Origin of the sequence: Stenotrophomonas sp. JAG2 (assembly GCF_041080745.1) — a bacterium.
GTDB classification, from domain to species: Bacteria; Pseudomonadota; Gammaproteobacteria; order Xanthomonadales; family Xanthomonadaceae; genus Stenotrophomonas; species Stenotrophomonas maltophilia_AA.
This window is the reverse complement of record NZ_JBEUMH010000009.1, coordinates 108,676-165,698: the sequence shown is the minus strand read 5'-3', so window position 1 is coordinate 165,698 and position 57,023 is coordinate 108,676. Positions and strand designations below refer to the sequence as shown.

Here is a 57,023-nt window from a genome sequence, read left to right as displayed (position 1 = left end):
GACGCATTGATCGCCAAGGGCGCACTCGGCCAGAAGACCGGCGCCGGCATCTTCCGCAAGGTCGGCAAGGACATCGTCGTCCTCGACCTGGAAAAGCAGGACTACCGCCCGGCCGATCGCACCGCCGCCCCGGAAGTGGTCGAGATCCTGAAGATCAAGAACCCGGCCGAGAAGTTCGCCAAGCTGCGCGAGAGCCAGCATCCGCAGGCGCAGTTCCTGTGGGCGACCTTCCGCGACCTGTTCCATTACAGCGCCTACCACCTGGCCGACATCGCCGAGACCGCGCGCGACGTCGACCTGGCCATCCGCTGGGGCTACGGCTGGTCGCTGGGCCCGTTCGAAACCTGGCAGGCCGCCGGCTGGAAGCAGGTTGCGCAGTGGATCGCCGATGACATCGTCGCCGGCAAGAGCATGAGCAACGCCCCGCTGCCGGATTGGGTGTTCGATGGCCGCGACGGCGTGCACGCCGCCGAAGGCAGCTACAGCCCGTCGCGCAACGCCAAGCTGCCGCGCTCGGCGCTGCCGGTGTACCAGCGCCAGCGCTTCCCGGATCCGCTGCTGGGCGAGAGCTTCAGCCCGGGCGAAACCGTGTTCGAGAACGATGGCGTGCGCATGTGGCACGACGGCGACGGCATCGCGGTGGTCAGCTTCAAGACCAAGATGAACACCGTGTCCGACCACGTGCTCAATGGCCTGCAGGAAGCGATCAAGCGCGCCGAGCAGGACTACAAGGGCCTGGTGATCTGGCAGCAGAAGGAGCCCTTCTCCGCCGGTGCCGATCTGGCCGGTGCGCTCGGCCTGCTGCAGGCCGGCAAGGTCGACCAGTTCGAAGAGATGGTGCACAACTTCCAGCGCACCAGCCAGGCGATCAAGTATTCGCTGGTGCCGGTGGTGACCGCCGTGCGCGGCCTGGCCCTGGGCGGTGGCTGCGAGTTCCAGATGCACAGCGCGAAGAGCGTGGCTGCGCTGGAAAGCTACATCGGCCTGGTCGAGGCCGGCGTCGGCCTGCTGCCGGCCGGTGGTGGCCTGAAGGAACTGGCCGTGCGTGCCTCGCAGGCGGCCGGTCCGGGCGGCGACGTGTTCGCCGAGCTGAAGAAGACCTTCGAAACCGTCGCGATGGCCAAGGTCTCCAACTCGGCGGTCAACGCCAAGGAACTGGGCCTGATGCGCGCCACCGACAAGGTCGTGTTCAACAGCTTCGAAGCACTGCACATCGCCAAGGCCGAAGTGCTGGCGCTGGCCGAAGGCGGCTACCGTCCGCCGATGCCGGCCCGCCGCATCCAGGTCGCCGGTGACGTCGGCATCGCCACGTTCAAGATGATGCTGGTCAACATGCTGGAAGGCCGCTTCATCAGCCCGTACGACTACGAGATCGCCGTGCGCATCGCCACCGTACTGTGCGGCGGCGAAGTGGATCGCGGCACGCTGGTGGACGAAGAGTGGCTGCTGACGCTGGAGCGCAAGCACTTCGTCGAACTGGCCCAGCAGGAAAAGACCCAGGCCCGCATCGCGCACATGCTCAAGACCGGCAAGCCGCTGCGTAATTGATGGCGCGCCGGGCGCGACGGACCCGTCCGCGCCCGGTAGGTGCCGACCGTTGGTCGGCACACCTGTCCCCACATTCAAGAGATCACTGCAATGACCAAGCAAATCCAGGACGCCTACATCGTCGCCGCCACCCGCACCCCGGTGGGCAAGGCGCCCAAGGGCGTGTTCCGCAATACCCGTCCCGACGACATGCTGGCCCACGTGCTCCGCTCCGTGGTCGCGCAGGCGCCGGGCGTGGACGTCAACCGCATCGATGACGCGATCATCGGCTGCGCGATGCCCGAAGCCGAGCAGGGCATGAACGTGGCGCGCATCGGCGTGCTGCTGGCCGGCCTGCCGGACACCATCGCCGCGCAGACCGTCAACCGCTTCTGCTCTTCGGGCCTGCAGGCCGTGGCCATGGCCGCAGATCAGATCCGCCTGGGCAACTCGGACCTGATGCTGGCCGGTGGCACCGAATCGATGTCGATGGTGCCGATGATGGGCAACAAGATCGCGATGGCCCCGAGCGTGTTCGACAACGACCACGTCGCCATCGCCTACGGCATGGGCATCACCGCCGAGAAGGTCGCCGAAGAGTGGAAGGTCTCGCGCGAGGACCAGGATGCGTTCGCCCTCGCCTCGCACCAGAAGGCCATCGCCGCGATCCAGAACGGCGAGTTCAAGGACGAGATCAGCCCCTACGACGTGCGCACCCGCCAGCCCGACCTGGCTGACGGCCGCCGCATCATCACCCGCGACAAGATCGTGGACACCGACGAAGGCCCGCGCCTGGATTCGTCCGCTGAAGGCCTGGCCAAGTTGCGCCCGGTGTTCCGCAACGGCCAGTTCGGCGGCACCGTCACCGCGGGCAACTCCTCGCAGATGAGCGATGGCGCCGGTGCGGTGCTGCTGGCGTCCGAGCAGGCGATCAAGGATTACGGCCTGACCCCGCTGGCCCGCTTCGTCAGCTTCTCGGTCGCCGGCGTGCGCCCGGAAGTGATGGGCATCGGCCCGATCGCCGCGATCCCGAAGGCGCTCAAGCAGGCCGGCCTGACCCAGGACCAGCTCGACTGGATCGAGCTCAACGAAGCCTTCGCAGCGCAGTCGCTGGCCGTCATCCGCGATTGCGGCCTGGACCCGTCCAAGGTCAACCCGCTGGGCGGCGCGATCGCCCTGGGCCACCCGCTGGGCGCGACCGGCGCGATCCGCACCGCCACCCTGCTGCACGGCCTGCGCCGTCGCCAGCAGAAGTACGGCATGGTGACCATGTGCATCGGCACCGGCATGGGCGCGGCGGGCATCTTCGAATCGCTGTGAGGCAATGATCGGTGCCGGCCGATGGGTCGGCACCGATGCAACGGTTATCACCGATGCAACGGGCAACACCGATGCGACGGGCAACAAAATCAAAGGGTAGGCACCGACCGTTGGTCGGTGCACCGCCGGAAACGAAAAGGGCAGCCTCGCGGCTGCCCTTTTCTGTTCTCTCGGGAGCCGGCCAGCGGCCGGCACTACCCATCGCTACAACGTGCGAGGGCGTTCCCTCAGCCTTCGGCGAGCATCTTCTGCAGCACTTCGCGTGCAGGACCAGCCAGCTTCTCGTTGTCGAGGGCAAAGCGGATCGTTGCCTCGACCAAGCCCAGATGGGTACCGCAGTCGAAGCGGCGGCCCTCGAAGCGGAACGCATCCACGCGCTCGGTCTTGAGCAGTTCGGCGATCGCGTCGGTCAGCTGGATTTCGCCACCCGCGCCGGTACCGGTCGCTTCGAGCAGCTCGAAAATCTTCGGGCTCAGCACGTAACGGCCGACCACCGCCAGATCGCTCGGGGCGTCTTCCGGCTTGGGCTTCTCGACGATGGCGCTGATCTTGCCCTGGCGGCCATCGAAGGCCTCGGTGGCCACGATGCCGTAGCTGCCGGTCTTCTCATGCGGCACGTCTTCCACCGCGATGATGCTGGCGCCGGTGGCTTCATTGGCATCGGCCATCTGCTTGAGCGCACCGTTGCCACGGTTCCAGATCAGATCGTCCGGCAGCAGCACCGCGAACGGTTCATCGCCGATGATCGCCTTCGCGCACAGCACCGCATGGCCCAGGCCCAGCGCTTCGGCCTGGGTCACGAACACGGCGCGCACGCCGTTCGGCAGCACATGGCGGACCAGCTCAAGCTGTTCCTTCTTGCCGGCGCGCTCGAGTTTCTGCTCCAGCTCGTAGGCCTTGTCGAAATAATCGGCGACCGCATGCTTGTAGCGGTTGGTGATGAAGATCAGCGTGTCACAGCCCGCCTCGATCGCCTCATCAACGGCGTACTGGATCAGCGGCCGATCGATAATCGGCAGCATTTCCTTGGGAACGGTTTTGGTGGCGGGAAGGAATCGCGTTCCCAACCCTGCGACAGGAAATACCGCCTTACGAATACGCTTGCTCATCAGAACCTGTTGGCCTCACGCGCCGGAAAGGCCAGCACTTTAGCAGAGCTGACGTGATCGTCCTGTTGCAGCGGAGAAAACTCCGGCATGGTTGCAAACAGAATGCTGTTGATTGCATCGGTGTCATAACTGATGATCGCCTCGCGCAGTTTCGGCACGTTGGCCAATACCTGCTCGCGCGCAAACGTGCGCACGCCGGCTTCGAGAATCTTCGGATGCGCGGTCGGGCGATAATCTTCGTCGGAATAGAACAGCGTCTCGTGCAGTTTTTCGCCCGGGCGCAGGCCCGTATAGACGATGGCGATGTCCTTGTACGGCTGCTTGCCGGCCAGGCGGATCATCTGCTCGGCCAGCACGCGGATCGGCACCGGCTCGCCCATGTCCAGGGTATAGATCGCCCCATGCGAAGCCGAGGCGGCCGCCTGCAGGATCAACTGGCAGGCTTCGGGAATCGTCATGAAGTAACGGGTGACTTCCGGGTCGGTCACGGTGACCGGGCCGCCCTTGAGGATCTGCTCGCGGAACACCGGCACCACGCTGCCGGCCGAGGCCAGCACGTTGCCGAAGCGCACGGTCACGAAACGGGTGTGGCTGGTCTTCTGGTCCAGGCTCTGGCAGATCATCTCCGCATAGCGCTTGCTGGCGCCCAGCGCATTGACCGGGTCGACCGCCTTGTCGGTGGAAATGAAGACGAAGTGCTCGATGCGGGCTTCGACGCAGGCCCGGGCCACGGTCTCGGTGGACAGAATGTTGTTGCGCACCGCTTCGCGCAGCTGTCGCTCCAGCACGGGCACCTGCTTGTAGGCGGCGGCGTGGAAGACCGAATCCACCCGCGACAGCGACAGCGCGTGGCGGATCACCGCGGGATCGCCGCAGTCACCCAGCACCGCCTCCACGACCAGGTCCGGGAAGCTGCGCTGCAGCTCGGCCTCGATGGTCAGCAGCAGCAGCTCGCTCATCTCGACCAGCACGATGCGCCCTGCCCCATGGCGGGCACACTGGCGGCACAGTTCAGAACCGATCGAACCACCGGCGCCGGTCACCAGCACGGTGCGGCCCCCCAGCCAGCCGCGGATCAGCGCCCAGTCCGGCAGGATCGGCTTGCGGCCGAGCAGGTCCTCGATCGCCACTTCCTTGAGCTCGCCCGGCAACGAGTGGCCGAGCAGGATGTCATTGAGCTTGGGCACCATGCGGAACGGCACGCCGGTGCTTTCGCAGATGGCCACCACCCGCTGCATGCCCACGGCATCCAGCGACGGGATGGCGATCACCAGCAGCTTGGCGGCCGTCTCACGGACCACGGCGGGGGCGTCTTCCAGCGTGCCCAGGATCGGCAGGCCCTGCAGCTTGGCGCCCTGCAGATGCGGGGCATCGTCGAGCAGGCCGACCGGTTCGAAATCACCGGAACGACGCAGATCGCGGACCAGTGCCTCGGCCGCTTGGCCGGCACCGAGGATCAGCACGCGGCGGGCGGTGACGTCCGACTGCAGCGCCTGGTAGTCCTTCCACGCGCGATACAGCAGGCGCGGGGCGCCCAGCAGCGCCGACAGCGCGAACGGATAGATCACCAGCACCGACATCGGGACGCCATCGAAGCGCTTGTAGGCCAGCGCCACCACGATCGCGAGCAGGCCGATGAAGCTGGCTTTGAAGATGTTGAGCAGATCGGCGACGCTGGCGAAGCGCCACAGGCCGCGATACAGGCCCACCCGCCAGAACACGACGGCCTGGATGATCAGCACCAGCGAGGTATCGATGTTCCAGAGCGGCAACGCCGGCGCATCGGCCAGCATCGAATAGCGCCCCGCATGCAGCAGCTGCCAGCACGCCCAGACCATGAACAGGTCGTGGGCGACGATGGCCGCACGGGGCATCAAGCCGGTAAGTCGGTCCTGCCAAGGCGTCATAAACAGCGTAATCCTTCTAGTTGCGCATTCCCTTGCGCAGGAGCAGCCAAAGACCGGACGCGAGGATCAACCACGCGATGGCCACGGCAGCCTCCCACCTCGGCTGCAAATTCGTGCATGCATTAAACACTGCCGCACTGAATATTCCAAAAACAAGATACACCCCGGTGACGGAAGTGTGGCTTGCACCACCTTTCACCGCGCGCTGATAGAGATGCTGCGTGTGGGGTTCCATCCAGCGCTGTCCGGACAGGATGCGCGAAAGCAATGTGAAGCCCGCGTCCACAAGAAAGGCCGAAAGCGGCACCAGCAACAGCAGCCAGTGGATATCCGTGCGCACACTGACCAGGCAGACCAGGGCCGCGATCGCATAGCCGAGCGCCCCGCTGCCGACGTCGCCCATGAAGATGCGTGCCCGCGGGTAATTGAACGGCAGGAAGCCGAGGCAGGCCAGTCCCAGCACCACGCCGGCCAGCCCATAGGGCGGGGGCAGCACCATCGCGAAGGCGAGCCCGGCCAGGATCGCCTGGGTGGTGGCGATGCCGTTGATCCCATCCATGAAGTTCCAGATATTGATCAACGAGGTGGCGAACAACAGCGCCAGCAGCGCCTGCCAGGGATTACCGGTGGCGTGCCAGACCAGCCCCGCCAGCAGTGCCGCGGCGATCACATGGACCAGCAGGCGACGCACTGCCGGCAGCGGCCGATGGTCGTCCCACCAGCCGATCCCGGCGACAAGCACCAGGCCCAGCGCGAACACCGCGAGCGTGATCCGGGCGGTCGGCCAGATCACCGCCGCGACCACGCAGGCCAGCAGCAGGGTCAGGACGATCGCAATACCGCCGCCCCGGGGCGTCGCCACGCCGTGGCTGCGCCGCTCGCCCGGCTCATCCACTAGATTGCGACGCAGCGCATACGCGCGCGCGCCCCAGGTCAAGCCCGCCGATACCGCCAGCACCGCCAGCAGCCCCGTCATCCAGGCGACCATCATGGTTCAGAGCACCGCGTAATTGAGCAGTGGCTTGACGGTGCCCCATTCCTTGCAGCTCGGGCACTGCCAATGATGGGTGCGCGCACCGAAGCCACACCGGGTGCAGCGGTACGCCGGGTTGCGGACCAGCAGCTGGTCGGTGATGTGCTTGAGGTCGTGCAGGGTCGCGGTGGAATCGGCGCCCTCGGCGAGGGTCAGGTCGATCAGCGCCGATTCGCCACGGACCGACGGACGGTCCTTGAGCTGGCGCCCGAGGTAGGCGCGCGCCGGCGCGACGCCCTCCTGCTCTTCCATCAGCTGGGTCAGCGCCAGCACCGGCGCGATGCCGCGATAGTGCTCGGTCATCTCCGACAGGAACGCGCGTGCGCCGCCGAGATCACCGACCTTCCGGTAGTTCTGCATGAGCGCCTGCAACACTTCGGGCAGGTACTCCGGATCGTTGCGTGCCGCACGTTCGAACGCACGGACCGCTGCTTCGGCGTTGCCGGCATCGTCTTCCAGGCGGCCTTCGATGATGCCGGCGCGGACCGACATCGCATCGGCCTGGTACGCACGCGCGATCGCGGCGCGCGCTTCGTCGATCTTGCCCGCCCCGCGGTAGCGCTCGGCCAGCTCGCACTCGAACTGACCGATCAGCTTGCCCATCGGCTCGCCGGTGACTTCCTCGAAGCGGCTGGCGTTGTCGATCGCCTTTTCCCAATCGCGCTCGGCCTGGTAGATGCCGATCAGGTGCTTGAGCGCCTGCGGGGCACGCTGGTCGATCTGGGCCAGCTCGGTGAACACGGTTTCGGCGCGGTCGAGCAGGCCGGACTTCATGTAGTCCTCGCCCAGTGCCAGCAGCGCCTGGACGCGCTGCTGATCGCTCAGGTCCGCGCGGTTGACCAGGCCCTGGTGCAGGCGGATCGCACGATCGACCTCACCGCGGCGGCGGAACAGATGGCCCAGCGCGACCTGGGTCTCGAAGGTTTCCTTGTCCAGCTCGGCGATGTGCAGGAACAGCTCGATCGCCTTGTCCGGCTGCTCATTGAGCAGGTAGTTCAGGCCGCGGAAATACGTGCTGGACAGATGGCTGACCTGGTTGTCGCCATGGCGCTGGCCACCGCGACGCCCGATCACCCAGCCCGACAGCGCGGCCAGGGGCAGGAACAGGAAGAACCAGAACCACTCGGAGACAAATTCCATCGGCGCTCAGCGTCCGTCGAATGTAGAAGAAGAAGGGGGTGCCACGACCACGGCGGGCGCGGCCTTCTGCGCACGGCGCAGTTTGGCGTACAGCGGGATCACCACGCTGGCGAGCACGAGGCCGCCGCCGATGAGGGCACCGGACAACAGGGCGATGATGATCGCCACGCCGGTGGTGGAATTGATCTGGGTAAAGCCCAGGCTGATGATGATCGGTTGCGAGTTGAGGGCACCGATGATGAGGCCCACGACCAGAACCGCCAGCAGGATCAGCAGACGTACGATGTTCATGCAGCAGCTCCAGTTCCGTAGGGCTCAAGAGTAGCGGACTAACACTCCGCTCTACCAGCCGACTCCATGGAAATCATGCATCCGCCCCGTGGCGGATGGACACTCAGGCAGGATCGCTTTCCAGCGGTACCACGGCGCTGACGCGCTCACGCAGTTCCTTGCCCGGCTTGAAGTGCGGGACATGCTTGCCCGGCAACGCGACCGATTCCCCGGTCTTGGGATTGCGCCCCAGCCGTGCCGGCCGGTAGTGCAACGAAAAACTGCCGAACCCGCGGATCTCGATGCGATCCCCGCCGGCCAGCGCCCCGCCCATCATTTCCAGCAACGACTTCACGGCCAGATCGACATCGTCCGACTTCAAATGCGCCTGTCGGCGCGCCAGGATTTCGATCAGCTCGGATTTGGTCATTACGGGCTCTTGGGGAGGAACTCAGACCCTGAAACGGCCCGGACTGATGTCCGGGCCGCCCAGGAAACTACGACAGCGACAGACCGATTACTCGGACTTGTTGCCGTTCAGCTGTGCACGCAGCAGCGCGCCGAGCTGGGTGGTGCCGCTGGAAGCCGAAGAGGACTGGTATTCCTCCAGCACTTCGCGCATTTCCGCGTCGTCCTTGGCCTTGATCGACAGCTGCAGGGTACGACCCTTGCGATCCATGCCCACGAACTTGGCTTCAACCTTGTCGCCGACCTTCAGGAACTGGGTCGCGTCGTCGACGCGCTCGTTCGCAACGTCGCGAGCAGCCACGTAGCCTTCGATGCCGTCAGCCAGTTCGATGGTAGCGCCCTTGGCGTCCACTTCCTTGACCACGCCTTCGACCTTCGAACCCTTCGGGTTGGCAGCCATGTACTGACCGAACGGATCCTGCTCCAGCTGCTTGACGCCCAGGCTGATGCGCTCGCGCTCCGGATCGACGGCCAGGACGACGGCGTCCAGGTTGTCGCCCTTCTTGAAGTTGCGGACCACGTCTTCGCCGGTGGTGTTCCAGCTGATGTCGGACAGGTGCACCAGGCCATCGATACCGCCGTCCAGGCCGATGAAGATGCCGAAGTCGGTGATCGACTTGATCTGGCCCGACACCTTGTCGCCCTTCTTGTGGATCGCAGCGAAGGTTTCCCACGGATTGGCGGCAACCTGCTTCATGCCCAGCGAGATGCGGCGACGCTCCTCGTCGACGTCCAGGACCATGACTTCAACTTCGTCACCGACCTGCACAACCTTGGACGGGTTGACGTTCTTGTTGGTCCAATCCATTTCGGACACGTGAACCAGACCTTCGACGCCCGGCTCGATCTCGACGAATGCGCCGTAATCGGTGACGTTGGAGACCTTGCCGAAGACGCGGCTGTTGGCCGGGTAACGACGGGCGATGTTGTCCCACGGATCCTCGCCCAGCTGCTTCAGACCCAGCGAAACGCGGTTGCGCTCGCGGTCGAACTTCAGCACGCGGACGTCCAGCTCGTCGCCGACGTTCACGACTTCGGACGGATGGCGCACGCGCTTCCAGGCCATGTCGGTGATGTGCAGCAGGCCGTCGATACCGCCCAGGTCCACGAATGCGCCGTAATCGGTCAGGTTCTTGACGACACCCTTCAGGATCGCGCCTTCCTGCAGCTTGTCCATCAGCTGCTCGCGCTCTTCCGAATGCTCGCTCTCGACGACTGCACGACGGGACACAACGACGTTGTTACGCTTGCGGTCCAGCTTGATGAGCTTGAATTCCAGCTCCTTGCCTTCCAGGTAGGCCGGGTCGCGCACGGGGCGCACATCCACCAGCGAACCGGGCAGGAACGCGCGGACATCCTTGATGTCCACGGTGAAACCACCCTTGACCTTGCCGCTGATGCGGCCGGTGATGGTTTCGTTCTTTTCCAACGCTTCTTCCAGCTCGTCCCACACCATCGCGCGCTTGGCTTTCTCACGCGACAGAACGGTTTCACCGAAGCCGTTCTCGATGGAATCGAGGGCAACCTTGACGACGTCGCCTTCAGCGACATCGATCTCGCCAGCGTCGTTACGGAACTGTTCGATCGGCACGATGCCTTCGGACTTCAGGCCGGCGTTGATCACCACGACATCGCCGCGGACTTCAACAACGACACCGCTGACGATCGAGCCCGGCTTCAGCTTGGCCAGATTGGCCTGACTGGCTTCGAACAGCTCTGCAAATGATTCGGTCATTAGATTTACTCTGTTGGACACATGGGCATTGGCCCCCGAAGGGAACCGCTTACTGCCCGCCTGTTGGTCGACCCCGGAAACGCAGGTCGTGTGTTAAGTAGGAAAACCGCCACGCATCATTGCGGGACGGAGCTTTTGTTGCCTTGCGATGGTGCGACACCGTCGATGCCCTGACAGCCCTCCTTTACAACGGATCAGGCACCCGAAACCGGAAGCAGATCCAATACCTTGGCAACGACGGCGTCGATGCCAATACCACTGGTGTCGATGATGACGGCATCGTCTGCCGGCTTCAGGGGCGCCACTGTGCGCTGTGCATCACGGGCGTCGCGGGCCATGATCTCGCGCAGGAGGTCGTCAAAGTTAACCGAAACACCCTTGTCTTTCAACTGCTTATGCCGCCGCTCGGCCCGCTCTTCGGCGCTGGCGGTCAAAAACACCTTGAATGGGGCGTCCGGGAAGATGACCGTTCCCATGTCCCGACCGTCCGCGACCAGGCCCGGCTCCATCCTGAATGCGCGTTGGCGCTCTTTCAGCGCCGCGCGGACCTCCGGGATGGCCGCGATCGCCGAGGCCAGGGCGCCGGTGGTCTCCAGCCGCAGCTCGTCGGTGGCATCGGTCTCGTTGACGAGCACCCGCAGCCCGCCATCGGCCGATTCCACGAACCGCACGTGGGTGTCGAAGGTGCAGCGGACCAGCGCCGAGGCGTCGGAGGTATCGATATCGGCCCAGCTGGCGGCCACGCCCACCGCCCGGTACAGGGCGCCCGAATCCAGGTAATGCCAGCCCAGCCGGCGTGCGACAATGCGGCTGACAGTGCCTTTGCCGGCCCCGGAAGGACCGTCGATGGTGAGCACGGATGGAAGCTGATTCATGGGTTTCCCGATAGATGTGACCGCCCATTCTAGCCCCTGCCCGGGGTGGCCTGAGACTTTTTTGGCCCAACCACTTGAAAGGATGGGGAAAAGCCCGGTAGAATGGCGGGCTTGAACGGGCGTCACCTGCCGATTGTCATCTGCATATCGCGGCCGCGCTCCAACCGAATCCAACGTTTACGCCGAGGTATGCAATGAAAGTCCTGTCTTCCCTGAAGTCGGCCAAGACCCGTCACCGCGACTGCAAGGTCGTCCGTCGCCGCGGCAAGATCTTCGTGATCTGCAAGTCGAACCCGCGCTTCAAGGCTCGCCAGCGCTGAGCCGGCTGGCCTCACGGCCGCCACCGGTCCCTCACCGGACCGGGCGATGAACAAAAAGCCGCCTCCGGGCGGCTTTTTGCTGCCATTTTTGTTGTAATCGCCGGGTAGCTCACGACCGTTGGTCGTGAGACCTGCAGTCTTGAGACCTGCAGTCGTGAGACCTTCCGCATTCTTGACCACTGGGGAGTAGTTCGAGATGAAACGTTACCTGACCACCTTGCCGTTGCTGGCCGTCCTGGCCGTTTCCAGTGCCCACGCCGACACCCTGCTGATCGACCGCAGCCGTGAGAAGCCCGCCATCGCCCTGCCCGTCCGCGGCCAGAGCATGCAGCAGGTCCAGGCCCAGTTCGGCGACCCGGGCGAACGCCTGGAACCGCGCGGCGGACAGAAGCAGCAGTGGCCGACGATCAACCGCTGGGTCTACCCGCAGTTCACCGTCTACTTCGAAAAGCAGAAGGTGATCGACGTGGTCGCCAACCGCGCCGACGCCAACGAGATCGGGCCGAAACCGCCGATCCGCTGACCCCCCACCCCTTGCCCGCCCGCCGGCGGGCCTTCGCACTGAGATCATGAACGACACGCTCCGCTTTCCGGCCGAATGGGAATCCCAGTCCGCCATCCTGATCGCCTGGCCCCACGCCGACACCGACTGGGCTGACCGCCTGGGTGACGTCGAGGACACCTACATCGCCCTCGTCGCTGCCATCACCCGCTTCCAGCCGGTGGTGATCATCGTCGCCGACGACGACCTGGAGGCGTACGCCGACGCGCGCCTGCGCTCGAACCGGATCGACACGGACCGCGTGCGGTTCGTGACGGCCCAGTACGACGACACCTGGCTGCGCGATTCCGGCCCGATCACGCTCAAGCGCGCCGACGGCGGCTTCCGCCTGCTGGACTTCCGCTTCACCGGCTGGGGCGGCAAGTTCGACGCCAGCCTGGATGACCAGCTGGTCGGCGTGCTGCACGCCGCCGGGCTGTTCAGCGCTGCGGAGCTGCAGAGCATTCCGTTCGCGCTGGAAGGCGGCGGCATCGAGACCGATGGCGCCGGCACCCTGCTGACCACCTGGCAGTGCCTGCACGAGCGTCATCCGGATCGCAGCCGCGAATCGCTCAGCACCGACCTGGCCACCTGGCTGGCCCAGGACCGCGTGCTGTGGCTGGACCATGGCTATCTGGAAGGCGACGACACCGACGCCCACATCGATACCCTGGCCCGCTTCGCCTCGACCGACAGCATCGTCTACCAGGCCTGCGATGACGCCAGCGATTCGCACTATGCCGAACTGCAGGCGATGGGTGCCGAACTGGCTGCGCTGCGCACCCGCGACGGCCAGCCGTACCGCCTGTTCCCGCTGCCGTGGGCGCAGCCGGTGATCGACGAGGGCCGCCGCCTTGCGGCCTCGTACGCAAACTACCTGATCCTCAATGGTGCGGTGCTGATGCCGGCCTACGGCGATGCCGCCGACGAGGCCGCGCGTGCGGTGCTGGCCCAGGCCTATCCGGACCGCGAGATCGTGCCGGTGCCGTGCCGCTCGCTGATCTGGCAGAACGGCAGCCTGCACTGCATCACGATGCAGCTGCCGGCGGGGTTGCTGGCTTAAGCGCCACGACCAACGGTCGTGGGCTACCGCTGTTTGCCAGGCCACCGACGCACTGTCGAAGGGCTGGCGGGTGTGGAGGTGCGGGACCGTCAGGGCGCCATGGATGGCGCCCACGAGCCCCCAGGGAAGGGTTTACGGCGCGTCCCGCACCTCCGCACCCGCCAGCCCAGCCGCCGCAGCCTGCAGACCACGCGTCTGCCCATTTAGCAGCCAGCACGCTGCGTGCACCCATCCGCGATAAACTGCGTTTTTCCCCTTGCAGGACCGTCTCCGGATGAGCTCACGCCACACCCTTTCCGTCGCCCTGATCCAGGAGCGCAACCACGGCGATGCCGAGGCCAATCTGGCCGTCATCGAAGCGCGCGTGGCTGAAGCGGCCGCACAGGGTGCCAAGCTGATCCTGCTGCAGGAACTGCACAACGGCGCGTACTTCTGCCAGCACGAGTCGGTCGATGAATTCGACTTGGCCGAGCCGATCCCGGGCCCGAGCACCGAGCGCCTGGGCGCGCTGGCGAAGAAGCACGGCGTGGTGATCGTCGGCTCGCTGTTCGAGCGCCGCGCTGCCGGGCTGTATCACAACACCGCGGTGGTCTTCGAAAAAGACGGCACCCTGCTCGGCAAGTACCGCAAGATGCACATCCCGGATGATCCGGGCTTCTACGAAAAGTTCTACTTCACCCCCGGCGATCTGGGCTTCACCCCGATCGATACCTCGGTGGGTCGCCTCGGCGTGCTCGTGTGCTGGGACCAGTGGTACCCGGAAGCCGCCCGCCTGATGGCGCTGGCCGGTGCCGAACTGCTGCTCTATCCCACCGCGATCGGCTGGGACCCGGATGACCAGCAGGACGAACAGGGCCGCCAGCGCGATGCGTGGGTGCTGAGCCACCGCGGCCATGCCGTGGCCAACGGCGTGCCGGTGCTGAGCTGCAACCGCGTCGGCCATGAGCCCTCGCCACTGGGCGCCTCGGGCATCGAGTTCTGGGGCAACAGCCACGTGCTTGGCCCGCAGGGTGAGTTCATCGCCGAAGCCGGTGGCGAGCCGACCGTGCTGGTCTGCGATGTCGACCTGCAGCGCAGCGAACACGTCCGCCGGATCTGGCCGTTCCTGCGCGATCGCCGGATCGACGCGTACGGCGATCTGCTCAAGCGCTACATCGACTGACCGACCAGGACGCCCCCACCGTGACCGTGCACCTGCGCGACGCCACCGATGCCGATATCGCGGCCATCACCGCGATCTATGCGGTGGAAGTGACCGACTTCGTCAACACCTACGAGTACGAGATCCCGGAGGCGGCGGAAATGCGCCGCCGCATGCAGGACATCGTCGGCCGCGGCTTTCCGTACATCGTGGCCGAGGTCGATGGCCAGGTGGCCGGCTATGCCTACGCCAATACCTATCGTGGCCGGATCGCCTACCAGTGGACCGTGGAGAATTCGGTCTATGTGGATGCGGCGTTCCAGGGCCGCGGGGTCGGCACCGCGCTGATGCAGGGCCTGATCGATGCCTGCGTCGCCCGCGGTTACCGGCAGATGGTGGCGGTGATCGGCGAGCCGACCAATACCGCCTCCATCAAACTGCACGAGCGTTTCGGTTTCCAGACCGTCGGCGTTTTCCGCGGCCTCGGCCGCAAGCATGGCCGCTGGCTGGACACTGTCCAGATGCAGCGCGCGCTCGGCGATGGTGCCGACAGCGCCCCTTCGAATGAATGATGCAATGACCGATACCCTGATTGACGCCGGCGACACCCTGTTCGCCGGCCAGCCCGTGCGCATTGTCGAACGCGATGGCGTGCGCTACACCCTGCTGGGCACCGCGCACGTCTCGCAGGCCAGCGTGGAAGCGGTGGAACGTGCGATCGAGAGTGGCCGCTTCGATGCGGTCGCGGTCGAACTGGACGCGCAGCGCCTGCAGGCACTGACCGATCCGGATGCGCTGGCCAAGCTGGACCTGGTCGAGGTGATCCGCAAGGGCCGCGTCGCCCTGTTCGCGGCCAATCTGGCCCTGGCCGCCTACCAGCGCCGCCTGGCCGAACAGCTCGAGATCGAGCCGGGCGCGGAGCTCAAGCGCGCGGTCACCCTGGCCAATGAACGCAATCTGCCGGTGCATCTGATCGACCGCGAGGTCGGGCTGACCTTCCGGCGTGCCTCGCAGCGCCTGGGCTTCTTCGGCAAGATCAAGCTGGTGATGGGCCTGGGCGCCGGCCTGTTCGCCTCCGAGGAAGTCGGCGAAGCCGAGATCGAGAAGCTCAAGCAGGGCGACATGCTCGAAGCCAGCTTCGGCGAGTTCGCCAGCGAGAGCCCTGCCCTGTACGAAACCATCATCGGCGAGCGCGACCGCTACATGGCCACCCGCCTGCGCGAAGTCCATGATCCTGCCCAGCGCGAAGTGCTGGCCGTGGTCGGTGCCGGTCATCTGGCCGGTCTGGCCAGGTACCTGGAAACCGACACCGACGCGCCGGGCCCGCTGCGCGAGTCGCTGGAAGACGTGCCGAAGAAGCGCAACATTCCGTGGATCACGCTGGCGATCCTGGCCATCGTGCTGACCGGTATCGGCGTGGGCTTCTACCGTGGCGGCCTGGGTGTCGGCAGCGAGCTGCTGGCGGTCTGGGCGATGTATACCGGCGGTCTGGCCGGCCTGGGCTGCCTGCTGGCGGGCAGCCACCCGCTGAGCATCCTGACCGCGATCGTGGTCGCGCCGTTCAAGCCGTTCCGGCTGAGCATCCCGACCGGTGCGTTCTCCGCGCTGGTGGAAGCGCGCCTGCGCAAGCCGGCGTACGAAGACTTCCTGAAGCTGCGCGACGATGCGCAGAGCGTCAGGGGCTGGTACCGCAACCGGGTGACCCGCGTGGTGCTGACCTTCATGCTGACCAACCTGGGCAGCATGCTGGGGCTGTGGCTGACCGGTTTCCAGGTGTGGCACAAAGTCGGCGCGTAGCGCCGCCTTCGTGCCGGGTACGCGCCAGCGCGCCGCGCTGCCGCCCCAAGGTTTGCTCCGCAAGCCTTGGGCCCCTCTTTCCGGCCTCCGCACCCCCGCCGCTTCGCGGCCGCCCCCGGACGCCGGGGGCTCTCCACCCGACGCACCGCCTGGGCCGGCCAATGGCCGGCACCTTCACTCGGGATTACGCCGCCTCGATCACGTCTGCACTGCCCTTCGGCGGCAGTCCACGCGCGCGCCGGATGATCCGCGATACCGCCGTACTCATGTCATCGAGCATCGCGTAGATGGTCGGCAGGAACAGCAGGCTGACCACGGTGGAGAACGCCAGGCCGCCGGCGATGGCGCGCGCCATCGGGTAGTACGGCGGCCCGTTGCCGAGCAGCTGGGTGTCGGTCATGGAGATCGGAATCATCGCCAGGATCGCGGTGCCCATCGTCATCATGATCGGGCGCAGGCGTTCGCGTGAGCCTTCCACCAAGGCCTGGGTCCGGCCCATGCCACGGCGGCGCAGGTTGTTGATGTGCTCGATCATCACGATGCCGTTGTTCACCACCACGCCCATCAACACCAGGATGCCGATGAAGGACATGATTCCGAACGAGGTCCCGGTGATCCAGAACAGCCAGAACACGCCGAAGATCGAGAACAGCACGCCACTCATGATCGCCGCCGGGAACAGCAGGGACTCGAACACCGCGGCCATCACCACGTAGATCATCACCAGCGCGATCACCAGATTGAACATCATCTGTGCCATCGCCTCGTTGTCGTCGCCGTAGTCGCCGCCATCGAAGCTGAAGGTGTAGCCGGCCGGGAAGCTCATCGGCTTGAGCATCTCCTCCATCGCCTTGCGGCCTTCCGGCACGGTGACCTTCTCGGCCAGGTTGGCCTTGATGGTCAGCGTGGTCTGCCGGTTGGTGCGGCCGATCTGCGTGGCCGAGGGCTTGATCGCCACATCGACCAGGCTCAGCAGCGGCACCGAGCGACCGTCGCCGGTGCGCACGGTGTAGCTGGCCAGGTCTTCCGGGCTGCTCTGCTCGGCACCGGCGAAGCGGACCCATACCGGCACTTCGCTGTCGCCGCGGCGGAACTCGCGCAGCGGCGCACCGCGCAGGGCCAGGCCGACGAAGCTGGCGACCTGCTCGGCGTTGAAGCCGAACGCGGCAGCGCGCTCGCGGTCGACGTGGATGGACAGCTCGCTGCCCTTCTCGCCGTTGTCGATGCGCACGTCGCGCAGTTCCTTGCGCTGGGCCAGCAGCGGCACGACTTCCTCACCGATCTCCTGCAGCATCTGGGTCGAGTCGCCGACCAGCTGCACCTGCACCTGGTTGTTGCCACTCCCGCCATTGCCCTCGCCCGAATTGCCGACCACGTAGTCGGCACGTGCGGAGCGCGGCAGGCCTTTGCGCAGCGCTTCCTGCACGGCCGGCATGTTCTTGGCATGCTCGGTGTCGAAGGTCACGATGGTGCTGCTGCCTTCCTGCTCGCTGTACCAGGAATACACCTGGGTGATGTGCAGCTGCGCGCGGTTGTCATCGAGGTAGCGTTCAACACGCGCTACTTCCTCGGACATCTGGCCGAAGGTATAGGCGCCCTTCCAGTTGTAGCCGATGAACACCTCGTGGCCACCCTCGCCCCCGAACATGTCGATCTTGGTCAGCTTCATCGGCACCAGGCTGACCAGCACCACCATCAGGATGCCGAACACGCTCCAGCCGCGGTGCTCCAGCGTCCACTGCAGCAGCGTGGCGTAGCGGCGCTGCAGGCGTGCGATCACGCCCGTCTCCGAATGCACCAGCTTGGGCGTCTGCATGCGCGCGGACAGCATCGGGATCAGGCTCACCGCCACCAGCCAGGAGGCCAGCAGCGAGACCGAGATCGTGATCGCGATCTGCGACATGAAGATGCTGATGTTGTTGGTCTCGCCGAACAGGTTCGGCACGAACACGATGCAGTGGCACAGGGTGCCGGCACTGAGCGCGATGGCCACGTTGCGGGTGCCGATGATCGAGGCCAGCCGTGGCTGGTCGGGCATGCGTTCGCGTTCCTGGTAGATGCTCTCCACCACCACCACGGCGTTGTCCACCAGCATCCCGACCGCCAGCAGCAGGCCCATCATGGTCAGGATGTTGAGGGTGACGCCGGCGAAATACATGAAGCCCAGCGTGATCACGAAACAGATCGGGATCGCCAGGGTCACCATCAGCGTGGACGGCCAGTGGCGAAGGAAGAAGAACAGCACCGTGATCGACAACAGCAGGCCCACCGCGCCGGCCTCGGCCAGCTCCAGCAGCGAGGACGTCACCATCTTGCCCTGGTTGTCGATCACCTTGATCTGCACATCGCGCATCGAGGGTTGCTTGCGGATCGCCTCGACCTCGGCCAGTGCCGCGCGCGAAACCTCGACCAGGTTGGCGCTGCGCTCCTTGAAGATATCCAGGCCCACGGCCGGGTTGCCGTCCAGGCGGCGGCCGTAGTTCATCCGGGTGGGCTTGAGCCGGATCTCGGCGATATCACCCAGGCGCAGACCCTTGTTGTCGATCACCAGGTCGCGCAGTTCCTGCAGGTCGGTGATCTCGCCGACCGGCTGGATGCGCACACGCTGGCCGTTGTCGTCGATCTGCCCGGCCGAGATCGAGAAGTTCAGCGTGCGCAGGCGGTCGCTGAGTTCGTTGATGCTCAGGTTGTGGGCAGTCAAGCGATCGGGGCTGATCGCGATCTCCACCTCGTTCGGCGGTGCGCCGGAGATGTTGACCCGGGCCACGCCGGGGATGCGCTCGATCCGCCGCTTGAACTCGCGGTCGAGCATGTCGTAGGCGCCGGTCAGGTCGGTGGCGCTGGCCAGGCGCACCTTCAGTACCGGGTCATCGCTGCTGGACCACTTGAACACGTTGTAGCGCTGCAGATCGTCCGGCAGGTCGCCGCGGATCGCATCGATGCGTTCCCGCGCATCCGAGGCCGCGATCGCGATGTCGCGGTCCCAGTCGGTGAACTCGATGAAGATGCTGGCGCCTTCGGAGGTGGCCGAGGAGCGCATGCGCTTGATCCCGGTCATCGTCGCCAGCGCTTCTTCGGTCGGCCGGATGATGTTGCGCTCGACCTCCTCGGGGGTGGAGCCGGTATACGGCACCTGCACGAACAGGAACGGGGCGGAGATGTCCGGCAGCGCTTCCAGCGGCAGCCGGAACGAGGCGATCAGGCCCACCACCGCCAACGACACAAAACACATGATCGTGGTGATCGGCCGGCGGATGGAGAACTCGGCAATGCTCATGCCGGCTCCCGGGCTGCGTCATGGCCGGTGCCGGCCAGCGGTGTCTTGAGGTGACGACCGCGCTCGCGGTAGTAGGCATCACCACGACGGTCGAGCAGGTCGTACACCACCGGAATCACCACCAGGGTCAGCAGGGTGGAGACCAGCAGGCCGCCGATCACGGTGATCGCCATCGGCGCGCGCACTTCCGCGCCCTCGCCCATCGCCACCGCCAGCGGCAGGAAGCCGAACAGCGTGCACAGCGTGGTCATGATGATCGGCCGCAGGCGTGAGCGTGCCCCTTCCACCAGGGCCTCGCGCTTGGGCACACCGGCCTCGCGCAGCTGGTTGACCTTGTCGATCAGGATGATCGCGTTCTTGGTCACCAGCCCCACCAGCAGGATCAGGCCGATGAACACCACCACCGAGATCGGCTTGCCGGTCAGCATCAGCGCCAGGATCGCGCCGACCAGGGCGAGCGGGATGGTGAACAGGATGACGAACGGGTGCAGCAGGGATTCGAACTGCGAGGCCATCACCAGGTAGACCAGGAAGATCGCCAGCCCGAAGGCGAAGACCAGCGAGCGTGCCGAGTCGGCCAGCTCCTCGCCCTGCCCGCCGATGTGCATGCCGACCCCGGCGCCCAGCGGCTGGCTGGCGACCATGTCCTGCACTTCGCGCACGGCGCCGCCCAGATCGATGTCCCGCAGGTTGGCCGAGACCACCGCCACGCGGGTCTGGTCGGCGCGGTGGATCTCGCTCGGGCCGTTGGTGGCGACCACCTCGGCGACCGCATCCAGCGTCACCGGCCGGGTGCTGCCCGGATTGACGATCAGCCGGCGGATGCTCTCCACGCTGGCCCGGTCACCTTCCTGGGCACGCACCAACACATCGATCTTGCGGTCGCGGAAGCTGTAGCGCGTAGCCACGTCGCCGCGCACCTTCTTGACGACCACATCGGCGATCTGCCGCGTGGTCAGGCCGAGCGCACCGGCGCGCTCCTGGTCGAAGCGGATCTGGATCTCCGGGAAGCCCTCTTCCACCGTGGATTTGACGTCGGCGTAGTGCGGGTTGTTGCGCAGCATCGCCGCCAGGGCTTTGCCAGCGGTTTCCAGCGTGGCCATGTCCTGGCCGCGCAGCTCCACTTCCAGCGGCGTGGAGAAGCTGAAGAGCGCCGGGCGGGCGAAGTCGACCTGCACCCCGGGGTGCTGCTGCATCGATTCGCGCAGCCGCTCGGTGATCGCCGCTTCGGTGCGCGCGTTGCCGCCACCGGCCATCACCACGGTCAGCTTGCCGATGTTCTCGCCACTCTCGGTCGGGCTGGCATCCAGGCGGGTGCCGCTGCCACTGACGCCATACAGCGAGGCGATGCTGTCGTCCTTGGCATGGGCGAGCTGCATCTCGCGGACCAGCGCATCGGTCTGCTTCAGCGGCGTACCGGCCGGCAGCTTGGCGGTCATTTCGAAGCGGTCCTGGGCCAGCTGCGGGATCAGATCCGCACCCAGCATCGGCACCAGCGCCATCGTGCCGACGAAGGCCAGCGCCGCCAGGCCCAGCACCTTGCCCGGATGATGCAGCGCACCCGGCAGCAGCTTGAGGTAACCGCGCTCGGCACCGGCGTACGGCTTCATCGCCACATCGCTGGCCTTGCGCATCACCGGCCCGATCACGGCCACCAGGCCGCGCCAGACGCGGATCACCGACCAGGCAATCCCGAAGCAGATCCAGCGCACGACCGTGCCCACGCCGCGGCGGCTGCCGGCGACCGGCTTCAGCCAACGGCTGTCCGGCTGCCACGGCTGATGCGCGGGCTCTTCCGGGAACGCCAGCGGCGGGCGGCCCTTCAGCGAGCTCAGCATCGGGATCAGGGTCATCGAGACCAGCAGCGAGATCGCGATCGCGATCGCCACGGTCAGCGCCTGGTCGCGGAACAGCTGGCCGGCGATGCCGTCCACGAACACCAGCGGCAGGAACACCGCGATGGTGGTCAGGGTCGAGGCGACCACGGCCATGCTCACTTCGCGGGTGCCGACAATGGCGGCCTGCAGGATGCTCAGGCCGCGCTCGCGCGCCTTGGCGATGCTCTCCAGCACCACGATGGAGTCATCCACCACCAGGCCGGTGGCCAGCGCCAGCCCACCCAGCGACATCACGTTCAAGCTCAGGCCCAGCTGGCCCATGAAGAAGAACGTGGTGATGATCGAGACCGGCAACGAGAGGCTGATCACGAACGTGCTCCAGCCATCGCGCAGGAACAGGAAGATGATCAGGATGGCGAGGATGCCGCCGATCACCGCGTCTTTCTTGACGTCGCTGATGGCATGTTCGATGAAGCGCGACTGGTCTTCGATCGTGGTCAGTTCGGCATCGCCGGGAACCTGGCCCTTGATCTGCTCCAGGCGCGCACGCAGCGCCTCGGCGGTCGACACCGTGTTGGCGTCGCCCTCCTTGTAGATCGCCAGCTCGACCGCTTCCTTGCCCCCGAGGCGGATGATCGCTTCGCGCTCCTTGTAGCCCTGGCGCACGGTGGCGATGTCCTTGAGCCGCACCGGCACGCCGTTGGCGATGTTGGTGGAGCTGCTGCTGGACGCACTCTGCGCGGCAGACGCAGCGGCCACGGCGGCATCCGAGCCGGTCGAGGCCGCGATCGCGAACATCTGCTGCATCGCTGCATCGGCGGCGCTGCCGTTGCTGCTCTGGGTGGTCACCAGCAGGTTGCGGATGTCCTCCAGATCGGCGAACTGGTTGACGGTACGCACCAGGTAACGCTGCGAGCCCTCCTCCAGGCGACCGCCGGAGATGTTGATGTTCTCTTCCTTGAGCCGCTTGATGACGTTGTCGATCGGCAGGTTGAGCTGGGCCAGCTTCTGCTGGTCGATGTCGACCTGGATCTCATCCTCCAGGCCACCACCGACCTTGACCGCGGCCACGCCGGCGACCGGCTCCAGCTTCTTCTTCAGGTCTTCATCGGCGTAGCGGCGCAGCTCGGTGAGCTGGCGCACGGCTTCGGCGTCGCTGGAGGTGTCGGTCCTGGCCGAGATCACCAGGCGCATGATCGGCTCGGTGGACGGATTGAAGCGCAGCAGCACCGGAGACTTCGCCTCCAGCGGCAGGTTCAGCGCTTCCATCTTGTCGCGCACCTCCAGGCTGGCCTGGTCCATGTTGGTGCCCCAGGCGAACTCGAGCACCACATCGCTCTGCCCGGTACGCGAGATCGACTTGAGCTTGCGCAGGTTCTTGACCACGCCGACGGCCTCTTCGACCGGCTCGGTGATCAGCGTTTCGATTTCCGCCGGGGCCGCACCGGTGTACTCGGTGCGCACGGTCAGGGTCGGGTAGCTCAGGTCGGGCAGCAGGTTGACCTTGAGGTTGCCCAGCGCGATGAAGCCGAACAGCATCAGCGTGACGGTGAACATCGCGATGGTCACGCGGCGGCGGGTGGCGAACTCCACCAGGCCGCCGCCGTGGGCACCCGGGCGCTCGCCCTGGTGCGGATCGTTGCCGTGGTCGTTGCCGGCCGCTGTCATTGACGGCTCTCCGCCTTGGCCGGTGCCGGTTTCGCAGCGGCGGTGGCGGCCGGCTTGGCGCCGATCACCTGCACCGCGGTGCCATCGCGCAGCGCGACCTTGCCGGCGGTGACGACCTGGTCACCCGCGGCCAGACCCTCGCGGATCTCCACCCAGGGGCCTTCGGCATACCCCAGCTTGACCGGCACCCGCGCGACCTTGCCATCGCGGACGCGGAACACCGCCGGCTCACCGTCGTCGAGCAGCGCCAGACGCGGCACCACCAGGGCGTCGGCACGCTGGTCATAGTCGATCCGGATGCGGCCGAACATGCCCGGCTGCAGGCCCTCGGCGTCTTCGCCGAATCCGCTGACCACGCGGAACGTGCCGCTGCCGGCATCGACCACCGGCGATATGCGGTCCACCGTGCCCGGGAAGGTCTTGCCCGGCAGCGCATCGGCGATCAGCGTGACCGGCTGGCCCGGGCGCAGCGTGGCCAGTTCGCGCTCGGGAACGTTGAGCGTGGCTTCCAGGCGCGAGTTGTCGACGATGCGGAAGATCGGCGTGTTGATCTGCACGAAATTGCCGGTCTTGATCGAGCGCGAGGCGATCACGCCCGAGATCGGTGCGATCACGGTGGTGTAGGACAGCTCCAGCGTGGCCAGGCGGTACTGCGCACGGACGTTCTCCAGGTCGTACTTGATCTGGTCGACGTCGGCGGCACTGACCATCTGTTGACCGACCAGTTTCTGGGCGCGCTGGTAGTTGTTCTCCAGCTTGCGCAGCTGCGCTTCGCTCTGGGCGACCGCCAGGCGTGCGCGGTCCGGGTCCAGCCGCACCAGCGGTTGCCCGGCACGCACCTGCTGGCCTTCTTCGACCAGTACCGCCAGCGCGACGCCGGAGGTCTTGGCGACCACCTGCGACTCACCCCGCGGCTCCAGTGCGGCGGTGCCGGTGTAACTGGCGGCGACGGCGCGACGGCTGGCGGCGACGGCTTCGACCGGCACGGCGTCGGCGGCCTTCTCGGCCTTGCCGTCTTTTTCAGCGGCCTGGGCTTCGGCTGGCCCGGCCCCGCCGCAGCCGCTGAGCAGCAGCGTCGTGGTGATCAGCAGTGCAGCGGCACAGCGTCCGGTGCGGCCGGGCAGGAAAGATTGTCGCGACATCGTCGTGTCCCTAAGGATGCGTGGGCAGGTGTGGTAGCAAAGTAATGCACCACGTCACGACCACACCATATCCCAAAGGTCATGGTGACCTGCGGCGATGGCTTCCCGGCCCCGGTTTCAGCTAGATGAAATCGCAGGCTATACTCGGCCCAGTTCCGTACCCCACGCCGGAACGACCAGACCCGTTTATCGGAAAAGGACATCATGCGCCCGCAGCCGCTCGCCGCTTGTCTCGTTCTGGCCGTCCTCCTGCCCCTCGGGGCCGCCGCACAGGCCGCAACACCCGCTCCTGCCGTACCCGCTACACCTGCTCCGGCCGCCACCGCGCCGGCGCCTGCCGCCGTCACCGGCCGCTTCGACAATGGCCGGGTGCTGGCCTACACGTGCCAGGGGTGCCACGGCATCACCGGGTACAAGAACGCCTACCCCAGCTACAAAGTGCCCAAGATCGGCGGGCAGACCCGTGAGTACCTCAGCCAGGCGCTGACCGAGTACCGCCACGGCAAACGCAAGCATCCAACGATGCAGGCGCAGTCGATGAGTTTCAGCGAACAGGAGATCGCCGATCTCGCTGTTTACCTGTCCACCGTCAAATAAGCGCGCTCATGTCGAAAGCCACGCCACTCCAGCGTTACGCCATCGCCCTGTCCGTTGCCCTGCTGATGACTGCGTGTTCGCAGTCACAGGTGGAGAACAGCGCAGATTCCGCCGCCGATCCGGGCCACGCCAGTGGTGAACACGGGTCCGGCTCCTCCGCCGGCCTGCCGGCCGGCCGCATCGCAGCCGGTGAGGCGCGTGCCCAGGTCAAGGGCAAAGCCACCGGCCAGAGCTGCATCGACTGCCACGGGGCGGACGGCAACAAGCCGATCGACCCGACCTACCCGAAACTGGGTGGGCAGTACGGGGATTACCTGGCGCACAGCCTGCAGGCCTACCGCGCGGGGGATCGCCAGCACGCGCTGATGACCCCGCAGGCGACCGACCTGAGCGATCAGGACATCGCCGATCTGGCTGCGTATTTCGGATCACGGCCGACCCAGCTGCGGGATCTGCACGGGTTGAAGTGACGGCGCAAGCCGTCACGTGTAGAGCCGATCGTTGGTCGGCTGCTTTCCGTCCGGCGCCATGAAGCCCTGAAAGGTAGTGCCGGCCGCTGGCCGGCTCCTCGGGATTCCCTGGAGCCGGCCAGCGGCCGGCGCTGGTCGGCTGCCATCAGCCACGCATGGCGTGGCTGCCCCTGCCCGGTTGCCGGATCAGGCGTCCAGCTCTTCCCAGCGCGCGTACGCGGCATCCAGTTCGGCCTGGACCTTGCCCAGCTGCTGGGTGTGCGCCGCCATGTCGGCAGCGCTGCGCTGATAGAACGCGGGGTCGTTCATCGCGGCGGTGAGGCCTTCGACGTCCTTCTCCAGCGTTTCGATCTTCAGCGGCAACTGCTCCAGCTCACGCGCGTCCTTGTAGCTCAGCTTGCGCTTCGGCTCGGCCGGCGCCGCCGCGGCAGCGGTCGCCGCAACGGGCTTGGCGGTCACCACCGGGGCGGACGCCGCCGCGGCGGCCACGCGTGCGGCATGGCGCTGCCAGTCGGTATAGCCGCCGACGTATTCGCCGACCACGCCGTCGCCTTCCATCACCATCGTGGAGGTCACCACGTTGTCCAGGAAGTCACGGTCATGGCTGACCAGCAGCAACGTGCCGGTGTAATCGCTCAGCAGCTCTTCGAGCAGCTCGAGGGTTTCCACGTCCAGGTCGTTGGTCGGTTCATCCATCACCAGCAGGTTGGACGGCTGCGCGAACAGCTTGGCCAGCAGCAGGCGGTTGCGCTCACCACCGGACAAACGGGTGATCGGCGCGCGGGCGCGCTCGGGCGAGAACAGGAAGTCCTGCAGGTAGGCATGCACGTGCTTGCGCTTGCCGTTGAACTCGATGAAATCGCGCCCCTCGGCCACGTTCTCGATCGCGGTCCAGTCTTCACGCAGCACCGCACGGTACTGATCGAAGTACGCGATCTGCAGGTTGGTACCGGCACGCACCTCACCGCTCTGCGGATGCAGGTCGCCCAGCAGCAGCTTGAGCAGCGTGGTCTTGCCGCTGCCGTTCGGCCCGATAAGGCCGATGCGGTCGCCGCGCAGAATGACGGTACTGAAATCCTTGACCATCACGCGCTCACCGAAGGCGAACGAGATGTCCTTGACGTCGATGACCTTCTTGCCCGAGTTCTCCGCCTGTGCGGCTTCCATGCGCACGTTGCCGCCAAGTTCGCGGCGCTGCGAGCGATCGTTGCGCATTGCCTTGAGGCGGCGCACACGGCCTTCGTCGCGGGTGCGGCGGGCCTTGATGCCCTGGCGGATCCAGATTTCTTCCTGGGCCAGCAGCTTGTCGAAGCGCGCGTTTTCCTGCGCCTGCGCGTTCATCCGCTCTTCGCGGCGACGCTCGTAGTTGGCCCAGTCGCCCGGCCAGCTGGTGACCTGGCCGCGGTCGATCTCGACGATGCGGGTGGCCAGTGCACGCAGGAAGCGACGGTCATGGGTGACGAACACCACGCTGCCGTTCCAGTTCTTGAGGAACATTTCGAGCCAGTCGATGGCTTCGATGTCCAGGTGGTTGGTCGGTTCGTCGAGCAGCAGCAGATCCGGCGAAGACACCAGCGCGCGGCCAAGCAGCACGCGGCGCTTCATGCCGCCGGACAGGCGCGCGAATTCGGCATCGCCGTCCAAGTCGAGCTTGGTCAGGGTTTCGCTGACGCGCTGGTCCAGGCCCCAGCCGTTGGCGGCGTCGATCTTGGCCTGCACGGCCGACAGCGCATCGCCGTCGAATTCTTCGGCCATGCTCAGGTGATGGAACTCGGCCAGCCACTGGCCCAGTTCGCCCAGGCCGTCGGCGACCACGTCGAAGACGCTGCCGGCGGCACCGTGCGGCACCTCCTGTTCCAGGCGGGTGATGCGCACCCCCTGCTGCACGCGGACTTCGCCGTCATCGGGCTTGTGATCGCCGGACAGCAGTTTGAGCAGGGTCGATTTGCCGGCGCCATTGCGCCCGATCAGGGCGATACGCTCGCCCGGCTCGATCGACAATTCGGCTTTTTCCAGCAACAGGGGGCCGCCGACGCTGAAGTCGACGTTTTGCAGAGTAATCAGAGGCATCCGACCATTGTACGGTGTGGCGACAACCGCGTCGCTTACTCCCGACCGAACGCGTCCGCAGGCAGCCCCAGCAGCGCCCGCAGCGGCGGGGGCACCCGCTTGCCCGGATGCCGCACCACCCAGAGCTGGCGTGACATCGGCGGCACCTGCGTCTCGACGATTGTCAGGCTGCCCAGCGCGATCAGATCGGCCACGGCATGTCGCGACAGGCAGGCCAGCCCGAGGCCAGCCGCGGCGGCCTGCTTGATCGCCTCGGTGCTGCCCAGCTGCATCGAACGGGCGAAGTGGTGCAGGTGCGGCAGCAGGGCCTGTTCGACCGCCTCGCGGGTGCCTGAGCCCGGCTCGCGCAGCAACCAGCGCGCCTGCGCCAGCGCAGCGAGGTCCATGCGATCGGGCACCGACCCCGCAGCGGCCACGATGACCAGGTCGTCGCGCTGCCACGGCAGCACCTGCAGGCCACTCTCGTGGCAGGGGCCTTCGATCAGGCCCAGATCCACCTCCAGGCGCTGTACCGCAGTGACCACGTCGGCGCTGTTGCCGATCCGCAGGTCGACCTGGGCCTGCGGGGTGTTGCTCATCAGTGCCGCGACGCGGGCCGGCAGCAGGTAGTTGCCGATCGTGGTGCTGGCCCCGAGCCGCAGCAGCAGGGGCAGCGGGCCGGCGTTGGCCTGCCCCACTCCCGCCACCCGCTCCAGATCGGTGGCGGCCACCAACAGCGCACGGGCGGGATCGAGCAGCGCCCGCCCCTGTGCGTTCAACACCAGCCGGCGGCCGATCCGGTCGAACAAGGGACTGGCCAGCTGGCTCTCGAGTTCATTGAGCGCGGCGCTGGTGGCCGACTGCGACAACGCCAGCTGCGCCCCGGCGGCAGCCGTGGTGCCGGCGTCGGCGATGGAGACGAACACCTGCCATTGGCGGAGGGTGAGATGCATGTGACCTATTAACGCATTAAACGGGTTGAAATAACACGGATAATGCGTTTTACAGGTTGATCAGAGTCGCGCAGGCTGGGCCTGTGAACCCACCGGAGACCACTGTGAACACCGCTGCCGCCGCCCTGCCCTCACCCACCATCGCCCAGCGCTGGCGCGGCCGTCTGCCCGGCCTGCTGCTGACCGCGGCCGTCGCTGCCGCCGCCATGGGCCTGGCGAGGTTGCCGTGGCTGCAGGCGCACGGGATCAGCGCTCTGACCCTGGCCATCGTGCTCGGCATCGCCCTGGGCAATACCCTCTACCCCCGAATGGCCGCGCAGGCCGGCGCCGGGGTCGGATTCGCCAAGCACTGGCTGCTGCGCGCGGGCATCGTGCTGTACGGGCTCCGCCTGACCTTCCAGGACATCGGCCAGGTCGGCGCCAGCGGCGTGCTGATCGATGCGTTGGTACTGACCAGCACCTTCGCGCTGGCCTGGTGGGCCGGTACGCGGTGGTTCGGCATCGACAAGGAGAGCGCCCTGCTGATCGGCGCCGGCAGCGCGATCTGCGGTGCGGCGGCGGTGATGGCGGCCGAACCGGTGGTGCGCGGGCGCGCCGAGCAGGTGACCGTGGCCGTCTCGACGGTGGTGGTGTTCGGCACGCTCGCGATGTTCCTGTATCCGGCGCTGTACCAGCTCAACCTGGCGCACGGGTGGATTCCGATGAGCGCGCAGGCGTACGGCGTATTCACCGGCTCGACCGTGCATGAAGTGGCCCAGGTGGTCGCTGCCGGGCGCGCGGTGAGTGCGCCGGCGGCCGACACCGCGGTGATCGCCAAGATGGTGCGGGTGATGATGCTGGCGCCGTTCCTGATCGGGCTGTCGATGCTGCTGGCACGGGGCCGCACGGGCGCCGCTGACGGCCAGCGCGCGAAGATCGTGGTGCCCTGGTTCGCGTTCGGCTTCGTGGCAGTGGCCGGGCTCAATTCGCTGCAGCTGCTGCCGGCCGCTGTCGTCGGCGCCGCAGTCGATCTGGACACCGTGCTGCTGGCGATGGCGATGGCCGCGCTCGGCCTGACCACGCACGCCTCGGCACTGCGCAGGGCCGGGATGAAGCCGCTGCTGCTCGCGCTGCTGCTGTTCGGCTGGCTGCTGGCGGGCGGGCTGGGGATCAATCTCGGCGTGCACGCGCTGCTCGGCTGAGGCACGCCGGGCGGACTTCTGCGACACTACCGCATGTCTGAATTCTCCTCCCTGCCGCTGAAACCAGCGCTGCTGCCCGGCATCGATGCCATGGGCTATACCTCGCTCACCCCCGTGCAGGCCCAGAGCCTGCCGGCCATCCTCGAGCGCCGCGATGTCATCGCACAGGCCCCCACCGGCAGCGGCAAGACCGCGGCCTTCGGCCTGGGCCTGCTGCAGGCGCTGGATCCGTCCGTGACCCGCGCGCAGGCGCTGGTGCTGTGCCCGACCCGCGAGCTCGCCGACCAGGTCGGCAAGCAGATCCGCAAGCTGGCCACCGGCATCCCGAACCTGAAACTGCTGGTGCTGACCGGCGGCATGCCGCTGGGCCCGCAGCTGGCCTCGCTGGAAGCGCACGATCCGCAGGTGGTCGTCGGTACCCCCGGGCGCATCCAGGAACTGGGCCGCAAGCGCGTCCTGCACCTGGGCGGCGTGACCACCCTGGTGCTGGATGAAGCCGACCGCATGCTCGACATGGGCTTCGAGGAGCCGATCCGCGAGATCGCCGGCCGCACCAGCAAGGACCGCCAGACGCTGCTGTTCTCGGCGACCTTCCCGGATGAGATCCGCGAGATCGCCCGGGTGCTGCTGCGTGACCCGGTGGAAGTCACCGTGGAAGGCGCCGACCATGCGCCGGCGATCCGCCATCTGTTCTGCGAGACCGAGCTGGCGCTGAAGCAGAAGGCGTTGGCCGGCCTGCTGCTCAAGTACACGCCGGAATCGGCCGTGGTGTTCTGCAACACCCGCCGCGACGTGGACGATGTGGCCATTTCGCTGCAGCAGTTCGGGTTCTCCGCGCTGCCGCTGCACGGCGAAATGGAACAGCGAGACCGCGACGAAGTGCTGGTGCGTTTCGCCAACCGCAGCTGCAACGTGCTGGTCGCCAGCGACGTCGCCGCCCGCGGGCTGGATGTGCAGGACCTGGCCGCGGTGATCAATTACGAGCTGCCGACCGACATCGAGACCTATGAGCATCGCGTCGGCCGTACCGGCCGCGCCGGTGCGACGGGCCTGGCGATCAGCCTGGTGACCCATCGCGAGCGCAACCGTGCCGATGCGCTGGAAATGGCACAGGGCAAGCCGCTGGACTGGCAGAAGACGCCGCTGGCCACCGCACGCCCGCCGGTGCTGCCGCAGGCGGCGATGACCACGCTGCGCATCGACGGCGGCAAGACCGACAAGCTGCGCCCCGGCGACATCCTCGGCGCGCTGACCGGCGACGCCGGGCTGGCGGCCAAGTACATCGGCAAGATCGATATCTACGCGACGCGCTCGTACGTCGCCATTGCACGCGAACAGGCCGGCCGGGCGATCGCCCAGCTGGAGGCTGGCAAGATCAAGGGCCGCCGGTTCCGCGTCCGCAAGATGGACGTCTGAGCGGTAGAGCCGACCGTGGGTCGGCTGATCGCTTCACGCATGTGGTAGAGCCGACCGTTGGTCGGCTGCGGCTTCGTCGGGGCGTTTGAGGTGCCGGCCAGCGGCCGGCACTACCGGATGATGCATGGGCTGCCGGCCAGCGGCCGGCACTACCCGACGCGGCCGGGTCACCGCGGATTCCGCTATCAATAGACCAGGTTGGCCAGCAGTGGGACGTCACTCGTCCAGCGTTCGCGGCCGCCGAGGCCTGCCAGTTCCACCAGCACGGCCGCACCGACCACCTCGACCTGCAGCTGACGGGCCAGCGACAACGCGGCCAGCAAGGTGCCGCCCGTGGCCAGCACGTCGTCGATCACCAGCACGCGCGCGCCGGCCGGCAAGGCATCGGCGTGCACTTCAATGCTGTCCGTGCGGTATTCCAGGGTGTAGTCCTGGCGCAGCACCTTGCCCGGCAGCTTGCCCGGCTTGCGTACCGGCACGAAGCCCACGCCCAGCACCCGCGCCATGGCCGCGCCCAGGATGAAGCCGCGCGATTCGATGCCCATCACCGCCTGCAGGTTGGCATCGCGCCACGGCGCGACCATCGCATCGATGGCCGCCGCGAAATCCGGACCATCGGCGAGCAGCGGCATGATGTCCTTGAACAGGATGCCCGGCTTGGGGAAATCGGCGATGTCGCGCAGGCGGCCGGCCCAGGCGGGCGTGGCGGAAGACTCGGTCATGGGTCTGGAAACGAACAGGGTGGCATAGGGTAAACGCTTCGGCCGGGAGCTGCCGGGCCCCGGCGTCACGGCATCGCTGCGTTCCAGCGGTGGCGTCGTCCGCTCACCTCGAATTCGCACACTCGTGCGATAATCGCCCTAACTGGTTGTTCAGCCCGCTTCCGCGATAAGCAGCGAAGCGTCCTGCGCGCCTGGCCACGGCCAGGGACACGGGATGACACGATCAACGGTCCCCGCCACGCACGGCGCGCGCGGGCCTGACCGGTGCCGGCCGGCATCGGATTTCCTGTAGAGGTTCATGCAACGTGGACGAGAACACGAAACGGTCGGCCTTCGGCCGCACTCTGGTGGTCCTTCTTGGCATCGTGGTGATGCTGTTCGGCCTGGCGCTGCTGGTAGGCGGCATCCGCCTGATCCAGCTCGGCGGCAGCTGGTACTTCCTGCTGATGGGCGGTGCATCGCTGCTGGCCGGCCTGCTGCTGGTCCTGCAGCGACCGCTTGGCGCGGGGCTGTATGGCGTGGCGTTCATCGGCACGGTGGTGTGGGCGCTGGCCGATGCCGGCCTGGCCTTCTGGCCGCTGGTCTCGCGACTGGTGATGCCTGCCGTACTGGCGATGCTGGTGGCGCTGGCCTGGCCGGTGCTCAAGCGCAGCCGCGGCGAACCCGCCGGGCGCTCCGCATATGCCGTCGCGGCACTGCTGCTGGTCGGCCTGCTCGGCACGGCGGTTTCCGCCTTCCAGCCGCGCCCGGTCGTCACCGCGCAGGGCGCGCGACCGGCCGTGGTACCGGTCGCCAAGGGCAGCGAACAACGCGACTGGATGCATTGGGGCAATACCACTGCGGGCACCCGCTTCGCCGCGCTGGACCAGATCACCCCGGCCAATGTGGCGCAGCTGCAGGTCGCCTGGACCGCACACACCGGCGATGTGCCGCAGAGTGATGGCTTCGGTGCCGAAGACCAGCTCACGCCGTTGCAGATCGGGCAGACCCTGTATCTGTGCACGCCCCACAACCGGGTGATCGCGATGGACGTGGACAGCGGCCACCAGCGCTGGGCCTTCGATCCCAAGGCGACCGCACCGAACTGGCAGCGCTGCCGGGGCCTGGGTTACTTCGACGCCACGCTGCCGTTGAACGGCGTGCCCACTGTAGCGGCTGCCGCAGCGATGGCTCCTGCCGCATCATCGGCTCCTGCCGCACCGGAAGCACCGGCCGCCGCCTTGGCGGGCACCGCGCCGGCGATCTGCGAAAAGCGCATCCTGATGACCTCCATCGATGCCCGCCTGTTCGCGCTCGATGCCGCGACCGGCGCGCCGTGCGCAGACTTCGGCGACAACGGCGTGGTCGACCTCAAGCGCGGCATGGGCGAGATCAAGCCCGGGTTCTACACCCTCACTGCTGCGCCGCTGGTGGCCGGTGAGCTGGTGATCGTCGGCGGCCGCGTGGCCGACAACATCGAGGTCGGTGAGCCCTCCGGCGTGGTGCGCGCCTACAACGTGCGCACCGGTGCACTCGCATGGGTCTGGGATCTTTCCAAGGAAACCCCGGACGTGCCGCTGGATCCCTCGATCCATTACACCCGGGCCACCCCGAACGTATGGACCTCGATGGCCTATGACCCGCAGCTGGGCCTGGTCTATCTGCCGACCGGCAACACCACGCCGGACCAGTGGGCCGGCGAACGCACCCCGCAGGATGACAAGTACAGCTCGGCGGTGGTGGCCCTGGATGTGGCCACCGGCAAAGAGCGCTGGGTGTACCAGACCGTGCATCACGATCTGTGGGATTACGACCTGCCCGCACAGCCGACCCTGACCGATGTGCCCGATGGCAAGGGCAGCACCCTGCCCGCCCTGCTGCAGGTCACCAAGGCCGGCCAGGTGTTCATGCTCAACCGCGCCACCGGCCAGCCGATCACCGAGGTGCGCGACATCAAGGCGCCGCAGGGCAAGGCCGATGGTGAGCGTTATTCGCCGACGCAGCGCCTGTCGGTCGGCCTGCCGCAGATCGGTGCGCAGACCCTGACCGAATCGGACATGTGGGGCGCCACGCCGATCGATCAGATGCTGTGCCGCATCCAGTTCAAGGGCTTCCGTTACGAGGGCATGTTCACGCCGCCGGGCGAAGACCTCGCCCTGCAGTGGCCCGGTTCGCTGGGCGGCATGAACTGGGGCAGCGCCTCGGTGGATCCGACCACCGGCTACCTGTTCGTCAACGACATGCGCCTGGGCCTGTGGACCAAGCTCATTCCGCGCGCGGAAATGACCGAAGGCGCGGGCGGGGTGGAAATGGGCGCGGCCTCGCAGACCGGCACGCCATACGGCTCGCTGCGTGATCGCTTCCTGTCCAAGCTGGGCATCCCGTGCCAGCAACCGCCGTTCGGTACGATGTCGGCGATCAACCTGGCCACCCACGAACTGGTGTGGCAGGTGCCGGTCGGTACGGTGAAAGACACCGGCCCGATGGGCATCAAGATGGGCCTGCCGATTCCGATCGGCATGCCGACCCTGGGCGGCTCACTGGCCACGCAATCGGGCCTGCTGTTCTTCGCCGGTACGCAGGACTACTACCTGCGCGCCTTCGACAGCCGCACCGGCGAAGAAGTGTGGAAAGCACGCATGCCGGTGGGCAGCCAGGGCACGCCGATCACCTATGTGTCGCCGAAAACCGGTCGCCAGTACGTGGTGATTTCGGCCGGCGGTGCACGCCAGTCGCCGGATCGCGGTGACTACGTGATCGCCTACGCGCTGCCGACGACGCGCTGAGGTCCGCGCGCCATGGTCCACCGACCGTGGCGCGGCGGCTTCGCTTCGCCGCGTGCAGCCCTTACCATGCACGATCACCGAGCACGAACCACCGCCATGTCTGCCGCACCTCCCAGCCGTCGTCCCAAGCGCGCCCCTGCCCCACCGCAGGATCGCGGGCTCAGCCACGAGCTGATGCAGCAGATCCAGGACAACCAGGGCGATCCGGATTTCATGACGTCCCTCGGCCGTGGCCTGGTCGTGCTGAGTGTGTTTTCGCAGCACCCGCGCGAAGTGACGATGTCCCAGATCAGCACCGAGACCGGCATCTCCCGCGCGGCCGTACGGCGTGTGCTGTACACGCTGGAGAAGCTGGGCTACGTGGGCGAACAGGGCCGTGGCTTCGTCCTGCTGCCGCGCGTGCTTGGCATCGGTGGCGCCTACGTTGCCTCTTCGTCGATGACCGCCGCCGCCCAGCCGGTACTGGATGCACTGCGCGACGATGTGCATGAATCCTGCTCGCTGGGCGTGCTCGACGGTGACGACGTGCTGTATGTGGCCCGCGCCGAAACCGTGCGGATCATGTCGATCGGCCTGCGTGCCGGCAGCCGCCTGCCGGCGTACTGCACCTCGATGGGCCGCGTGCTGCTGGCAGCGTTGCCGCGCGACACGCTGGAAAGTTACCTGGAACGCAATCCGCTGCGTCCGCGTACCGAGCGTACCGTGACCCGCATGGAGGACTTCCTCGACATGCTGGATCGCGTGCGCCGCGAAGGCGTCTCACTGGTGGACCAGGAGCTGGAGATCGGGCTGCGCTCGATCGCGGTGCCGGTGCATGCGCGCAATGGCACCGTGGTGGGCGCGCTCAATATCGGCACCCAGGCCGGACGGATCAGCCTGGGCGTGATGCAGTCGCAGCTGCTGCCGCGGCTGCGCGAAGCGGCACAGCGGTTGGGCAACCTGCTGCACTGAAGCGAGGTTGCCTGGCGTTGTCGGGTTGCCGGCCAGCGGCCGGCACTACCTGTGCGTTGGTGGGCGGCGATGGCGTTGGTGGCCGGCGATCCGGTCAGCCGGCCTGTTCGCCGGCCTGCTCTTCGAGGATCGGCTTGGCCAGTGCGAAGGCGTGGTTGGCGGCGGGCACGCCGCAGTAGATCGCGGCCTGCAGCAGCGCTTCCTTGATCTCCTCCGGGGTGACGCCGTTGTTGCGGGCGGCGCGGATGTGCAGCTTGAACTCTTCGTCGTGGCCCAGCGCCACCATCATCACGATGGTCAACAGCGAGCGCGTATGCCGCGGCAAGCCATCACGGGTCCAGACCGTGCCCCACGCGGTGCGCGTGATGAAGGCCTGGAACTCCTCGGTGAAATCGGTGCGTGCCTGCAGCGAACGCTCCACGTGCGCTTCGCCGAGCACGGCGCGGCGTACGGCGAGGCCGGCTTCGTATCGTTCCTGTTCGTCCATTGTGGGGTACTCGTTCTGAGGAAGAGGCGTACCGACCCGCGCGGGCCGGTCAGCGAAGGTGGGCGACGAGCGCTGCGGTGAATGCGTCGGCGGATTCGATGTTGCAGATGTGGCGCCCAGGCACCTCGATGGAGCGGCCATCGGCCACGCCCTGCGCGATGGCATCGAGATCCGCCGGAGGGCATACCGGATCGTCGTCGCCGGCGATCGCCAGGGTCGGCACCATGATGCGTCCCAACAGGTCGCGGAAGTCCGCCGTGGCCACGGCATGGCAGCAGCCGATGTAACCGGTCACGCGGGTGGCGACGAAACGCTGCAGGATGTCCTCCACCACGGCGGGCTGCGCCTGGGCGAAGGCCGGGGTGAACCAGCGCTCGGCCGTCCCCTCGCGCAGCGGCAGTAGGCCGTCGCGTTGCACCTGGGCGATGCGCGCATTCCAGTTTTCCACTGTGCCGATCTTCGCGGCCGTGGCGGCCACGGTCAGGGTCTGCAGGCGCGCACCGGCGTGCACGCCCAGCCACTGCCCGGTCAGCCCGCCGATGGAGAGCCCGCAGAAATGGCTGCGCTCCACGCCCAGGTGGTCCCACAGCGCGAGTACGTCCGCGCCCAGCTCCGCCACGCTGTACCCACCCGGCGGCGCGCTGGACTGGCCATGCCCACGGCGGTCGTAGCGCAGGATGCGGAACGTCGCCGACAGCGCGTCGACCTGCCGGTCCCACATGTGCAGGTCGGTGCCCAGCGAATTGCAGAACGTCAGCCACGGCGCACCGACCGGCCCGTCGATGCGGTGATGCAGGCGGTGCGACTCCAGCTCAAGAAACGGCATGCAACACTCCAGACATCAGGGGGAGCCGCGCTGCGCCAGCACGCGGTCGATCCAGGTATCGGCCATGCCACGCCAGCTGTCTGGCGCGAACAGGGCATCCAATTGTGGGAGGGACAGCTGCGCGGTGACCTCGGGCATCTGCGCCAGCACCTCGCGCAGGTGCCGCGACTGCGCCAGCGCCTCGCGCGCGGCCTGTTCCACCAGCGCATGCGCAGCCGACTTGCCCAGTGTCTCGGCCAGGGTCACGGCCACCGCCTCGGCGTAGAGCAGGCCACCATGACTGTCCAGGTGATCCTGCATGCGCACACGGTCAAGCTGCAGGCCCTGCACCACCACGGTCACCTGGGCCAGGCTGCCGGCGCACAGGCGCACGATCTCCGGCACGGTTTCCCACTCGGCATGCCACTGCCCTGCGGCGCGCTCGTGCGGCTGCGGCATCGACACGAACAACGTGGACAACAAGCCCGGCACCCGGCTGGCCGCGGCGATCGCTGCCACGCAGCCGACCGGGTTGCGCTTGTGCGGCATGGCGGAGGAACCGCCCTTGCCCTCACCGGCCGGCTCGAACGCCTCGGCCACTTCCGACTGCATCAGCAGCACGATATCGGTGGCGATCTTGCCCAGCGTACCGGTCAACAGGGCGAACACGCTGCCGAATTCGGCAACGCGATCGCGTGCGGTGTGCCAGGGCAGTGCCGGCACCGGCAACTGGAGCTCTTCGCCCAAGGCCTGGGCCACGTCCAGGCCGCGCGTCTGCAGCGACGCCAGCGTCCCCGCGGCACCGCCGAACTGCAGCACCAGCGTATCCGCACGCAACGCCTGCAGGCGGCGCTGACTGCGCTGCAATGCGTCGAGCCAGCCGGCGGCCTTCAGGCCGAAGGTCACCGGCACCGCCTGCTGCAGCAGCGTGCGCCCGGGCAGGCCGGTATCGCGTTCGGCATCGGCCAACGCGGCCAGGGCATCGCACAGCAGGCGCAGGCGATCCTGCACCCACCCCGATGCGGTACGCAGCTGCAGCACCGCGCCGGTATCGATGATGTCCTGGCTGGTCGCGCCCCAATGCACCCACCGTGCGGCCTCGGCGCTGTCCCGCGCGACCTGGGCGGTCAGCGCCTTGACCAGTGGGATGGCCGGATTGCCGGCCAGCGCGGTTGCACGCCCCAGAGCAGATACGTCATACAGCCCGACCCGGCACGCGGCTTCGATCGGGCCCAGCGCGTCGGCAGGAATCACCGCGCAGCGCACCTGCGCCCGCGCGAGCGCGGCTTCGACATCGAGCATCGCCTGCAGTCGTGCGGTGTCGGTGAACACCGCATCGACCTCCGGCGCGCCGAACAGGCCACCGAGCAGGGAACAGGAATCGCTCATCACGCGCCATCCTTACAAAGGAGGAGCCAGCTTACCCGCGCCCGGTCGGCGCGAAGTGCACGCCAGCATCAGTAATCGAAGAAGACGGTTTCCAGTTCACCCTGCATGCGCACGTCCCAGTGGTACAGGCCATTGCCCTGCGCCTGTGCGATGAGGGTGGAGCGGCGCTCGGCCGGCACCAGCGCCAGGATCGGATCGTCGGCATTATCGGGCCCATCGCTGAAATACAGCCGCGCACTGGCCGCGCGCAGCAGGCCGCGCATGAAGACCAGCACCATCAGGTGCGGCGCCTGCGCCTGCCCGCTGGGCCCTGCCACGCTGCCCGGGCGCACGGTGGTGAACGCGAAGCGGCCGTGCTCATCGGTCGGCACCCTGCCCCATCCGTCGAACGCCGGATCGTGGTCGGCGTGCCGCGGGTCTTCCGGGTGTGCATAGATGCCCTGCGCATCGGCCTGCCAGATCTCCAGCACGGCATCCGAGACCGGTACGCCCAGGCCGTCGAATACCTGCCCCTGGATCTGCACGCGTTCACCCTGCGCCTGTGCCGGTGCGATGTCGGTGCGGTACAGCGGCTCCAGGCCCAGCCGGTAGTACGGGCCCACGGTTTGCCACGGAGTGGATTGGAAACTCATCTGCTTACTCCCACACGGTCATCTTGCGGCCACGCAAGACGATGTCGAAACGATAGCCCAGCGCGAATTCGTTCTCGGTGGTCTCCCAGTCGAACGAGGACACCATGCGCGCGCGGGCCTTGGCATCGTCCACGCAGTTGTAGATCGGGTCGAACTCCAGCAGCGGATCGCCGGGGAAGTACATCTGCGTGACCAGACGTTGGCCGATGCCCTCGCCATGCAGCGAGAAATGGATATGCGCCGGCCGCCATGCGTTGAAGTGGTTGCGCCACGGATACGCACCCGGCTTGATCGTGGTGAAACGGTAACGGCCGTGCTCATCGGTAAGCACCTGGCCGGTGCCGGTGAAGTTGGGGTCCAGCGGCGCATCGTGCTGATCGCCTTTGTGCAGGTAGCGGCCGGCGGCGTTGCACTGCCACACCTCTACCACGCGGTTGCGGACCGGGCGGCCGTTCTCATCCAGCACCCGGCCGCTGACCACGATGCGCTCGCCCAGCGGCTGGCCCTTGAAACCAGCCGTCAGATCGGCCGCGTGCCTGCCCAGGGTGATCCGGTCCAGGGTGGGCCCGGTCACTTCGGACAACGTGGCCGGCATCCGGATCGGATCGCGGCCCGGGCCGCGCAGGCGCGTGGACGCATACGGCAGGTGGATGCGGTCCGGCTGGGTGCCGGGATAAGGCCTGCGGTAACCGCGCAGGTCAGTGGGATCGCTCATGGCGTACTCCGATTGGCGGGCGGCCGGAAGACCGCGGCTGTGGTGCTACGGCACGCTGCCACGCGGAGGCGACAGCGGCCGTGAAGCGTAAGAAGGGAAGACGGATTCAGACGCGCTCGATCGCCAGCGCCACGCCCTGGCCGACACCGATGCACATGGTGGCCAGGCCGCGTCGGCCGCCGCTGGCCTCCAGCTGGCGCAGCAGCGTGAGTGCGAGCCGCGCACCGCTCATGCCAAGCGGATGACCGATCGCGATGGCGCCGCCGTTGGCGTTGACGTGCGCGGCATCGTCGGGGAGCCCGAACTCGCGCAGGCAGGCCAGCCCCTGCGAGGCGAACGCCTCGTTGAGTTCGATCGCGTCGAAATCGGCGATGCCCAGGCCGAGCCGGCCCAGCAGGCGGCGAGTGGCCGGCACTGGGCCCATGCCCATGATCGCCGGCTCCACGCCGGCACTGGCAAAGCCGAGGATGCGCGCACGCGGCGTCAGCCCCAGCGCCTGTACCTGCGTACCGGACGCCAGCAGCAGCGCCGCGGCCCCATCGTTGATGCCCGAGGCATTGCCGGCGGTGACGGTGCCGGGTTGGCGGAACAGGGGTTTCAGCCTGCTCAGCGCCTCGATCGTGGTATCGGCGCGCGGGTGTTCGTCGTGCGCCACGCGCACGCTTTCGCCACGTTTGCGACCCGGCGCGTCGACTGCGACGATCTCGCCCTCGAAGAACCCGCGCTGCTGGGCCGCGGCGGTGCGCTGCTGGCTGCGCAGCGCGAACGCATCCTGGTCCTCGCGCGAAATCGCGTAGCGCTCGGCGACATTTTCCGCGGTCTGTCCCATGGTTTCCACGCCGTGCAGCTCGCGCAAACGCGGGTTGATGAAGCGCCAGCCCATGGTGGTGTCCTCCAGGCTCTGATCCCGCGCGAACGCGGCACCCGGCTTGCCCATCACCAGCGGCGCGCGCGACATCGATTCGACCCCGCCGGCGATGGCCAGCCCGAGCTCGCCAGCGGCGATACCGCGGGCCACCGTGCCGATCGCATCCAGGCCCGAGCCACACAACCGGTTGACGGTGCTGCCCGGCACGCTGACCGGCAGGCCGGCCAGCAGCAGGCTCATCCGGGCCACGTTACGGTTGTCTTCGCCGGCCTGGTTGGCGCAGCCCAGGTACACCTCCTCGATCAGCGCCGGGTCCAGCTGCGGATGACGCGCCAGCAGCGCCTTGATCGGGAGCGCGCCCAGGTCGTCGGCACGGATGCCGGAGAGCGCCCCGGCATAGCGGCCGATCGGGGTTCGGATACCATCGACGATATAGATGTCCTGCAGGCTCATGTCAGGCTCCTTCACTCATCTGCAGCGGCAGGCCGGTCAGCTCGCTCAGCTTCGCCAGCGTCACCCCGTCGACCATCTCCAGCACGGTCGCGCCGTCCTTGCCCAGGTCGAACACGGCGACATCGGTATAGACCCGCGAGACGCAGCGCAGGCCGGTCAGCGGATAGCTGCATTCGGCCACCAGCTTGCTCTGCCCCTGCTTGGTCAGCAGGTCCATCATCACGAAGACCTGCTTCGCACCGATCGCCAGATCCATCGCACCCCCTACCGCCGGAATCGCATCGGCCGCACCGGTGCTCCAGTTGGCCAGGTCGCCCTGCGCTGATACCTGGAACGCGCCGAGCACGCAGATGTCCAGGTGGCCGCCACGCATCATCGCGAACGAATCGGCATGGTGGAAATAGCAGCCCCCGGTCAGCAGGGTCACCGGCTGCTTGCCGGCGTTGATCAGGTCCGGATCCTCCTCGCCATGCGCAGGCGCCGGGCCCATGCCGAGCAGGCCATTCTCCGACTGCAGGAAGATCTCCTTGTCGGCCGGCAGGAAGTTGGCCACCGTGGTCGGCAGCCCGATGCCGAGATTGACGTAGGCACCTTCGGGGATGTCACGCGCGACGCGCGCGGCCATCTGTTCGCGGCTGAGGCGGTTCATGCGCGATCTCCTGCAGCGGTGGACGTGGGCAGTTCGACCACCCGCTGCACGAAGATGCCCGGGGTCACCACCGCCTCGGGGTCGAGTTCACCGAGTGGCACGACCGACGACACCTGCACGATCGCGCAGCGCGCGGCCATCACCATCAGCGGACCGAAATTGCGTGCGGTCTTGCGGTAGACCAGGTTGCCCCAGCGGTCGCCGCGGTGGGCCTTGATCAGCGCGAAGTCAGCATGCAGCGGGTACTCGAGCACGTAATGGCGGCCATCGATCTCGCGGGTTTCCTTGCCCTGCGCCAGCTCGGTGCCATAGCCGGTCGGGGTGAAGATCGCCCCCAGCCCCGAGCCGGCCGCATGGATGCGCGCGGCCAGATTGCCCTGCGGCACCAGTTCCAGTTCGATCTCGCCGGCGCGGTAGGCCGCGTCGAAATGCTGCGAGTCGGCCTGGCGCGGGAACGAACAGATGATGCGGCGCACGCGCTTGTGCCTGATCAGTGCGGCCAGCCCGCTGTCACCGTTGCCGGCGTTGTTGTTGATGATGGTCAGCCCGCGCGCGCCCTGCGCGATCAGGGCATCGATCAGCGCGTCAGGCATGCCGGCGGTACCAAACCCGCCGATCATCACCGTGGCGCCGTCGTGGATATCGGCCACCGCTGCGTCAGCGCTGGCCACGGTCTTGTCGATCACTGCATTGCTCCTTGCCACGCACTGCGATGCGCGGCCACGTGCGGGAAGACTCTGGAAAGGACAATGGTGCGCAGCGCAGCGCGCACGGTCAATCCGATATTCGGCCACTTGATTCGATAATCGCACATCATTGTGATTCTCCTGGTGGGCTCAGGTACGCGTCTGGCCCACGCCCACGCGCAGCCCCAGGCAGGCCCACGCGGCGAGGGCCAGCGGCAGCGCGCACAGCACGTAGAGTGCCGCCGGCGACCAACCCGCATCGACCAGCAGGCCCACGCTCAACGGCGAGAGAATCGCGCCGACGCGCCCGATCCCGATCGCCCAGCCGAGCCCGGTGGTGCGCACGTCCGCAGCGAACACCACCGGCGCGGCGGCATACAGGCCGGCCATCGCCCCGAACAACGCTGCGCCGATCACGAAGGCGATCGGGAAGGCGATCTCCAGGCGGGTGTTGAAGCTGGCGAACAACAGCATCGCCAGCATGGCCAGCACCAGGCTGGCGGCGGTCAGCCGCGACAGCGCCCAGCGCGAGGCGAGCCAGCCGAACAGACTGCCGCCGACGATGCCACCGAGGTTGAGCAGCACCCCGCCGGTGATGCCCTGCTGCGCCGAGACGCCGGCGGACACCAGCAGTTTCGGCGTCCAGCTCAGCACGAAATAGAACGCGAACATGTGCAGGAAGAACGCCATCGCGATCAGCACCGCCACCCGCCGCAGATCGCCGACGAACAGCGCCGCATAGCCCTTGCGCCCATCGGCACGCACGGGCACCGGCGGCAATGCCTGCAGGGTCGGCATCCGCATACGTGCCAGCAGCGCATTCAGCCGCGGCAGCGCATCCTTCGGCCGACGCGCGACCAGGAAATCCAGCGATTCGGGCAGGCAGGCCATCACCAGCGGGATGCACAGCAGCGATGCACCGGCACCGATCAGGAACACGCTGTGCCAGCTGAAGTGCTCCAGCATCCACGCGGCCAGCAGGCCGCCGAGCGTGGCCCCGATGGGATACCCGGTCGCCTGCATCGCCACCGCCGTGCTGCGCCATTTCGCATTGGCATACTCGGCCGTGATCACCCCTACCCCGGCCAGCATGCCGCCGATGCCGATGCCGGTGAACACACGCAGTGCGGCAAGCTGCCAGGCGTTGGCGGCCAGCGCGGATGCAGCCATGCCCGCGGTCAGGATCACCAGGCAGAGCATGATCATCGGCCGGCGACCCCAGCGGTCGGCCAGCGGTGCGAGCAGGAACGAGCCCAGCGCCATTCCCACCAGGCCGGCGCTGAGCATGATGCCCAGTACCTTGCCCGACAGCCCCCAGTCGGCCGATACGTGCGGCGCGGTGAACGCCATCACCATCACATCGAAGCCATCAAGCATGTTCAACAGCACGCAGATCGCGATGGCGGTCCACTGGAAGGGACTCATCCGCTCGAGCACGAGCGGGGAAGCGGAGGCGGTGGCATGGCTCATACAAGGATCCTGCGACGACGTGGTGCGAAAGGCGTCCGGCGGGGAGGTCTCAACGACCGGCCTGGCTGGAAGCGTGGATGACCTGGAGCACCGACTGCAGCTGCTCGACCTCGACCTGGCCCGGCGCCGAGGGCGTGCCGATCATGCCGAAGGTCAGCGCCTGGCCGAAGGTTTCACCGGCCAGCCGCGAGACCACGCCGGTGCCGCCCATGGACATGGTCAACAGCGGCTTGCTGCTGCGCTGGCGCACCTGCCAGGTGGCATCCAGCAGCGTCAGCACATCGCCGGCGTCCTGCGGCATCACCGCGATCTTCAGCACATCCGCGCCCATCGCGTCCTGCCGCAGCAGCCGCGCGATGATCTCCTCGCGCGCGGGCGTGGCATGGAAGTCGTGGCTGGACATCACCACCTTGACCCCGGCCTTGTGCGCCTGCGCGACCAGTGACGCCACAAGGGTGGGATCGCGGAACATCTCCACGTCGATCAACTGGGCGAAGCCACCGCGCAGCAGCATGGCGTACAGCGCCGCATAGTCCGCATCGCGGATCGGCTTGCTGCCGCCTTCGGCCTGGGTGCGGAAGGTGACGATCATCGGCTTGCCGTCCAGCGTGTGCGCGATGCGCTTGCCGAGCGCGACCAGCGCCTTGCCGTCGGTGGCGATGTCCAGGTAATCGATGCGCCATTCGGCCAGATCGGTCGACGGGCTGGCGGCGATCGCGGTGGCCTGCTGAAGCGCGAGCTCGGCGGTGGCGCCGGTGATCGGCACGATGGTGCGCGGCGCGCCTTCGCCGATGCGCAGCGCACCGACCTGCAATGGCGTCACCGCCGGCGGGACGGCCTGCGCGACGGATGCCACGCCGCCCAGCACGGCGGCCAACAGATAGGGAATGAGCGCGCACATCAGAAGGTGACCTTGGTCTGTACACCCAACGCCCAGGCGTTGTCGGTGCGGGTATAGGCGAACGTGCCGGGATTGACGATGTACTGCACGTCCGGGCGGATCATCAGCCAGGGGGTGACCTGGATGCTGTAGGACAGTTCGAACAGTTCCTCGGCCTGGCTGAGCTGGTACAGCGGCGAATCGCCCGGCACGCCCATGCCGACGAGATCGGCGCGGCGCGCATCGACCAGGCGGCGGTTGATGTCCGCACCAACGTAACCCAGCGCGATGCTGTCCTGCGCGCGCGAGCCGATGCCCTGGTAGACGCCGCCCAGCGCGTACCAGCGGCGGATCTGCGCGGTATCGGTGTCGGACACCATGTACTGCGCGAACGCGGTCAGCCCGCGCTGCGGATCACCTGCTTCGCGGGTCAGGCGCTGCTCGGCCAGCAGGTAGGCGCCGTGGCGTCCCGTGGTCGGCGAGGTATCCAGGCCACGCTGGCTGACCCGCGAGGTGTCGTAGTAGCCGCCGAACTTGTACACGCCCGGATGGGTGCCGCCCTTGTCCGGGGTCCAGGTCACTTCCAGCGGGAACAGCGAGCCGGTGGTGCCCGACACGAATGGACGGAACGCGTTGCGTTCGATGTTGCCGCCGAGGTTCGGATTGACCTGGAACCACCCGGTGCGCACGTTCAACGCCGGGCTGACCTGCTGGGCCACTTCACCGCCCCAGCGTGCCGTGGGGTAGTTGTACCAGCCGCTGTTGCCGGACATGGCCAGCGGATGCGCGCAGAAGGCCGCGTTGACGAAGTGGGTCAGCAGGCTGTGCAGGCCGAACTGGTTGCCCATCGCGTAGTAGCCCAGCTTGAAATACGACTGGCCGGCGTTGAATGTCTGATCGTAGCTGGCTTCGGTGAGGCGCGTGTACTGGCCACCGTAGGCTTCCTGGATCGGGAAGCGGTTGCCGACCAGATCGGCCGAGGTGCTGTTGCCGCGACGGTCATTGAGCGTGACGTGGAACGCACCGCCGCTCCAACCGGCCAGCGTGCCCATGTCCAGATCGATGCCCACGCGCACCTGCTGGGCATAGCGCGCGCCGGTACGGCCGTAACCGCCGTCGACCACGCCCATGGCTTCGCCGACATAGTCGCCGCGGAAGCGGATGCCGCGTTCGTCCAGCGCGGTGCGGGTGCCACCCCAATCGCCGGTAAGGGTAGTGCCGTCGTAGCGGTTGGCGGACTGCGCGGCGGCCAGCGCCGGGCACAGCAGCGCAGCGGCGGCCAGCGTGGACAGGGAGGTTCGGATCAGGGCAGCCATGGGTATCTCTCGTAGGGGGATCAGCGCAGCGACAGCGGCGCGCTGAGGGGCGACGTCGCGCCCAGCGCGGAGGTCGAGGTGGCGGTCACGGTGGCGATGTCGGCCGCCTCGCCGTTGACCGGCAGTGCAAGCGTGAACCGGCCCTGCCCCTGCGCATCGGTGATCGCTTCGACCGTGCCGAGCAGGCGTTCGGCTTCGCGACCGTGGGCGGCGCGGTTGCCGAAGATTTCCAGCTGGTAGCGCTGGCCGGGCACGCCCTGGAGGACACCCTGCACCGTGCGCGCCGCACCGCTGCCCTGCACCGCTCGCAACGTCGGCGCGGCCTGGCCGAGATTGGGGGCCGGCTGGCACTCGGCCTGACCCGGCGCGGTGCAGATGCGCGCGCGCTTGGCGGGATCGCTGTCCACCCCGCGCCCACGCGAACCCACGAAGCTCGCGTGTTCCAGCCCGGGTACGCCGAATACGATGGCGCCGCGTGGCTGGCCCTGGGCGCAGGCACCCCCGGCCTCACAGCGCTCGATCTTCAGCCCGTTGGCGAAGATGCGGTTGGCGCTGAAGCGGTTCGGTGCGCTGACCGGCTGCGGTCGCACTGCGATGCCGATGCCATTGCCGGTGATCGTGTTGCCATCCACCACGTTTTCGCTCCCGGTGATGCTCAGGCCGATCGAATTGCCGGTGAAGGTGTTGGCCGCGATGTAGTTGCGGTTGCCCCAGTTGATCTGCAGGCCATCGGAGTAATCGACGAAACGGTTGCGCACCACGGTGTTGTCATTGCCCCACAGGATCTCGATGCCCTGCGACGGTTCCGGATTGGCGGCCGTGGACTGGAACAGGTTGTCGGCCACCAGGTTCCAGGCCGCACCGCGGGTCAGCTCCAGCCCATCGCCGTTGTCCACGAACTGGTTGCGCACGATCCGGTTGTGCACCGTGGTGGTGGCGGTGGACTGGCCCTTGCCGTCGTCGCCGGTCAGCATGATCCCGGCACCGCCCTTGTTGGCGACGATGCGGTTGTCGTGGATCTCGCTGTGGCTGCTGCGGTTGATCAGCACGCCGATGCAGAAATTGCGTATCTCCAGCCCGGTCAGTTCGACGCCGCGGGTGTCGCGCAGGACCAGCCCCGGCAGCGTGGTGGTACGTACGTTGGTGCCGGACTGGCCGGGTTCGGCCCCCGGGCAGGCGTCGGTCCCGGTGCCGGTGACGTAGGCCGAGCCGTCGATGGCGACGTACTGGCCTTCGCGCGCCCACGGCGTGCCGACGATCTGCACCGGCCCGACGATCTCCGGCAGCGGCGTGGCCGGACGGATCACGTAGGGGGCGTTGCCCACCGCGGCGATCTCGATCCGGTAGCGCCCCGGCGCCAGGTTGGCGGTGCTGATCGCCCAGCGCAGCGAGCCCGGGCTGGCATCATCGGCATAGCGCTCGACCCGGAGCACCTCCAGCGACGTGCGCGCGGGCTCGGCCTGGAAGGCGTGCGCCAGCGACGGCAGCACGGCAAGCAGGGACAGGGACACAACAGACAGACGGCAACGCATGCGCATACTCCGCACAGGGAAGGGAACTCCTGCGGTCTTCCCCTGCACCTGGCTTCAGTACCGGTTCGGCACTGCCCTCGCCCGCCAGAGGTGGATCGCTTGGAACGGGATTGAAAGTAGGTTTATCGCACTGCACCATTCAAGTGCGTTTATCGACTATGCGTGCGATTATCGAACATCGCCCGTACGACCATTGTCGTAGAAGTGGCCGCGACGACGGCCACGGTCCTGCTGCAGCGAGGCTGCGACAGCGCGATCAGCGAGGGGAAATCAGGCGGGGCGGGCGGCATCCACTGCCCCGCCCGGGAGTGCTTACGAGCTGCAGGACAGCATCGAGCAGCCAGCCTTCTCACGCGCCCACTCGGGCCGCTTGCCCGCGAAGTGTTCGCGCCCGGGCTGCACGTCATACGGGTGGCGCAGCACCTCCAGCAACGTATGCACGCCACTGAGGTCACCCTGCTCCGCCTGTTCGATCGCTTCCTGCGCCAGCCAGTTGCGCAGCACGTAGACCGGATTGGCGCGGCCCATCTGCTGCTGCCGCGCCTGCACACTCAAGTCATCCGCACGCAGGCGCGCCGCATACTGCTGCAGCCAGGCCTGCAGTGACGGCAGCACCGCCTCGCGGCGTGCCGGGCTGTAGAAGGCCTCCTCCAGCACCGCCACGGAAGGTGACGCGGGATCGAGCGCCATCAGGCCGCGGAAAGCAAGGGTCATGTCCATCTCGCCCTCGTGCAGGATCTCCAGCCAGGCCGCCATCAACGCCACATCGGCATCGCGGCAGCGGTCCAGGCCCAGTTTGGCGGCGATATCGGCGCGCTCGCATTCGGCGTGCACCTGCTGGAAGCGCGCCAGCCCGTCGTGCAGCGGAGTGACATCCTCGAACAGCGGCGCCAGTGCCTGTGCCAGCCGGGTGAGATTCCAGTACGCCACCTGCGGCTGCGTGCCGAAACGATAGCGTCGCCCCTGCGCGTCGGTGGTGTTGGGCGTCCACTCGGGATCGTAATCCTCGACCCAGCCATACGGGCCGTAATCGATGGTGAGACCGAGAATGGACAGGTTGTCGGTGTTCATCACCCCGTGGACGAAGCCGACCCGCATCCAGTGCGCGACCAGCACCGCGGTGCGTTCGCAGATCTCGGCGAACCAGCGTGCATGGCGCGCGTCGCCCAGTTCGGCGAGCGCAGGAAAATCCCGCGCGATGCAGACATCGGCGAGTTGCCGCAGCAGCGCGGTGTCGCCGCGCGAGGCCGGCAGCTCGAAGGTGCCGAAGCGGATGAAGGACGGCGCGACGCGGCAGACGATCGCGCCGGGCTCGGCCTCGGGGTGGCCGTCATAGAACATGTCGCGCACGACGGCATCGCCGGTGCCGACCAGGCTCAATGCGCGCGTGGTCGGCACGCCGAGATGATGCATCGCCTCGCTGCAGAGGAACTCGCGGATCGACGAACGCAGCACTGCACGTCCGTCGGCACCGCGCGAGTACGGAGTGCGCCCGGCGCCCTTCAACTGCAGCTCCCAGTGCGCACCGTCCGGCGTGAGCAGTTCGCCCAGCGAGATCGCGCGGCCATCGCCGAGCTGCCCCGCCCAATGCCCGAACTGATGGCCACCATAGTTGGCCGCCCACGGTGCCATCCCGGCATACAACGCATTGCCGCCGAACACCCGCGCGAAATCGGCGCTCTCGATCAGGTCCTCGCCCATGCCGAGCAGTGCGGCCACCTCCGGCGAGTACGCCAGCAGCCGGGGTGCCGCGACCGGGGTCGGCATCACCGACGACCACGCGGCCTCGCGCACTTCACGCACGCGCGGGCCGGTTTCCGGGTCGCCGGGCAGGTCACGGATGAAGCGATTGTCGAAACGCAGGGGCTGGGTGCTCATCGGTATGAAATGGGGGCAGCCAGGCTGCCCCGCAAGCTCAGCGCGAACCGCCGCCGAGGTTCAACGGACCACCGCGTTCCACCGCACGCTGGTACGCCGGGCGCTGCTCGATCCGCGCCAGGTACGCCTGCAGCCGCGGGTAGGCGGCCATGTCGCCACCGCGCGCGGCGGCGGCCTGGATCGGGAAACTCATCTGGATATCGGCGGCAGTGAAGCGCTCACCCGCGAACCACGGCGACTGGGCAAGCTCGCGCTCCATCCAGTCCATGTGCAGCTTCACCTGCGGACCGACGAAGCCCTTCATCACCTTGTCGGCGATCGAGCGTGCGATCGGCTTGGCGAAGAACGGCATCGGTGCCTTGCGCAGCCGCGCGAACACCAGCGTCATCACCAGCGGTGGCATCGCCGAGCCTTCGGCGTAGTGCATCCAGTAGCGGTAGCGCACGCGCTCGGGCGCCTGGGCCGGCATCGGCTCGGGCGAGAACTGGCGGCCACTGTCGTAGCGATCGGCCAGGTATTCCAGGATCGCGCCGGATTCGGCGAGGACCAGCGCGTCGTCCTGCAGCACCGGGGACTTGCCCAGCGGGTGCACATCGCGCAACGCCTGCGGCGCCAGCCAGGTCTTCGGGTCGCGCTGATAGTTGACGACCTGGTACGGCAGGCCCAGCTCTTCGAGCATCCACAGCACGCGCAGCGAGCGCGAGTGGTCCAGATGGTGCACCTTGATCATCGACGGTTCCGCAGGGTCAAAGCGGCATCGTAACCGGGCGGCCGGGAGGATGCCGTCGTCAACACAGTCTGCGTCGACCAGGGCCGAATGCCGCCCAATAAAAAACGCCGGAAGCTTTCGCTTCCGGCGTTTTAGGCGACCTTACGGTGGCGGGGGTCGATTAGACCGCCTGCACCTGGTCAGCCTGCATACCCTTCTGGCCCTGGACGGCGACGAACGTCACCTTCTGGCCTTCCTGCAGCGACTTGAAGCCGGTGCCCTGGATCGCGCGGAAATGCACGAAGAGGTCCGGGCCGCTTTCCGGGGTGATGAAGCCGAAGCCCTTGGCGTCGTTGAACCACTTCACGGTGCCCTGCTGACGATCAGACATGTACTAACTCCTGAAACAATAGTTGAAATAATCGCGGCCGCCGCGTATCGGAGCCGAGACTGAGTTGCAGGCGTTGGTAAAGCGGATCGATGAGCAGATCGTGAGATCAACTGCACCAGGCCACGATTCACGGTGACCCTAGCAAACACAGTGTGGGTGACGATACTCGTGTTTTACCGAAAAAGCGATAGCTGGTTTATTCAGCCATCCCCCCTTCTCGCCTGACAGGACAAGGGGTCGGGCGATCTTACACGAAATCCCACCCCCTATTCAGATTTTTCCTACCTTAAGATCAGCCAAATGACCGATGCCCCTCCCCCTAAAGTTCACCTCTGGGTGGACGCCGACGCCTGTCCGGCGGTGATCAAGGACATTCTGTTCCGCGCCGCCGAACGCGCCGGGATCGAGATGACCCTGGTCGCGAACCACTGGCTGCGGACGCCTCCGTCCCGTTTCATCCGCTCGATCCAGGTGCCGCCGGGCCTGGACGTGGCCGACAGCGTGATCGTGGACCGGGTCCAGCCCGGCGATCTGGTCGTCACGCAGGACATCCCGCTGGCGGCGCTGGTGCTGGACAAGCACGCGGTTGCGCTGAACCCACGCGGCGAGCTGTACACCCCCGACAACATGGCGGAGCGGCTGTCGATGCGCAATTTCATGGAGGAACTGCGCGGCTCGGGCATCCAGACCGGCGGGCCGGCGCCCCTGCACGCGCGCGACAAACAGGCCTTCGCCGCGCAGCTGGACCGCTGGCTGGCCAAGCGTTAAGGCTGATGAACCGTTATCACCCTGATGAACGGTCGGCAGGCTGAGGGTCCGGCGTGGATGGGGTCCGGCGTGGCTGAGGGCCCGCTGTTGGTAGTGCCGGCCGCTGGCCGGCTCCTCCGCAGCACCCGGTGACCACAGGACCGACCATGGACCCCGGCAGCCGGCCAGCGGCCGGCCCTACAGGTGAAGCGACAGGCCGCTGGTGAACGTGCGCCGCTCCCCGGTCAGCGGATCATCGAACGCCAGTTCCTTGGCCAGCAGCTGCAGCGGCACCCCCGCCGGCGCATCCGCGAGCAGCTCCGGGTACAGATCGTCGCCCAGGATCGGCGCGCCCAGTCCTGCCATGTGCACGCGCAGCTGGTGCTTGCGGCCGGTGACCGGGTGCAGCCGGTAGCGCCAGACCGGTCCGGCGCCGTCGATCACCTCGATGCGGGTCCGCGCATTGGGCTCACCGGGCACCTCGGCCATGCGGAAAAACGGCTCGCCCGGGACCAACCGGGTATGCCGCTCCAGCGGGAACGGAAGTTCGGGCAGTCCCGGCGCCAGCGCTTCGTACACCTTGTCGATCCGGCGCTCGCGGAACAGCCGCTGGTAGGCATCGCGACTGTCCGGCCGGGTCGAGAACAGCACCAGCCCGGCGGTCAGCCGGTCCAGGCGGTGCAGCGGCACCAGATCGCGGTTGCCCGTGCGCGCCACCAGCCGGGACAGCAGCGTCTCGCGCACGTAGCCCCCGGCCGGGGTGACCGGCAGGAAGTGCGGCTTGTCGGCCACCAGCAGGTGCGCGTCCTGGTGGACGATGGCCTCCACGAACGGAATCACCGGCTCATCGGCCACCTCACGGAAATACACGATCTCCAGCCCGACCTGCCAGGCATCATCCGGCCGCAGCGCCCTGCCCTGCACATCCTGCACCCGCCCGCGCGCGAAGCGGTCCACCCACTGCGCACGGTCGATGCGTGGGAAGCGCGCGCACAGCCCGTCCAGCAGGCTGGGCCAGTCGCCGGGCGGCAACTGCAGGCGGCTGGGCGCGGGGGCAGCGAGGATCGGATCGGACGGACTCATGGCGAACCATTATCATGGCGCTCTTTGTTTCAGGTATCCCCATGGCCCTCACCGCCACCATCCGCAAGGCCGAACTGCAGATCAGCGACATGGACCGCGGCTATTACGCCAGCCACACGCTGACGCTGGCCCAGCACCCGTCCGAGACCGATGACCGCCTGATGGTGCGCCTGCTCACCTTCGCGCTGAACGCCGATGACCGGCTGGAGTTCGGCCGCGGCCTGAGCGTGGACGACGAGCCGGACCTGTGGCGCCGCGATTACACCGGCGACGTCGAACTGTGGATCGAACTGGGCCAGCCCGACGAATCGCGCCTGCGCAAGGCCGCCGGCCGCGCGCGGGCGGTGCAGCTGGTCACCTATGGTGGCCGCGCCGCCGATATCTGGTGGGACCGCAACGCCTCCGCGCTGAAGAAGCTGTCCACGCTGGAAGTGATGGACCTGCCGGGCGAGTTCGTCACCGAATGGGGCGCGCAGATCGAACGCACGATGCAGTGGGACGTGCAGATCCAGGACGGCGAAGTGCAGTTGACGTCCGACAAGGCGCAGCTCAGCGTCATCCCGACCTGGCGCAAGCAGAAGCCGCAGGCGTGAGTGTGATCCGCTGCGACGTGCTGGTCATCGGGGCCGGTGCGGCCGGGCTGATGTGCGCGCTCACGGCGGGCCGGCGCGGACGCATCGTGCAGGTGATCGACCACGCCAACAAGGTCGGCAAGAAGATCTTGATGTCCGGCGGCGGGCGCTGCAACTTCACCAATACCGGCACCACGGCGGCCAACTTCCTGTCGGCCAATCCGCACTTCTGCAAATCCGCGCTGGCCCGCTATACGCCCTGGCATTTCATCGAGATGGTGGAGCGGCACGGCATCGCGTATCACGAAAAAGAGCTGGGCCAGTTGTTCTGCGACATCTCCTCCAAGCAGATCGTGAAGATGCTGGTGGACGAATGCCAAGCGGCCGGCGTGCAGATCCGCACCGACTGCGGGGTGCAGAAGGTGGAGCGCGGCGCGGACGGCTTCCACGTGCACACCGCGCAGGGGCATTTCCATGCCGCCTCGCTGGTGGTGGCCACGGGCGGCCTGTCGATCCCGAGCATGGGTGCGACCGGCTTCGGCTATGAGCTGGCCCGCCAGTTCGGCCATGAGGTCCTGCCGACCCGCGCCGGGCTGGTGCCGCTGACCCTGAGCGGCAAGCACCAGGAGCGCTTCAATGACCTCAGCGGGGTGGCGCTGCCGATCACGGCGCGCTGCAACGACGTCGAGTTCCGCAACTCCATGCTGATCACCCACCGCGGCATCAGCGGCCCGGCGATCCTGCAGATTTCCTCGTACTGGCAGCCCGGCGACGAGCTGCGGCTGGACCTGCTGCCCGGCCAGGACGCGCTGGACTGGCTGCGCCGGATGAAGGCCGAGCGCGGTGCCGCCGAGCTGCGCACGGTGCTGTCCGAGGTGCTGCCGCGCCGGCTGGCGCTGCGCCTGTGCGAGCACTGGCTGCCGGACCGGCTGGTGCGCCAGATCGACGAACCGCAGCTGCGCCAGGCGGCCGATCTGCTGCAGAATTTCCCGCTGGTGGCCAGTGGCACCGAGGGATACCGTACCGCCGAGGTGACGCTGGGCGGGGTCGACACCCGCAAGGTGTCCTCCAGTTCATTTGAATCCCAATTGGTTCCCGGCCTGCACTTTATCGGGGAAGTGCTGGACGTGACCGGCTGGCTGGGGGGCTACAACTTCCAGTGGGCCTGGGCCTGTGGCCATGCCGCGGGCAGCGTGGCCTGAGCCGGAACGAACGTTCCGTGATCGGCTGCCGTTTGCCGCATGGACGTAGTCACACGCATCGTGTATCAAGTTTGCAGTCCGGGGAGTAGTGAATGCAGAACGCGAATGACATGACGGTCCGCCTGCTGATCGTGGACGACAGCGGCGAGAACGCCGAGACCATCGTCAGCACGCTGCGCAACAGCGGCATCGCGGTGCGCCCGACGCGCCCGCAGCACAGCGAGGAACTGGCCCAGGTGCTGGGCACCCAGCCGATCGACCTGGTGCTGGTCACCGCCGCGCAGAGCATCCCGCTGCTGCAGGTGACCCAGCAGATCGCCGCCAGTGGCAAGGACATCCCGATGATCCTGCTGGCCGAATCGATCAACGAGATCGAGTGGGTCGAAGCCGGCGCCAACGGCATCCGCGCCATTGCCCTGCGCCACCGCCCCGAGCACCTGCTGGCGGTGGTCCGCACGGAATGGACCGATCTGCATGCGCGCCGCGGGCTGCGCCGGATCGAGGCGCAGATGCGCGAGACCGAGCGCCGCTGCGACGCGCTGATCTCCTCCTCGCGCGACCCCATCGCCTACGTCCATGAAGGCATGCACATCCGGGCCAACGAGGCCTACCTGGAGATGTTCGGCTACGAGACCTTCGACGACGTGGAAGGCATCTCGCTGCTGGACATGGTCGCCCCGCAGCACGTGGACGGCTTCAAGCAGCTGCTCAAGTCGATGAGCAAAGGCGATGCCCCGCCCCCGCAGTACCAGGTGGATGCGCGCAACCAGGACGGCGCGGTGTTCCCGGCGACGATGGAGTTCACCCAGGCCAGCTACGAGGGTGAATCCTGCCTGCAGGTGGTGTTCCGCCGGCGCATGGAATTCGACCCGGAGCTGGCGCGCGAGGTCGAAGACCTTCGCCAGCGCGACCAGGTCACCGGCCTGCTCAACCGCCCGACCTTCATGCTGCACGTCGAGAACGCGGTCGCCCAGGCCGGCCGCAGCGAAGGCCGTTTCGGCCTGCTGCTGATCGAGCCGGACCATTACGCGCGCCTGCTGCCGGAGATCGGCCTGGACTCGGCCGATGCGCTGATCGGCGCCCTCGCCCGCGTGCTGGCCCAATCGGTTGGAGACACCGCCCAGGTGGCCCGCTTCGGCGAACACAGCTTCGCGGTGCTGACCGAGGGCGCGTATGCGCAGACTGTCGCGTTGGCCGACCAGATCCGTGACGCCTTCGCCGGGCAGGTGTTCAGCATCGGCGAGCGCTCGGCCACGGTCACGGTCAGCGTGGGCGGCGTGCAGGTCGGCGAGAAGATCGCGAGCATCGGCCAGGTGCTGGCCCGCGCCACGGAGTGCACGCAGGCCGCACTGGAGCTGGGCAACACCACGCGGGTATTCGACCCGGCCGCAGTGGACCGCGTGGAGGAAGAGCGCATCCAGCACTGGGTGGCACGCATCCGCCAGGCGCTGGATGGCGATGGCTTCCAACTGCATTACCAGCCCGTGCTCAACCTGCAGGGCGAGGCGCTGGAGCTGTACGAGGCGTACCTGCGCCTGGAGCACAACGGCGAGCTGCTCAGCCCGACCGCATTCCTGGGCATCGCCGAGGATCACGGCCTGCTGGCCGACATCAACCGCTGGGTGGTCACGCACGCGATAAGCATGCTCGCCGCGCGCAGCCGCGAGGGTCATGTCACCCACATGATGGTCAAGATCACCCCGGAATCGTTCAACGATCCGCAGATGATCGCCACCCTGCGCCGCGAGCTGCAGGCCCAGGGGGTGCCGGGCGAACAGCTGTGGCTGCACGCGCCGGAGGCCAAGGTGTTCACCCATCTGCGCAACGCGCAGCAGTTCCTGTCGGCGGTCGCGCCGCTGGGCTGCCGGATCGGCCTGGAGCAGTTCGGTTCGGGGCTGGATTCGTTCCAGCTGCTGGCGCATTTCCAGCCGCAGTTCCTCAAGCTGGACCGCGATTTCACCTGCGATTTCGCCAGCACCCGCGAACACAGCGAGAAGATCAGCGAGATCACCGCGCGTGCGCAGGCGGCCAACATCCAGACCATCGCCGAGTTCGTCGCCGATGCCAACTCGATGAGCCTGCTGTTCAGTGCCGGCGTGGATTACGTGCAGGGCGAGTTCGTCGGCCCCGCCGGTCCGGCGATGAATTTCGATTTCAGTTGAGGGGAAGTGTCACGACCAACGGTCGTGACCTACCGGTCATGCGGTGCGGGGCGAATCATGCGGTGCGGGGCGGCGCGACGATACGCCGTGACACCCGCCGGTAGATGCCGACCATGGGTCGGCATCGATCCTTCCGATCAGGCCATCTCGACCAGGTTCGGAATCTTCACATCGGTCGCGACGTCCGCGTCGTAATCCACGCCCTCCACGCCGAACCCGAACAGGCGCAGGAAGTCGGCCTTGTAGCCGGCCAGATCGCTGATCTCGTACAGGTTTTCGTTGGTGACCTGCGGCCACAGCGCGACCACCTCACCCTGCACTTCCGGCGCCATTTCCTTGTAGTCCGCGCGCAGGCGGCCGGCGTCATCGATCAGCGCGACCTTGCGGCCGCCGTCGGTGACCAGGTCATGGCGCAGGCGCTCGCTCGCGGTACCCGCGTCCTTGCCACCGTAGAGGATGTCGTACAGCGTATCGAGCTGCTCGATGCAGCCTTCGTGCGTGCCCTTGGCCTTCATCACCTTGAACAGCAGCGACAGGTACAGCGGCATGGTCGGGATCGCCGAGCTGGCCTGGGTGACCACTGCCTTGAGCACGGACACGCGCGCATCGCCACCGATCGGGGCCAGCTTCTGGCGCAGGCCGACGACCTTCTCGTCCAGATCCTTCTTGGCCGCGCCGATGGAGCCGTTCCAGTAGATCGCCTGGGTGATTTCCTCACCGACGTAGGTGAACGCCGTGGTGGTCGCGCCTTCGGCCAGCACACCGGCCTCCAGCAGCGCATCGATCCACATCTGCCAGTCTTCGCCGCCCATGACGGCAACGGTGCCGGCGATCTCTTCCGGCGTCGCCGGCTCGATCGTGGTCTCGGTGATCACTTCCTTGTCGGTGTCCAGGCCACGCAGCGTGATCGGCGCACCGATCGGCTTGAGCGTGGAGCTGATCACTTCACCGGTCTTGGGGTGCTTGCGGCGCGGCGCGGCCAGGCTGTACACCACCTGGTCGACCTGGCCGAGATCCTGCTTGATCAGCTCGATGACCTTGGCCTTGACCTCGTCGGAGAAGGCATCGCCATTGACGCTCTTGGCGTACAGGCCGGCCTGCTCGGCGTACTTGTGGAACGCG

The 57,023-nt window shown here is 67.3% G+C and carries 49 protein-coding genes (2 of these 49 only partly in view); 18 read left to right on the top strand and 31 right to left on the bottom strand.

Annotated features, from left to right (window positions below; all coding sequences use genetic code 11):
- Together AB9O74_RS13540 and AB9O74_RS13535 are read left to right on the top strand one after the other, a co-directional pair.
- On the top strand, positions 1-1,548 hold the 3' portion of the coding sequence (locus AB9O74_RS13540) for a 3-hydroxyacyl-CoA dehydrogenase/enoyl-CoA hydratase family protein (protein ID WP_346477997.1). The gene continues 825 nt to the left of window position 1, outside the view; only the last 1,548 of its 2,373 coding nucleotides appear in the window; its start codon lies off the left edge, out of view; the stop codon is at positions 1,546-1,548.
- 90 nt (positions 1,549-1,638) lie between these two features.
- Complete coding sequence (locus tag AB9O74_RS13535; RefSeq protein ID WP_019183092.1) at positions 1,639-2,847, top strand: acetyl-CoA C-acyltransferase; 1,209 nt, start codon at positions 1,639-1,641, stop codon at positions 2,845-2,847.
- A gap of 227 nt (positions 2,848-3,074) precedes the next feature.
- Here the strand turns inward: AB9O74_RS13535 and galU are convergent, their stop codons facing one another.
- From galU to cmk, 8 genes are all read right to left on the bottom strand, one after another.
- The gene (gene galU, locus AB9O74_RS13530) at positions 3,075-3,956 is read right to left on the bottom strand and encodes a UTP--glucose-1-phosphate uridylyltransferase GalU (RefSeq protein WP_369349604.1); all 882 of its coding nucleotides are present in this window, start codon (positions 3,954-3,956) and stop codon (positions 3,075-3,077) included.
- Positions 3,956-5,863 carry a nucleoside-diphosphate sugar epimerase/dehydratase gene (locus AB9O74_RS13525; protein WP_176989794.1) on the bottom strand — a complete coding sequence of 636 codons (1,908 nt, stop codon included), beginning with the start codon at positions 5,861-5,863 and terminating at the stop codon, positions 3,956-3,958. The genes galU and AB9O74_RS13525 overlap by 1 nt, the downstream gene beginning before the upstream one ends.
- 16 nt (positions 5,864-5,879) lie before the next feature.
- On the bottom strand, positions 5,880-6,854 hold the full coding sequence (locus AB9O74_RS13520; RefSeq protein WP_369349603.1) for a glycosyltransferase family 4 protein: 975 nt from the start codon (positions 6,852-6,854) through the stop codon (positions 5,880-5,882).
- Positions 6,855-6,857: 3 nt separating this feature from the next.
- Complete coding sequence (gene lapB, locus AB9O74_RS13515) at positions 6,858-8,036, bottom strand: lipopolysaccharide assembly protein LapB (protein ID WP_176989792.1); 1,179 nt, start codon at positions 8,034-8,036, stop codon at positions 6,858-6,860.
- A gap of 6 nt (positions 8,037-8,042) precedes the next feature.
- Positions 8,043-8,327, bottom strand: a complete 285-nt coding sequence (locus AB9O74_RS13510; RefSeq protein WP_121042138.1) for a LapA family protein — start codon at positions 8,325-8,327, stop codon at positions 8,043-8,045.
- Positions 8,328-8,430: 103 nt separating this feature from the next.
- Entirely contained in the window at positions 8,431-8,736 is a 306-nt protein-coding gene (locus AB9O74_RS13505; RefSeq protein WP_019183098.1) for an integration host factor subunit beta, read from the bottom strand.
- Positions 8,737-8,823: 87 nt separating this feature from the next.
- Positions 8,824-10,509: a 30S ribosomal protein S1 gene (gene rpsA / locus AB9O74_RS13500; RefSeq protein WP_019183099.1), complete on the bottom strand. Its 1,686-nt coding sequence runs from the start codon at positions 10,507-10,509 to the stop codon at positions 8,824-8,826.
- Between the two features lie 194 nt (positions 10,510-10,703).
- Positions 10,704-11,384, bottom strand: a complete 681-nt coding sequence (cmk, locus tag AB9O74_RS13495; protein WP_176989790.1) for a (d)CMP kinase — start codon at positions 11,382-11,384, stop codon at positions 10,704-10,706.
- Positions 11,385-11,578: 194 nt separating this feature from the next.
- On the opposite strand from cmk, the gene ykgO reads away from it, so the two are divergent.
- The 6 genes from ykgO to AB9O74_RS13465 all read left to right on the top strand — a co-directional run bounded on the left by ykgO (position 11,579) and on the right by AB9O74_RS13465 (position 16,246).
- Positions 11,579-11,704 carry a type B 50S ribosomal protein L36 gene (ykgO, locus tag AB9O74_RS13490; RefSeq protein WP_057628212.1) on the top strand — a complete coding sequence of 42 codons (126 nt, stop codon included), beginning with the start codon at positions 11,579-11,581 and terminating at the stop codon, positions 11,702-11,704.
- 196 nt (positions 11,705-11,900) lie between these two features.
- The gene (locus AB9O74_RS13485) at positions 11,901-12,227 is read left to right on the top strand and encodes a hypothetical protein (protein ID WP_176989789.1); all 327 of its coding nucleotides are present in this window, start codon (positions 11,901-11,903) and stop codon (positions 12,225-12,227) included.
- A 46-nt stretch (positions 12,228-12,273) separates the two neighbouring features.
- Entirely contained in the window at positions 12,274-13,308 is a 1,035-nt protein-coding gene (locus AB9O74_RS13480) for an agmatine/peptidylarginine deiminase (protein WP_369349602.1), read from the top strand.
- Between the two features lie 274 nt (positions 13,309-13,582).
- Positions 13,583-14,470: a carbon-nitrogen hydrolase gene (locus AB9O74_RS13475; protein ID WP_369349601.1), complete on the top strand. Its 888-nt coding sequence runs from the start codon at positions 13,583-13,585 to the stop codon at positions 14,468-14,470.
- A 20-nt stretch (positions 14,471-14,490) separates the two neighbouring features.
- A complete protein-coding gene (locus AB9O74_RS13470; protein WP_123729052.1) occupies positions 14,491-15,021 on the top strand; it encodes a GNAT family N-acetyltransferase in 531 nt (176 codons plus the stop codon).
- Between the two features lie 4 nt (positions 15,022-15,025).
- On the top strand, positions 15,026-16,246 hold the full coding sequence (locus AB9O74_RS13465; RefSeq protein WP_369349600.1) for a TraB/GumN family protein: 1,221 nt from the start codon (positions 15,026-15,028) through the stop codon (positions 16,244-16,246).
- Between the two features lie 184 nt (positions 16,247-16,430).
- Here AB9O74_RS13465 and AB9O74_RS13460 read toward each other — a convergent pair whose 3' ends face one another.
- Genes AB9O74_RS13460 through AB9O74_RS13450 form a run of 3 tightly spaced genes read right to left on the bottom strand, consistent with a single transcriptional unit; the run spans position 16,431 to position 24,171 of the window.
- Positions 16,431-19,523, bottom strand: coding sequence for an efflux RND transporter permease subunit (locus tag AB9O74_RS13460; protein WP_369349599.1), 3,093 nt, complete (start codon positions 19,521-19,523; stop codon positions 16,431-16,433).
- Entirely contained in the window at positions 19,520-23,029 is a 3,510-nt protein-coding gene (locus AB9O74_RS13455; RefSeq protein ID WP_369349598.1) for an efflux RND transporter permease subunit, read from the bottom strand. Before AB9O74_RS13455 ends, AB9O74_RS13460 begins: the two co-directional genes overlap by 4 nt.
- The gene (locus tag AB9O74_RS13450) at positions 23,026-24,171 is read right to left on the bottom strand and encodes an efflux RND transporter periplasmic adaptor subunit (RefSeq protein WP_354274319.1); all 1,146 of its coding nucleotides are present in this window, start codon (positions 24,169-24,171) and stop codon (positions 23,026-23,028) included. Before AB9O74_RS13450 ends, AB9O74_RS13455 begins: the two co-directional genes overlap by 4 nt.
- Positions 24,172-24,375: 204 nt before the next feature.
- Here AB9O74_RS13450 and AB9O74_RS13445 point away from each other — a divergent pair, with 204 nt between their 5' ends.
- On the top strand, positions 24,376-24,768 hold the full coding sequence (locus AB9O74_RS13445) for a c-type cytochrome (RefSeq protein WP_019183109.1): 393 nt from the start codon (positions 24,376-24,378) through the stop codon (positions 24,766-24,768).
- A gap of 8 nt (positions 24,769-24,776) precedes the next feature.
- Positions 24,777-25,238, top strand: coding sequence for a cytochrome c (locus AB9O74_RS13440; RefSeq protein WP_019183110.1), 462 nt, complete (start codon positions 24,777-24,779; stop codon positions 25,236-25,238).
- Positions 25,239-25,424: 186 nt separating this feature from the next.
- On the opposite strand, the gene AB9O74_RS13435 is transcribed toward AB9O74_RS13440, so the two are convergent.
- Complete coding sequence (locus AB9O74_RS13435) at positions 25,425-27,308, bottom strand: ATP-binding cassette domain-containing protein (protein ID WP_369349597.1); 1,884 nt, start codon at positions 27,306-27,308, stop codon at positions 25,425-25,427.
- A 35-nt stretch (positions 27,309-27,343) separates the two neighbouring features.
- A complete protein-coding gene (locus tag AB9O74_RS13430; protein ID WP_369349596.1) occupies positions 27,344-28,240 on the bottom strand; it encodes a LysR family transcriptional regulator in 897 nt (298 codons plus the stop codon).
- 104 nt (positions 28,241-28,344) lie between these two features.
- On the opposite strand from AB9O74_RS13430, the gene AB9O74_RS13425 reads away from it, so the two are divergent.
- Together AB9O74_RS13425 and dbpA are read left to right on the top strand one after the other, a co-directional pair.
- On the top strand, positions 28,345-29,421 hold the full coding sequence (locus AB9O74_RS13425; protein ID WP_369349595.1) for a YeiH family protein: 1,077 nt from the start codon (positions 28,345-28,347) through the stop codon (positions 29,419-29,421).
- A 33-nt stretch (positions 29,422-29,454) separates the two neighbouring features.
- Complete coding sequence (gene dbpA / locus AB9O74_RS13420) at positions 29,455-30,837, top strand: ATP-dependent RNA helicase DbpA (protein WP_265307779.1); 1,383 nt, start codon at positions 29,455-29,457, stop codon at positions 30,835-30,837.
- A gap of 185 nt (positions 30,838-31,022) precedes the next feature.
- On the opposite strand, the gene AB9O74_RS13415 is transcribed toward dbpA, so the two are convergent.
- Entirely contained in the window at positions 31,023-31,559 is a 537-nt protein-coding gene (locus AB9O74_RS13415) for an adenine phosphoribosyltransferase (protein ID WP_176989778.1), read from the bottom strand.
- 305 nt (positions 31,560-31,864) lie between these two features.
- Between AB9O74_RS13415 and AB9O74_RS13410 the strand changes: the two genes are divergently transcribed.
- Positions 31,865-34,324, top strand: coding sequence for a membrane-bound PQQ-dependent dehydrogenase, glucose/quinate/shikimate family (locus tag AB9O74_RS13410; RefSeq protein ID WP_369349594.1), 2,460 nt, complete (start codon positions 31,865-31,867; stop codon positions 34,322-34,324).
- Positions 34,325-34,420: 96 nt separating this feature from the next.
- Positions 34,421-35,275, top strand: a complete 855-nt coding sequence (locus AB9O74_RS13405) for an IclR family transcriptional regulator C-terminal domain-containing protein (protein WP_176989776.1) — start codon at positions 34,421-34,423, stop codon at positions 35,273-35,275.
- A 94-nt stretch (positions 35,276-35,369) separates the two neighbouring features.
- On the opposite strand, the gene pcaC is transcribed toward AB9O74_RS13405, so the two are convergent.
- The 15 genes from pcaC to AB9O74_RS13330 form a co-directional block, all read right to left on the bottom strand.
- Entirely contained in the window at positions 35,370-35,762 is a 393-nt protein-coding gene (gene pcaC, locus AB9O74_RS13400) for a 4-carboxymuconolactone decarboxylase (RefSeq protein WP_346477981.1), read from the bottom strand.
- Positions 35,763-35,811: 49 nt separating this feature from the next.
- Positions 35,812-36,588 carry a 3-oxoadipate enol-lactonase gene (gene pcaD / locus AB9O74_RS13395; protein WP_369349593.1) on the bottom strand — a complete coding sequence of 259 codons (777 nt, stop codon included), beginning with the start codon at positions 36,586-36,588 and terminating at the stop codon, positions 35,812-35,814.
- Positions 36,589-36,603: 15 nt separating this feature from the next.
- A complete protein-coding gene (locus tag AB9O74_RS13390; protein WP_369349592.1) occupies positions 36,604-37,956 on the bottom strand; it encodes a 3-carboxy-cis,cis-muconate cycloisomerase in 1,353 nt (450 codons plus the stop codon).
- A 68-nt stretch (positions 37,957-38,024) separates the two neighbouring features.
- Positions 38,025-38,588: a protocatechuate 3,4-dioxygenase subunit alpha gene (gene pcaG / locus AB9O74_RS13385; RefSeq protein ID WP_176989772.1), complete on the bottom strand. Its 564-nt coding sequence runs from the start codon at positions 38,586-38,588 to the stop codon at positions 38,025-38,027.
- 4 nt (positions 38,589-38,592) lie between these two features.
- Positions 38,593-39,303, bottom strand: coding sequence for a protocatechuate 3,4-dioxygenase subunit beta (gene pcaH, locus AB9O74_RS13380; RefSeq protein WP_369349591.1), 711 nt, complete (start codon positions 39,301-39,303; stop codon positions 38,593-38,595).
- A gap of 106 nt (positions 39,304-39,409) precedes the next feature.
- Positions 39,410-40,618 (bottom strand): 3-oxoadipyl-CoA thiolase, encoded by a 1,209-nt coding sequence (pcaF, locus tag AB9O74_RS13375; protein WP_369349613.1) that lies wholly within the window; start codon positions 40,616-40,618, stop codon positions 39,410-39,412.
- A 7-nt stretch (positions 40,619-40,625) separates the two neighbouring features.
- The gene (locus tag AB9O74_RS13370; RefSeq protein ID WP_369349590.1) at positions 40,626-41,273 is read right to left on the bottom strand and encodes a 3-oxoacid CoA-transferase subunit B; all 648 of its coding nucleotides are present in this window, start codon (positions 41,271-41,273) and stop codon (positions 40,626-40,628) included.
- Positions 41,270-41,959 carry a 3-oxoacid CoA-transferase subunit A gene (locus AB9O74_RS13365; RefSeq protein WP_369349589.1) on the bottom strand — a complete coding sequence of 230 codons (690 nt, stop codon included), beginning with the start codon at positions 41,957-41,959 and terminating at the stop codon, positions 41,270-41,272. Before AB9O74_RS13365 ends, AB9O74_RS13370 begins: the two co-directional genes overlap by 4 nt.
- A gap of 150 nt (positions 41,960-42,109) precedes the next feature.
- Positions 42,110-43,429 (bottom strand): MFS transporter, encoded by a 1,320-nt coding sequence (locus AB9O74_RS13360; protein WP_369349588.1) that lies wholly within the window; start codon positions 43,427-43,429, stop codon positions 42,110-42,112.
- Positions 43,430-43,478: 49 nt separating this feature from the next.
- A complete protein-coding gene (gene aroD / locus AB9O74_RS13355) occupies positions 43,479-44,330 on the bottom strand; it encodes a type I 3-dehydroquinate dehydratase (RefSeq protein WP_369349587.1) in 852 nt (283 codons plus the stop codon).
- Positions 44,330-45,625, bottom strand: coding sequence for a carbohydrate porin (locus AB9O74_RS13350; RefSeq protein WP_369349586.1), 1,296 nt, complete (start codon positions 45,623-45,625; stop codon positions 44,330-44,332). The genes aroD and AB9O74_RS13350 overlap by 1 nt, the downstream gene beginning before the upstream one ends.
- A 20-nt stretch (positions 45,626-45,645) precedes the next feature.
- Positions 45,646-47,157: a nitrous oxide reductase family maturation protein NosD gene (locus AB9O74_RS13345; RefSeq protein ID WP_369349585.1), complete on the bottom strand. Its 1,512-nt coding sequence runs from the start codon at positions 47,155-47,157 to the stop codon at positions 45,646-45,648.
- Between the two features lie 312 nt (positions 47,158-47,469).
- Positions 47,470-49,035, bottom strand: a complete 1,566-nt coding sequence (locus AB9O74_RS13340) for a YdiU family protein (protein WP_369349584.1) — start codon at positions 49,033-49,035, stop codon at positions 47,470-47,472.
- 37 nt (positions 49,036-49,072) lie between these two features.
- A complete protein-coding gene (locus tag AB9O74_RS13335; protein ID WP_176989763.1) occupies positions 49,073-49,765 on the bottom strand; it encodes a glutathione S-transferase family protein in 693 nt (230 codons plus the stop codon).
- 160 nt (positions 49,766-49,925) lie between these two features.
- Positions 49,926-50,135, bottom strand: coding sequence for a cold-shock protein (locus tag AB9O74_RS13330; RefSeq protein ID WP_017356920.1), 210 nt, complete (start codon positions 50,133-50,135; stop codon positions 49,926-49,928).
- A gap of 300 nt (positions 50,136-50,435) precedes the next feature.
- Here AB9O74_RS13330 and AB9O74_RS13325 point away from each other — a divergent pair, with 300 nt between their 5' ends.
- Positions 50,436-50,903 (top strand): YaiI/YqxD family protein, encoded by a 468-nt coding sequence (locus tag AB9O74_RS13325; RefSeq protein WP_369349583.1) that lies wholly within the window; start codon positions 50,436-50,438, stop codon positions 50,901-50,903.
- Between the two features lie 177 nt (positions 50,904-51,080).
- On the opposite strand, the gene AB9O74_RS13320 is transcribed toward AB9O74_RS13325, so the two are convergent.
- Positions 51,081-51,965: a pseudouridine synthase gene (locus AB9O74_RS13320; protein ID WP_369349582.1), complete on the bottom strand. Its 885-nt coding sequence runs from the start codon at positions 51,963-51,965 to the stop codon at positions 51,081-51,083.
- A 41-nt stretch (positions 51,966-52,006) separates the two neighbouring features.
- On the opposite strand from AB9O74_RS13320, the gene AB9O74_RS13315 reads away from it, so the two are divergent.
- The 3 genes from AB9O74_RS13315 (at position 52,007) to AB9O74_RS13305 (ending at position 55,901) form a co-directional block, all read left to right on the top strand.
- Positions 52,007-52,558 carry a YaeQ family protein gene (locus AB9O74_RS13315; RefSeq protein WP_123729025.1) on the top strand — a complete coding sequence of 184 codons (552 nt, stop codon included), beginning with the start codon at positions 52,007-52,009 and terminating at the stop codon, positions 52,556-52,558.
- The gene (locus AB9O74_RS13310; protein ID WP_369349581.1) at positions 52,555-53,739 is read left to right on the top strand and encodes an NAD(P)/FAD-dependent oxidoreductase; all 1,185 of its coding nucleotides are present in this window, start codon (positions 52,555-52,557) and stop codon (positions 53,737-53,739) included. The genes AB9O74_RS13315 and AB9O74_RS13310 overlap by 4 nt, the downstream gene beginning before the upstream one ends.
- 92 nt (positions 53,740-53,831) lie before the next feature.
- A complete protein-coding gene (locus tag AB9O74_RS13305; protein ID WP_369349580.1) occupies positions 53,832-55,901 on the top strand; it encodes an EAL domain-containing protein in 2,070 nt (689 codons plus the stop codon).
- Positions 55,902-56,038: 137 nt separating this feature from the next.
- Here the strand turns inward: AB9O74_RS13305 and fabV are convergent, their stop codons facing one another.
- On the bottom strand, positions 56,039-57,023 hold the 3' portion of the coding sequence (fabV, locus tag AB9O74_RS13300) for an enoyl-ACP reductase FabV (RefSeq protein ID WP_369349579.1). The gene runs 275 nt beyond the window's last position; 985 of the gene's 1,260 nt are visible here — the last part of the coding sequence; its start codon lies beyond the right edge, outside the window — the gene reads right to left on this strand; its stop codon occupies positions 56,039-56,041.

What these genes read in the sequence shown, in the direction of transcription:
- AB9O74_RS13325 (WP_369349583.1), top strand. Translation starts at nt 50,436, where the DNA reads ATGACCGATGCCCCTCCCCCTAAAGTTCACCTCTGGGTGGACGCCGAC.
- AB9O74_RS13450 (WP_354274319.1), bottom strand. Translation starts at nt 24,171, where the DNA reads ATGTCGCGACAATCTTTCCTGCCCGGCCGCACCGGACGCTGTGCCGCT.
- AB9O74_RS13510 (WP_121042138.1), bottom strand. Translation starts at nt 8,327, where the DNA reads ATGAACATCGTACGTCTGCTGATCCTGCTGGCGGTTCTGGTCGTGGGC.
- pcaC (WP_346477981.1), bottom strand. Translation starts at nt 35,762, where the DNA reads ATGGACGAACAGGAACGATACGAAGCCGGCCTCGCCGTACGCCGCGCC.
- AB9O74_RS13475 (WP_369349601.1), top strand. Translation starts at nt 13,583, where the DNA reads ATGAGCTCACGCCACACCCTTTCCGTCGCCCTGATCCAGGAGCGCAAC.
- AB9O74_RS13430 (WP_369349596.1), bottom strand. Translation starts at nt 28,240, where the DNA reads ATGCATCTCACCCTCCGCCAATGGCAGGTGTTCGTCTCCATCGCCGAC.
- AB9O74_RS13485 (WP_176989789.1), top strand. Translation starts at nt 11,901, where the DNA reads ATGAAACGTTACCTGACCACCTTGCCGTTGCTGGCCGTCCTGGCCGTT.
- AB9O74_RS13320 (WP_369349582.1), bottom strand. Translation starts at nt 51,965, where the DNA reads ATGAGTCCGTCCGATCCGATCCTCGCTGCCCCCGCGCCCAGCCGCCTG.
- pcaG (WP_176989772.1), bottom strand. Translation starts at nt 38,588, where the DNA reads ATGAGTTTCCAATCCACTCCGTGGCAAACCGTGGGCCCGTACTACCGG.
- AB9O74_RS13360 (WP_369349588.1), bottom strand. Translation starts at nt 43,429, where the DNA reads ATGAGCCATGCCACCGCCTCCGCTTCCCCGCTCGTGCTCGAGCGGATG.
- cmk (WP_176989790.1), bottom strand. Translation starts at nt 11,384, where the DNA reads ATGAATCAGCTTCCATCCGTGCTCACCATCGACGGTCCTTCCGGGGCC.
- AB9O74_RS13415 (WP_176989778.1), bottom strand. Translation starts at nt 31,559, where the DNA reads ATGACCGAGTCTTCCGCCACGCCCGCCTGGGCCGGCCGCCTGCGCGAC.
- lapB (WP_176989792.1), bottom strand. Translation starts at nt 8,036, where the DNA reads ATGGAATTTGTCTCCGAGTGGTTCTGGTTCTTCCTGTTCCTGCCCCTG.
- pcaD (WP_369349593.1), bottom strand. Translation starts at nt 36,588, where the DNA reads ATGCCGTTTCTTGAGCTGGAGTCGCACCGCCTGCATCACCGCATCGAC.
- AB9O74_RS13460 (WP_369349599.1), bottom strand. Translation starts at nt 19,523, where the DNA reads ATGAGCATTGCCGAGTTCTCCATCCGCCGGCCGATCACCACGATCATG.
- AB9O74_RS13345 (WP_369349585.1), bottom strand. Translation starts at nt 47,157, where the DNA reads ATGCGTTGCCGTCTGTCTGTTGTGTCCCTGTCCCTGCTTGCCGTGCTG.
- AB9O74_RS13305 (WP_369349580.1), top strand. Translation starts at nt 53,832, where the DNA reads ATGCAGAACGCGAATGACATGACGGTCCGCCTGCTGATCGTGGACGAC.
- AB9O74_RS13455 (WP_369349598.1), bottom strand. Translation starts at nt 23,029, where the DNA reads ATGACAGCGGCCGGCAACGACCACGGCAACGATCCGCACCAGGGCGAG.
- AB9O74_RS13480 (WP_369349602.1), top strand. Translation starts at nt 12,274, where the DNA reads ATGAACGACACGCTCCGCTTTCCGGCCGAATGGGAATCCCAGTCCGCC.
- AB9O74_RS13405 (WP_176989776.1), top strand. Translation starts at nt 34,421, where the DNA reads ATGTCTGCCGCACCTCCCAGCCGTCGTCCCAAGCGCGCCCCTGCCCCA.
- AB9O74_RS13445 (WP_019183109.1), top strand. Translation starts at nt 24,376, where the DNA reads ATGCGCCCGCAGCCGCTCGCCGCTTGTCTCGTTCTGGCCGTCCTCCTG.
- AB9O74_RS13520 (WP_369349603.1), bottom strand. Translation starts at nt 6,854, where the DNA reads ATGATGGTCGCCTGGATGACGGGGCTGCTGGCGGTGCTGGCGGTATCG.
- pcaH (WP_369349591.1), bottom strand. Translation starts at nt 39,303, where the DNA reads ATGAGCGATCCCACTGACCTGCGCGGTTACCGCAGGCCTTATCCCGGC.
- ykgO (WP_057628212.1), top strand. Translation starts at nt 11,579, where the DNA reads ATGAAAGTCCTGTCTTCCCTGAAGTCGGCCAAGACCCGTCACCGCGAC.
- AB9O74_RS13505 (WP_019183098.1), bottom strand. Translation starts at nt 8,736, where the DNA reads ATGACCAAATCCGAGCTGATCGAAATCCTGGCGCGCCGACAGGCGCAT.
- dbpA (WP_265307779.1), top strand. Translation starts at nt 29,455, where the DNA reads ATGTCTGAATTCTCCTCCCTGCCGCTGAAACCAGCGCTGCTGCCCGGC.
- AB9O74_RS13315 (WP_123729025.1), top strand. Translation starts at nt 52,007, where the DNA reads ATGGCCCTCACCGCCACCATCCGCAAGGCCGAACTGCAGATCAGCGAC.
- AB9O74_RS13525 (WP_176989794.1), bottom strand. Translation starts at nt 5,863, where the DNA reads ATGACGCCTTGGCAGGACCGACTTACCGGCTTGATGCCCCGTGCGGCC.
- AB9O74_RS13350 (WP_369349586.1), bottom strand. Translation starts at nt 45,625, where the DNA reads ATGGCTGCCCTGATCCGAACCTCCCTGTCCACGCTGGCCGCCGCTGCG.
- AB9O74_RS13390 (WP_369349592.1), bottom strand. Translation starts at nt 37,956, where the DNA reads ATGAGCGATTCCTGTTCCCTGCTCGGTGGCCTGTTCGGCGCGCCGGAG.
- AB9O74_RS13335 (WP_176989763.1), bottom strand. Translation starts at nt 49,765, where the DNA reads ATGATCAAGGTGCACCATCTGGACCACTCGCGCTCGCTGCGCGTGCTG.
- AB9O74_RS13330 (WP_017356920.1), bottom strand. Translation starts at nt 50,135, where the DNA reads ATGTCTGATCGTCAGCAGGGCACCGTGAAGTGGTTCAACGACGCCAAG.
- AB9O74_RS13435 (WP_369349597.1), bottom strand. Translation starts at nt 27,308, where the DNA reads ATGCCTCTGATTACTCTGCAAAACGTCGACTTCAGCGTCGGCGGCCCC.
- AB9O74_RS13370 (WP_369349590.1), bottom strand. Translation starts at nt 41,273, where the DNA reads ATGAACCGCCTCAGCCGCGAACAGATGGCCGCGCGCGTCGCGCGTGAC.
- AB9O74_RS13440 (WP_019183110.1), top strand. Translation starts at nt 24,777, where the DNA reads ATGTCGAAAGCCACGCCACTCCAGCGTTACGCCATCGCCCTGTCCGTT.
- AB9O74_RS13465 (WP_369349600.1), top strand. Translation starts at nt 15,026, where the DNA reads ATGACCGATACCCTGATTGACGCCGGCGACACCCTGTTCGCCGGCCAG.
- galU (WP_369349604.1), bottom strand. Translation starts at nt 3,956, where the DNA reads ATGAGCAAGCGTATTCGTAAGGCGGTATTTCCTGTCGCAGGGTTGGGA.
- AB9O74_RS13535 (WP_019183092.1), top strand. Translation starts at nt 1,639, where the DNA reads ATGACCAAGCAAATCCAGGACGCCTACATCGTCGCCGCCACCCGCACC.
- AB9O74_RS13340 (WP_369349584.1), bottom strand. Translation starts at nt 49,035, where the DNA reads ATGAGCACCCAGCCCCTGCGTTTCGACAATCGCTTCATCCGTGACCTG.
- rpsA (WP_019183099.1), bottom strand. Translation starts at nt 10,509, where the DNA reads ATGACCGAATCATTTGCAGAGCTGTTCGAAGCCAGTCAGGCCAATCTG.
- aroD (WP_369349587.1), bottom strand. Translation starts at nt 44,330, where the DNA reads ATGTGCGCGCTCATTCCCTATCTGTTGGCCGCCGTGCTGGGCGGCGTG.